The 57,671-nt window shown below is 72.8% G+C and carries 50 protein-coding genes (2 of these 50 running past the window's edge); 33 read left to right on the top strand and 17 right to left on the bottom strand.

What is annotated here, in order from left to right:
- The 3 genes in view from AB0I29_RS15665 to AB0I29_RS15655 are tightly spaced (at most 11 nt apart) and all read right to left on the bottom strand, a layout consistent with a single transcriptional unit that may run on beyond the window.
- Positions 1–410, bottom strand: the 5' portion of a protein-coding gene (locus AB0I29_RS15665) for an ABC transporter permease (protein WP_285108269.1). The gene continues 478 nt to the left of window position 1, outside the view; 410 of the gene's 888 nt are visible here — the first part of the coding sequence; the start codon lies at positions 408–410; the stop codon falls past the left edge of the window.
- Positions 407–1,360 (bottom strand): ABC transporter permease, encoded by a 954-nt coding sequence (locus tag AB0I29_RS15660; RefSeq protein WP_285108271.1) that lies wholly within the window; start codon positions 1,358–1,360, stop codon positions 407–409. The genes AB0I29_RS15665 and AB0I29_RS15660 overlap by 4 nt, the downstream gene beginning before the upstream one ends.
- A gap of 11 nt (positions 1,361–1,371) precedes the next feature.
- Positions 1,372–3,027, bottom strand: a complete 1,656-nt coding sequence (locus AB0I29_RS15655; protein ID WP_357482850.1) for an ABC transporter substrate-binding protein — start codon at positions 3,025–3,027, stop codon at positions 1,372–1,374.
- Positions 3,028–3,294: 267 nt separating this feature from the next.
- Between AB0I29_RS15655 and AB0I29_RS15650 the strand changes: the two genes are divergently transcribed.
- A complete protein-coding gene (locus AB0I29_RS15650; RefSeq protein ID WP_357482847.1) occupies positions 3,295–4,536 on the top strand; it encodes an Nramp family divalent metal transporter in 1,242 nt (413 codons plus the stop codon).
- 86 nt (positions 4,537–4,622) lie between these two features.
- On the opposite strand, the gene AB0I29_RS15645 is transcribed toward AB0I29_RS15650, so the two are convergent.
- Together AB0I29_RS15645 and AB0I29_RS15640 are read right to left on the bottom strand one after the other, a co-directional pair.
- Entirely contained in the window at positions 4,623–5,807 is a 1,185-nt protein-coding gene (locus AB0I29_RS15645; RefSeq protein ID WP_357482844.1) for a glycosyltransferase, read from the bottom strand.
- Positions 5,804–6,736 (bottom strand): DMT family transporter, encoded by a 933-nt coding sequence (locus AB0I29_RS15640; protein WP_285108276.1) that lies wholly within the window; start codon positions 6,734–6,736, stop codon positions 5,804–5,806. The genes AB0I29_RS15645 and AB0I29_RS15640 overlap by 4 nt, the downstream gene beginning before the upstream one ends.
- A 127-nt stretch (positions 6,737–6,863) precedes the next feature.
- On the opposite strand from AB0I29_RS15640, the gene AB0I29_RS15635 reads away from it, so the two are divergent.
- Genes AB0I29_RS15635 through AB0I29_RS15625 form a run of 3 tightly spaced genes read left to right on the top strand, consistent with a single transcriptional unit; the run spans position 6,864 to position 10,129 of the window.
- Positions 6,864–7,838, top strand: coding sequence for an alpha/beta hydrolase (locus tag AB0I29_RS15635; protein ID WP_357482840.1), 975 nt, complete (start codon positions 6,864–6,866; stop codon positions 7,836–7,838).
- Between the two features lie 11 nt (positions 7,839–7,849).
- The gene (locus AB0I29_RS15630) at positions 7,850–8,899 is read left to right on the top strand and encodes a glycosyltransferase family 1 protein (protein WP_285108279.1); all 1,050 of its coding nucleotides are present in this window, start codon (positions 7,850–7,852) and stop codon (positions 8,897–8,899) included.
- Positions 8,900–8,938: 39 nt separating this feature from the next.
- The gene (locus tag AB0I29_RS15625) at positions 8,939–10,129 is read left to right on the top strand and encodes an acyltransferase (protein WP_285108281.1); all 1,191 of its coding nucleotides are present in this window, start codon (positions 8,939–8,941) and stop codon (positions 10,127–10,129) included.
- 57 nt (positions 10,130–10,186) lie between these two features.
- Here AB0I29_RS15625 and AB0I29_RS15620 read toward each other — a convergent pair whose 3' ends face one another.
- Positions 10,187–11,014, bottom strand: coding sequence for an RDD family protein (locus tag AB0I29_RS15620; protein ID WP_285108282.1), 828 nt, complete (start codon positions 11,012–11,014; stop codon positions 10,187–10,189).
- A gap of 78 nt (positions 11,015–11,092) precedes the next feature.
- Between AB0I29_RS15620 and AB0I29_RS15615 the strand changes: the two genes are divergently transcribed.
- The 6 genes from AB0I29_RS15615 (at position 11,093) to AB0I29_RS15590 (ending at position 17,918) form a co-directional block, all read left to right on the top strand.
- Positions 11,093–12,082 (top strand): stage II sporulation protein M, encoded by a 990-nt coding sequence (locus AB0I29_RS15615; RefSeq protein WP_357482835.1) that lies wholly within the window; start codon positions 11,093–11,095, stop codon positions 12,080–12,082.
- A 112-nt stretch (positions 12,083–12,194) separates the two neighbouring features.
- Positions 12,195–13,409 (top strand): hypothetical protein, encoded by a 1,215-nt coding sequence (locus AB0I29_RS15610; protein ID WP_285108286.1) that lies wholly within the window; start codon positions 12,195–12,197, stop codon positions 13,407–13,409.
- A 1-nt stretch (position 13,410) separates the two neighbouring features.
- Positions 13,411–14,130, top strand: coding sequence for a DUF4129 domain-containing protein (locus tag AB0I29_RS15605; protein WP_357482831.1), 720 nt, complete (start codon positions 13,411–13,413; stop codon positions 14,128–14,130).
- On the top strand, positions 14,127–15,422 hold the full coding sequence (locus tag AB0I29_RS15600) for a DUF4350 domain-containing protein (RefSeq protein WP_357482828.1): 1,296 nt from the start codon (positions 14,127–14,129) through the stop codon (positions 15,420–15,422). The genes AB0I29_RS15605 and AB0I29_RS15600 overlap by 4 nt, the downstream gene beginning before the upstream one ends.
- Complete coding sequence (locus AB0I29_RS15595) at positions 15,419–16,558, top strand: MoxR family ATPase (RefSeq protein WP_285108291.1); 1,140 nt, start codon at positions 15,419–15,421, stop codon at positions 16,556–16,558. The genes AB0I29_RS15600 and AB0I29_RS15595 overlap by 4 nt, the downstream gene beginning before the upstream one ends.
- A gap of 7 nt (positions 16,559–16,565) precedes the next feature.
- Positions 16,566–17,918: a DUF58 domain-containing protein gene (locus AB0I29_RS15590; RefSeq protein WP_357482824.1), complete on the top strand. Its 1,353-nt coding sequence runs from the start codon at positions 16,566–16,568 to the stop codon at positions 17,916–17,918.
- An 80-nt stretch (positions 17,919–17,998) separates the two neighbouring features.
- Here AB0I29_RS15590 and AB0I29_RS15585 read toward each other — a convergent pair whose 3' ends face one another.
- The 3 genes from AB0I29_RS15585 to AB0I29_RS15575 form a co-directional block, all read right to left on the bottom strand.
- Positions 17,999–19,165, bottom strand: a complete 1,167-nt coding sequence (locus AB0I29_RS15585) for a hypothetical protein (protein WP_357482822.1) — start codon at positions 19,163–19,165, stop codon at positions 17,999–18,001.
- Positions 19,166–19,277: 112 nt separating this feature from the next.
- Positions 19,278–19,934, bottom strand: coding sequence for a response regulator transcription factor (locus tag AB0I29_RS15580; protein WP_285108438.1), 657 nt, complete (start codon positions 19,932–19,934; stop codon positions 19,278–19,280).
- Between the two features lie 47 nt (positions 19,935–19,981).
- Positions 19,982–21,382, bottom strand: a complete 1,401-nt coding sequence (locus AB0I29_RS15575) for a sensor domain-containing protein (protein ID WP_357482819.1) — start codon at positions 21,380–21,382, stop codon at positions 19,982–19,984.
- Positions 21,383–21,577: 195 nt separating this feature from the next.
- Between AB0I29_RS15575 and mtrA the strand changes: the two genes are divergently transcribed.
- The 3 genes from mtrA to AB0I29_RS15560 are packed head-to-tail and all read left to right on the top strand — an operon-like array spanning position 21,578 to position 25,874.
- Positions 21,578–22,258, top strand: a complete 681-nt coding sequence (mtrA, locus tag AB0I29_RS15570) for an MtrAB system response regulator MtrA (RefSeq protein ID WP_182619134.1) — start codon at positions 21,578–21,580, stop codon at positions 22,256–22,258.
- A 32-nt stretch (positions 22,259–22,290) separates the two neighbouring features.
- Positions 22,291–24,129: an MtrAB system histidine kinase MtrB gene (mtrB, locus tag AB0I29_RS15565; protein WP_357482814.1), complete on the top strand. Its 1,839-nt coding sequence runs from the start codon at positions 22,291–22,293 to the stop codon at positions 24,127–24,129.
- Positions 24,129–25,874 (top strand): LpqB family beta-propeller domain-containing protein, encoded by a 1,746-nt coding sequence (locus tag AB0I29_RS15560; RefSeq protein ID WP_285108299.1) that lies wholly within the window; start codon positions 24,129–24,131, stop codon positions 25,872–25,874. The genes mtrB and AB0I29_RS15560 overlap by 1 nt, the downstream gene beginning before the upstream one ends.
- 103 nt (positions 25,875–25,977) lie before the next feature.
- Here AB0I29_RS15560 and raiA read toward each other — a convergent pair whose 3' ends face one another.
- Positions 25,978–26,643 (bottom strand): ribosome-associated translation inhibitor RaiA, encoded by a 666-nt coding sequence (gene raiA / locus AB0I29_RS15555; RefSeq protein ID WP_285108301.1) that lies wholly within the window; start codon positions 26,641–26,643, stop codon positions 25,978–25,980.
- A 261-nt stretch (positions 26,644–26,904) separates the two neighbouring features.
- Complete coding sequence (locus AB0I29_RS15550; protein ID WP_357482809.1) at positions 26,905–27,648, bottom strand: ComF family protein; 744 nt, start codon at positions 27,646–27,648, stop codon at positions 26,905–26,907.
- 108 nt (positions 27,649–27,756) lie between these two features.
- Between AB0I29_RS15550 and AB0I29_RS15545 the strand changes: the two genes are divergently transcribed.
- Together AB0I29_RS15545 and AB0I29_RS15540 are read left to right on the top strand one after the other, a co-directional pair.
- Entirely contained in the window at positions 27,757–29,019 is a 1,263-nt protein-coding gene (locus tag AB0I29_RS15545) for a crosslink repair DNA glycosylase YcaQ family protein (RefSeq protein ID WP_357482806.1), read from the top strand.
- A 25-nt stretch (positions 29,020–29,044) separates the two neighbouring features.
- Entirely contained in the window at positions 29,045–30,757 is a 1,713-nt protein-coding gene (locus AB0I29_RS15540) for a cation:proton antiporter family protein (protein WP_357482803.1), read from the top strand.
- 7 nt (positions 30,758–30,764) lie between these two features.
- On the opposite strand, the gene mnhG is transcribed toward AB0I29_RS15540, so the two are convergent.
- The 6 genes from mnhG to AB0I29_RS15510 are packed head-to-tail and all read right to left on the bottom strand — an operon-like array spanning position 30,765 to position 37,383.
- Positions 30,765–31,124 (bottom strand): monovalent cation/H(+) antiporter subunit G, encoded by a 360-nt coding sequence (mnhG, locus tag AB0I29_RS15535; RefSeq protein WP_285108305.1) that lies wholly within the window; start codon positions 31,122–31,124, stop codon positions 30,765–30,767.
- Positions 31,121–31,522: a monovalent cation/H+ antiporter complex subunit F gene (locus AB0I29_RS15530; protein WP_350224615.1), complete on the bottom strand. Its 402-nt coding sequence runs from the start codon at positions 31,520–31,522 to the stop codon at positions 31,121–31,123. Before AB0I29_RS15530 ends, mnhG begins: the two co-directional genes overlap by 4 nt.
- Positions 31,519–32,133 (bottom strand): Na+/H+ antiporter subunit E, encoded by a 615-nt coding sequence (locus AB0I29_RS15525; RefSeq protein ID WP_357482798.1) that lies wholly within the window; start codon positions 32,131–32,133, stop codon positions 31,519–31,521. The genes AB0I29_RS15530 and AB0I29_RS15525 overlap by 4 nt, the downstream gene beginning before the upstream one ends.
- Entirely contained in the window at positions 32,130–33,791 is a 1,662-nt protein-coding gene (locus tag AB0I29_RS15520) for a Na+/H+ antiporter subunit D (RefSeq protein ID WP_357482795.1), read from the bottom strand. Before AB0I29_RS15520 ends, AB0I29_RS15525 begins: the two co-directional genes overlap by 4 nt.
- Entirely contained in the window at positions 33,788–34,321 is a 534-nt protein-coding gene (locus AB0I29_RS15515) for a Na(+)/H(+) antiporter subunit C (protein ID WP_285108310.1), read from the bottom strand. Before AB0I29_RS15515 ends, AB0I29_RS15520 begins: the two co-directional genes overlap by 4 nt.
- Positions 34,318–37,383, bottom strand: coding sequence for a Na+/H+ antiporter subunit A (locus AB0I29_RS15510; RefSeq protein WP_357482791.1), 3,066 nt, complete (start codon positions 37,381–37,383; stop codon positions 34,318–34,320). The genes AB0I29_RS15515 and AB0I29_RS15510 overlap by 4 nt, the downstream gene beginning before the upstream one ends.
- Before the next feature lie 266 nt (positions 37,384–37,649).
- On the opposite strand from AB0I29_RS15510, the gene secA reads away from it, so the two are divergent.
- The 18 genes from secA to atpD form a co-directional block, all read left to right on the top strand.
- A complete protein-coding gene (secA, locus tag AB0I29_RS15505; RefSeq protein WP_285108314.1) occupies positions 37,650–40,652 on the top strand; it encodes a preprotein translocase subunit SecA in 3,003 nt (1,000 codons plus the stop codon).
- A 218-nt stretch (positions 40,653–40,870) separates the two neighbouring features.
- Positions 40,871–42,163 (top strand): homoserine dehydrogenase, encoded by a 1,293-nt coding sequence (locus tag AB0I29_RS15500; RefSeq protein WP_285108316.1) that lies wholly within the window; start codon positions 40,871–40,873, stop codon positions 42,161–42,163.
- A gap of 12 nt (positions 42,164–42,175) precedes the next feature.
- Positions 42,176–43,291 carry a threonine synthase gene (thrC, locus tag AB0I29_RS15495; protein ID WP_285108442.1) on the top strand — a complete coding sequence of 372 codons (1,116 nt, stop codon included), beginning with the start codon at positions 42,176–42,178 and terminating at the stop codon, positions 43,289–43,291.
- Entirely contained in the window at positions 43,291–44,307 is a 1,017-nt protein-coding gene (thrB, locus tag AB0I29_RS15490) for a homoserine kinase (protein ID WP_357482786.1), read from the top strand. The genes thrC and thrB overlap by 1 nt, the downstream gene beginning before the upstream one ends.
- A 284-nt stretch (positions 44,308–44,591) precedes the next feature.
- On the top strand, positions 44,592–46,511 hold the full coding sequence (rho, locus tag AB0I29_RS15485; RefSeq protein WP_357482783.1) for a transcription termination factor Rho: 1,920 nt from the start codon (positions 44,592–44,594) through the stop codon (positions 46,509–46,511).
- Positions 46,512–46,816: 305 nt separating this feature from the next.
- Positions 46,817–47,035: a 50S ribosomal protein L31 gene (gene rpmE / locus AB0I29_RS15480; RefSeq protein WP_119142620.1), complete on the top strand. Its 219-nt coding sequence runs from the start codon at positions 46,817–46,819 to the stop codon at positions 47,033–47,035.
- A gap of 182 nt (positions 47,036–47,217) precedes the next feature.
- Entirely contained in the window at positions 47,218–48,306 is a 1,089-nt protein-coding gene (prfA, locus tag AB0I29_RS15475; RefSeq protein ID WP_285108321.1) for a peptide chain release factor 1, read from the top strand.
- Between the two features lie 114 nt (positions 48,307–48,420).
- Entirely contained in the window at positions 48,421–49,380 is a 960-nt protein-coding gene (gene prmC, locus AB0I29_RS15470; protein ID WP_357482778.1) for a peptide chain release factor N(5)-glutamine methyltransferase, read from the top strand.
- A 13-nt stretch (positions 49,381–49,393) separates the two neighbouring features.
- The gene (locus tag AB0I29_RS15465) at positions 49,394–50,107 is read left to right on the top strand and encodes an L-threonylcarbamoyladenylate synthase (protein WP_285108323.1); all 714 of its coding nucleotides are present in this window, start codon (positions 49,394–49,396) and stop codon (positions 50,105–50,107) included.
- The gene (locus AB0I29_RS15460; protein ID WP_285108325.1) at positions 50,104–51,342 is read left to right on the top strand and encodes an MraY family glycosyltransferase; all 1,239 of its coding nucleotides are present in this window, start codon (positions 50,104–50,106) and stop codon (positions 51,340–51,342) included. Before AB0I29_RS15465 ends, AB0I29_RS15460 begins: the two co-directional genes overlap by 4 nt.
- Positions 51,339–51,803: a hypothetical protein gene (locus AB0I29_RS15455; RefSeq protein WP_285108326.1), complete on the top strand. Its 465-nt coding sequence runs from the start codon at positions 51,339–51,341 to the stop codon at positions 51,801–51,803. The genes AB0I29_RS15460 and AB0I29_RS15455 overlap by 4 nt, the downstream gene beginning before the upstream one ends.
- A gap of 190 nt (positions 51,804–51,993) precedes the next feature.
- Positions 51,994–52,833: a F0F1 ATP synthase subunit A gene (atpB, locus tag AB0I29_RS15450; protein WP_357483027.1), complete on the top strand. Its 840-nt coding sequence runs from the start codon at positions 51,994–51,996 to the stop codon at positions 52,831–52,833.
- Between the two features lie 129 nt (positions 52,834–52,962).
- A complete protein-coding gene (locus tag AB0I29_RS15445) occupies positions 52,963–53,193 on the top strand; it encodes an ATP synthase F0 subunit C (protein WP_285108328.1) in 231 nt (76 codons plus the stop codon).
- A complete protein-coding gene (locus AB0I29_RS15440) occupies positions 53,193–53,771 on the top strand; it encodes a F0F1 ATP synthase subunit B (protein WP_285108329.1) in 579 nt (192 codons plus the stop codon). Before AB0I29_RS15445 ends, AB0I29_RS15440 begins: the two co-directional genes overlap by 1 nt.
- Complete coding sequence (locus AB0I29_RS15435) at positions 53,771–54,583, top strand: F0F1 ATP synthase subunit delta (RefSeq protein ID WP_285108330.1); 813 nt, start codon at positions 53,771–53,773, stop codon at positions 54,581–54,583. Before AB0I29_RS15440 ends, AB0I29_RS15435 begins: the two co-directional genes overlap by 1 nt.
- Positions 54,584–54,639: 56 nt before the next feature.
- Positions 54,640–56,268 carry a F0F1 ATP synthase subunit alpha gene (atpA, locus tag AB0I29_RS15430; RefSeq protein ID WP_285108331.1) on the top strand — a complete coding sequence of 543 codons (1,629 nt, stop codon included), beginning with the start codon at positions 54,640–54,642 and terminating at the stop codon, positions 56,266–56,268.
- A 3-nt stretch (positions 56,269–56,271) separates the two neighbouring features.
- Positions 56,272–57,168 (top strand): F0F1 ATP synthase subunit gamma, encoded by an 897-nt coding sequence (locus AB0I29_RS15425; protein ID WP_285108333.1) that lies wholly within the window; start codon positions 56,272–56,274, stop codon positions 57,166–57,168.
- Positions 57,169–57,225: 57 nt separating this feature from the next.
- On the top strand, positions 57,226–57,671 hold the 5' portion of the coding sequence (gene atpD / locus AB0I29_RS15420; RefSeq protein WP_285108335.1) for a F0F1 ATP synthase subunit beta. 1,039 nt of this gene lie beyond the right edge of the window; the window shows 446 of its 1,485 coding nt (coding positions 1–446); it begins with the start codon at positions 57,226–57,228; its stop codon lies off the right edge, out of view.

Here is a 57,671-nt window from a genome sequence, read left to right as displayed (position 1 = left end):
GCGAGCGTCACGTCGGTCAGGCGCGAGACGGGCGCGTCGAGCAGGCGCCAGTAGCCGGCGGCCAGCCCGAGCGGCGTGCCGACGACGACGGCGAGGCCTACCGCCACGATCCCCACCATGAGCGACGCCCGGATGCCGTACATCATCCGGGACAGCACGTCGCGGCCCAGGTCGTCCGTGCCGAGCGCGAAGCCGACGGTGCCGGGCAGCTGGAACGGGGCGTCGAAGTGCACCTCGGCCGGGCCGTGCGGGGCCAGCAGGGGCGCGAGCAGCCCGGCCAGGACCACCACCGCGAGCATCGCGGCGCCGGTGATCGCCTGCGGGGTGCGCAGCCGGGACAGCAGCCGCCGGGGGCCGACGACGGCGGGTGCGGCCTCCGGCGCGAGATCGCTGTGCTCGATGACGGTCATGAGCGGCCTCCCACTCGGATGCGCGGGTCGATGACGGAGTACAGGACGTCCACGGCGAGGTTGACCAGCACGTAGCCCACCGTGGTGAGCACCACGACGGCCTGGATGACCGGGTAGTCGCGCTGGAAGACGGCGTCGAGCGTGAGCTTCCCGAAGCCGGGCAGCGCGAAGATCTGCTCGGTCACCACGGCCCCCGAGATGAGGCCGCCGAGCTGGAGCCCGGCGATCGTGACCACGACGATCAGGGAGTTGCGCAGCCCGTACCGCAGCAGCACCCGGGTCCGGCCGAGGCCCTTGGCGCGGGCCGTGCGCACGTAGTCGGTGCGCATGGCCTCGATCATGGAGGCCCGGGTCTGCCGCATGATGACGGCGGCCAGGCCCGTGCCGAGGATCAGCGCCGGCAGGGTCAGGTGCACCAGCCAGCCCACCGGGTCGTCGGTGAGCGGCACGTAGCCCGACGCCGGGAACAGGCCCAGGCCGATGCACAGGTAGAGGATCGCGAGCATGCCGAGCCAGAAGTTCGGCACCGACAGGCTGGTCAGCGCCGCCGCGTTCGCGACCCACTCGGGCCAGCGGCCGCGGTAGCGCTCGGCGAGCAGGCCGAGCGCCACGCCGGTCACGACGGCCACGACGATCGCATAGAGCGACAGCCAGAGCGTCACCGGCAGGGTGGCGCCGATCATGCTCGCGACGGACGCCCCGGTGCGGGTGGACTCGCCGAGGTCGCCCGAGGCGACCTCGGCGAGGAAGCGCCCGTACTGCACCCAGACCGGCTGGTCCAGGCCGAGGTCGGCGCGGATCATGGCGAGCCGCTCCGGCGTGGCCTCCTCGCCCGCCATCGCGAGCGCGGGGTCGCCGGGCAGCATGCGCACACCCAGGAAGATCACCATCGACGCCAGCAGCAGCGTGATCGCCGACTGCCCGAGGCGGACGAGGAGGTAACGACGCATCGGAGGTGCTCTCAGCCTTCGTTCGGGTCGACGAACGCGGCGTGGCTCAGCCGGACCACGCCGTCGGCGTACGTGGAGATGCCCGCCACCTCGTCGGCGTAGCCGGTCAGGCTGCGCGTCCGGTAGAGATAGATGATCGGGTTGTCCTCCTGGACCTGCGTGACGACCTGGCCGTACAGGTCGGCCCGCTCGGCCGGGTCGATGACGGTGGCCGCCTCGGTGAGCAGGTCGTCGACCTCGGGGTTGCTGTACCCGGAGTAGTTGTTGCCCGCGCCCGTGGACAGGAAGTTGAACATGTTGCCGTGCGGGTCCACGCGGCCCGACCAGCCGAGCTGGAGCAGGTCGAAGTCGCCCTGCTCCTGGACCTCCAGCAGCGAGGAGTACTCGACGGGAACGATCGTCAGCTCGAACCCGCCCTCGGCCACCGAGGCCTGGACGGCCTGCGCCAGGCGCAGGGTGTCGGGCGTGTTGGTCACCTTGATCTCGATCTTGTACGGCACCTCCACGCCGGCCTCCTCCAGGAGCGCCTTGGCGCCCTCGGGGTCGTACTCCGGGCACGCCTCGCTCGCCGCGGTGCTGAACGTGGACGCGGGGGAGATGGGCGAGCAGGCCGGGTCGAACCGGTCGTTGAAGACGGACTTCACGAGCTGCTCGCGGTCCACGGCCATCGAGAGGGCCTCGCGGACGCGCGGGTCCGTGGCGATGGGGGTGTCGATCGTCCCGGGCGGGGCGCCGACGCCGTCGGTGTTGCCCACGTTGACCGTCATGGCCTGGTAGCCCAGGGAGCCGACCTCCAGGAGGCCCACGCCGTCGGCGTCCTCCAGCTCGGCGAGGTCCTGGGTCGAGAGGGTGTCGGCCACCTGCACGTCGCCGGAGCGCAGGTTGGCGGAGCGGATGCTCGCGTCCGTGATGATCCGGTACGTGATCGTGTCCAGGTGCACGTTCTCGGCGTCGTAGTACAGCGGGTCCCGCTCGACCGTGATGGACGTCTGGGGCACGCGCTCGACGAACTTGAAGGCACCCACGCAGACGGGGTGCTCACCGAAGTCGTCGCCGGCCTTCTCGAGCTCGGTCGGCGACATGATCATGCCCGCGCGGTCGGCGAGCACGGCGGTGAGCGGCGCGAACGGCGTCTCGTAGGTGATCTCGACCGTGCTGTCGTCGACGGCGGTCACCTTCTCGATCGGGCCCAGCTCGCTGCGGCGGGACGAGTCCTCCTTGGTGAGGTGACGCTCGATCGAGGTCTTCACGGCCTCGGCGTCGAACGGCGTGCCGTCGGCGAACTGCACGCCCTCCTTGAGCGGGAAGGTGACGGTGAGGCCGTCGTCGGACACCTCGGGCAGCTCGGTGGCGAGCATCGGGACGACCTCGCCCGCCTCGTCGATGTCGTAGAGCTTCTCGCACATCGTCTGCATGACGTACCGCGTGTAGAGCGACGACGACGTGGTGGGGTCGAGCACGTCGGGCTCGGCCGACAGGGCCATGACGAGGTCTCCGCCCTCGGAGATCGTCCGGCCGTCCAGGGTGACGCCGGTGACGTCGGCCGTCTCCTGCGCGGGGGCGGCGGTCTGCACCTCCTGACAGCCGGACAGGACGAGCGCCGCGGCGAGGAGGCCGGCGGCGGGGGCGAGTGGGCCGCGCAGCCGCGGCGGCAGGGGAGTGCGCACTGGAGAATCCAATCCGGGTCTGAGAAGGACGATTGCATACAATCACTCCGATGAGGTCGGGTGTGTATGCAATGGATTGCAGTCCTGTTAAACCTCTGTGACGCCGGACAGGTGCGGGCGCGTCCCTTTTGGGCGGGTGAAACCCGTGGGTACAGTCACGCCATGGAAAAGGACAATGAGGTCACTTCGCAGGGGGTTCCAGGAGATCGGCTGACCGAGGACGCGCCGGCACCACGCGAAAGGTCAGGCGTGGGGCAGGACCAGTCCTTGGAGAGACCGCGCTGGCGCATCATCGGCCCGGGCCTCGTCGTGGCGGCCACCGGCATCGGCGCCGGTGACCTCGTCGCCACGATGGTCGCGGGCAGCAACTACGGGTACGCGCTGCTGTGGGCGGTGATCCTCGGCGTCGTCGTGAAGATCGCGCTGGTCGAGGGCGCCGGCCGCTGGACGCTCGCGACCGGCCGCACCATCTTCGACGGCTGGAAGTCGCTCGGCCTGTGGGCCGTCGTCTACTTCGGCGTCTACGTGGTCGTCTGGGGCTTCAGCTACGGCGCGGCGGCGATGTCCGGCGTCGGCCTCGCGCTGAACGGCCTGTTCCCGGTGCTGGACGTGCGGTACTGGGCGATGCTGTCCGGCGTGGCCGGGCTGGTGCTGGTCTGGTTCGGCAAGTACAAGCCGTTCGAGAACGTCATGGCCGTGCTCATCGGCGTCATGTTCGTGACCGTGGTGGGCTCGGCGGCGCTGACGACGCCCAACCTCGGCGAGATCCTGGCCGGGCTGGTGCCGGTCATCCCCGAGGGCGCGGTCCTCAACACGCTCGGCCTGGCGGGCGGCGTCGGCGGCACCATCACCCTGGCCGCCTACGGGTACTGGCTAGCCGAGAAGGGCTGGGACACGCCCCGCTGGATGCGCGTCATGCGGATCGACAACGCGTGGGCGTACTTCATGTCCGGCGTCTTCGTGATCGCCATGCTGATCGTGGGCGCCGAGCTGCTGTACTCGGCGGGCCTGGCCGTGGCCGACGGCGAGCAGGGGCTGGTCGACGTCGCCGACGTGCTCGCCCAGCGGTACGGGGCGTTCATGGCGCCGCTGTTCCTGGTCGGGTTCTTCGCCGCGACGTTCTCCTCGGTGATCGGTGTCTGGCACGGCGTGTCGCTCATGTTCGCCGACTTCGTGGCCACGATGCGCAACCTGCCCGCCGACGACCGTCGCCGCGGCGCCGGCGGCACCTACTACCGGTGGTACATCCTCTGGCTGACGTTCCCGCCGATGGCGCTGCTGTTCCTCGACAAGCCGATCCTGCTCGTCGTGGTCTACGGCGCGCTGGGCTCGCTCTTCATGCCGTTCCTCGCGCTGACCCTGCTGTTCCTCATGAACTCGAGGGCGGTGCCGCAGCAGTGGCGCAACCGCTGGTGGGTCAACGTGATCCTGGTGCTGGTGGCCGCGATGTTCCTGGTGCTCGGCGGCAACGAGCTGGTCAAGGCGGTGGCGCCGGTCTTCGGCGGCTGACCCCGGTCGGACGCGGCCGTACGTGTCAGACCCACAGGTCACCCGAGGGACCTGTGGGTCTGACACGTACGGGACGTGCTGACAGGTCAGGCAGCCGCCGCGGTCGCGCGCATCGCGTGGACCTTCTCGTAGATCTCCGCGAACGCGTCGAGGGTGCCGTCCACGGCGTGCGCCGCGACGAGCTCGCGGCTCGCGGCGCCCATCCGGTGCCGCAGGCCGGCGTCCGCCAGGAGGTCGCCCAGCCGGTTGGCCAGCTCGCGCACGTCGCCCGGCGTGTAGAGCCAGCCGTTGACGCCGGGGCGCACCAGGTGGGGCAGTGCCATCGCGTCGGCGGCGACCACCGGCAGGCCCGAGGCCATCGCCTCCAGCGTGACCAGGCTCTGCAGCTCGGCCACCCCCGGCATGCAGAACAGGTCGGCCTCGGAGTAGGCGGTGAGGAGCTCGTCGTCGGGCACGTACCCGCGGAACCGGACCCGCCCCGCGACGCCGGACTCGGCGGCGAGCGCGGCCCAGTCGTCGGCCTTGGCGCCGGTGCCGACGATCTCCAGCCGGCCCGGGAGGCCGTCGGGGAGCAGGGCGAAGGCGCGGATGATCTCGTCGACCCGCTTCTCCTGGTCCAGGCGGCCCACGAACAGGACCGTCGGCTCGGTGCGGCCGTCGCGGACGGTGGTGGTGTACCGGTCGGTGTCGATGCCGTTGGACACGGGGATCGCGTGGCCGAGCCCGGCGTGCTGCGCGAGCAGGTCCACGGCACGCGGCGTGGGGGCGGTGACGACGTCGGCCTTCGCGTAGACGCGGCCGATGTCCTGCCACAGCCAGCGCCCGACCGTGCGGTGCATCGAGCCGGGGACCAGCAGGTACCCGACGAGGTTCTCCGGCATCAGGTGGTTGGTCGCCACGATGGGCAGGTGCCGGCGGTGCGCGGCGTCGACCAGGGCGCGGCCGACGATGAAGCTGCCGTTGGTGTGCACGACGTCGGGCCGTACCTCGTCGAGGATGTCCGTGATCGCCCGGCGCGTCTCCCAGGGGAGGGAGATCTGCAGGTTGTGGTGCGTGGGGTACCGGCTGGAACGCAGCCCGTGCAGGACGACGCCGTCGCGCACCTCGCGCACGGGGCGGCCCGTCGGCGACGGGGCGACGACGTGCACCTCGTACCCGCGGCCGGCCAGGCCGGTGGCCAGGCTGCCGGCGAACCGGGCGGCGCCGTTCACGGCGGGCGGGTAGGTATCGGCGCCGATCAAGATCGTGCGGGGAGTACCAGGCAGGTTCACTGTGCTGTACCTCTCGATGGTTCGGGAAGTCTCGACGGGGTGGTACGCGCCGCGCGGGCCGCGACGGCGTCGGGGTGAAGCCGGGCAAGGACGAGGACCCCGGCGGCCGCGGCGAGCGCCGCGCCACCGAGGAGGAACCAGGTGGCGACGGGCGTGTCGGCGCCCTCGCCGAGGAGCACCGCGCCGAGCAGCACGGCCACGATCGGGTCCACGACCGTGAGGCACGCGACCACGACCTCGGGCGGGCCGGACGGGTAGGCCTGCTGCACGAGCCAACCGCCCAGCACCAGCGCGGCGATCGCGGCCGCGGCCGTGCCGAGCACCTGCGGGTCGTGCCAGGGGGTGCCGACCGCGAGCTCCTGGAAGATCACGCGCATGAGCGCGGAGAGCAGGCCGAACGCGGTGGCGCCCGCCGTGGCGCAGGCGACGCAGCGCAGCCAGCCGCCGGCCGCCAGGCCCGCGATACCCAGGCCCACCACGACACCCCCGACGACCAGGACGGTCGGCAGCGTGGAACCGGGTGGTGGCACGTTGCCCGAGGTGGCGCTCACGGACGCGGCCACGAAGACCGCCACCCCGGCCATGGTCAGGGCGACGCCGAGCAGCACGTTGCGGCCGGGCACCCGCCGCAGCAGCAGCGAGGAGAGCAGCACCGCCACGGGCACGGCGAGCACGCCGATCGGCTGGACCAGGCGGAGCGGCGCGAGCGCCAGCGCCACCGCGTGCACGATCGTCCCGCCCGCCGCGAGCCCGAACCCGGCCAGCCAGCCCGGCCGTCGGACGATCCGGCTGAGGCGGCGCAGGGACAGGACACGCTCGCGGGGGAAGGGCTGCCCGTAGAGGTCGGCCACCTCGCGGTGCTGCAGGACCGCGGCGCCGGCGAACAGGGCGGCGCCGAGGACGGCGAGGGCGACCGCTATGGCTTGCATGGGACAACGGTGACGTAAGGACGCCCTTCTCCGCCACCAGGTTTCCCCCCGTAATGAGATGGGGGTTTTCCCCCATCTTTCTCCGACCACTCCCGTGACCGTCCCTCGAGTGCTTAGGGTCAGCGCGATGAACACCGACACGCACCCGCGCGATCTCCAGGCACCGTACGCGGGACTCGTCGCGGCCACACCCGCGCGCGACGAGGACCTTCGCCTCCGCGGCGTCCGCGCGCACGTCCGTGTGTACGGGGACGCCGCGGCGCCGCACCGGCTCGTGTTCCTGCACGGGTTGCGCGGCGACCACCACGGGCTGGAGCCGATCGTGGCGAACCTCGTGGAACAACGTCCTGACCTGCAGGTATGGGTTCCCGACCTACCCGGTTTCGGGGCGTCGGCACCGCTGCCGGACGGGGTGCACGACGTCGCCGGCTACGCCGCGTGGACCGCCGAGCTGCTGGCCGTCGTCGCGCCAGGAGGTGACACGGTGCTGGCCGGGCACTCCTTCGGCTCGATCGTCGCGGCGGCGACGGTGGCCGGCCCGGCCGGCGGCGCGGCTCCGGCGGGACCACTCGTGCGGGCGCTCGTGCTGGTCAACCCGATCGCGACGGCGGCGCTGGACGGCCCGCGCCGGGCGATGAGCGCCGTCACCGTGGGGGTGCACCGGCTGGCCGCGGCGCTGCCGGAGCGGGCCGGGACCGGCCTGCTGCGTCACCCGCTGTTCACCCGCGTGGCGAGCCTCGCGATGGTCACCTCGAACGACCCTGACCTGCGGCGCTGGATCCACGCGGAGCACGACCGGTACTTCTCCGGCTTCGCCGACCGGCGCACCCTGCTGGAGGCCTTCCACGCGTCGGTGGGCACCGACGTCTCCGCCTACGCGGGGCGCATCACCGTGCCGACGCTCCTGGTCGCCAGCGAGAACGACGACGTCGCCCCGCTGCCGTCCCAGCGGGTCCTCGCGGCGGCGCTCGCCGACGCCCGGCTGGCCGTGGTCCCGCGGATCGGCCACCTGGCCCACTACGAGGCGCCGGATGTCGTGGCCCGGGAGACGGCCGGATTCCTGGCCGGTCTCCAGGCCACCGGCGACCGGGATGAACAGTGAGGGAAGATCAGATGAAGATCGTCGTCGACTGCCGCTACCTGCGGGTCGGCCGGCACGACGGGATCAGCCGGTACACCGCTGGCATCGTCACGGCGCTGGCCCGGCTGCACCCGATCGAGGTGCTGGTGGACGACGAGCGCCAGCTCGCCCACCTGCCGGAGGGGCTGCCGTGGCACAAGGTGAGCGCCCCGACGAGCTGGCGCGAGCCGTTCGTGGCCCGGCAGGTGCGCCGCACGGGCGCCGACGTCGTGTTCAGCCCGATGCAGACCATGGGCACCTGGGGACGGGACTACCGGGTGGTCCTGACCCTGCACGACCTCATCTACTACCGGCACCCCACGCCCCCGCGGAACCTGCCCGCTGCCGTGCGGCTGCTGTGGCGGGCGTTCCACCTGGCGTGGTGGCCGCAGCGGGTGCTGCTGAACCGGGCCGACGCCGTGGTCACGGTCTCGGAGACCACGCGCGACCTGATCGCCCGGCACCGGCTGACCCGGCGTCCGGTCACGGTGGTGCCGAACGCGCCCGACCCCGTGCCGGACCTGACCCGCGCGCCCCGCACCCGGTCGCTCGTCTACATGGGCTCGTTCATGCCGTACAAGAACGTCGAGCTGCCGGCCCGCGCCATGGCCCGCCTGCCCGGCTGGGAGCTGCACCTCATGAGCCCGGTCACGGCCGAGCAGCGCACGCGGCTGACGGAGCTGGCCGGCGAGGGCACGCTCGTGTTCCACGACGGTGCGTCCGACGAGGTCTACCGCGACGTGCTGCGCGGCGCGACGGCGCTGGTCTCGGGCTCCCGCGACGAGGGCTTCGGGCTCCCGCTGGTGGAGGCCATGACGCTCGGCACGCCGCTGGTGGTCAGTGACATCCCCGTGTTCCGCGAGGTCGGCGGCGCGGCGGGGGCGTACGTCGACCCGGACGACCTGGACGGGTACGTCGCCGCGGTCCGCGAGCTCGACGACCCGCGCACCTGGGCCGAGCGGTCGGCCGCCGCGCGGCTCCGCGCCGCCGGGTACGACTGGGACACTTCGGCCAAAACGCTCCTGTCGCTTCTGGTAGGGTGATTTTGACCGTTATCGTTCCGTGATCTAAGGTCGGCGGCGATGACCCGTCCTGACGAGAGCCTGACCGCATCCGTTCCCGAGGCGAATCCCGAGACCACGGGCAGCCCGCGCCGGAAGATCACCGGCCGGCTCGTGGCCATGGACGGCCTGCGCTTCGGCGCCGCGGCCGCCGTGCTGCTCTACCACTTCACGGCCACCTCGACGGTCACCAGCTACTGGGGCGCCGACCCCGACCGGGCGTTCCCGCTGCTCAACGAGGTCACCCGGTACGGCTGGCTGGGCGTCGAGCTGTTCTTCATGATCTCCGGGTTCGTGATCATGCTCAGCGCCGACGGCCGCGGGATCGCCGGCTTCGTCGCCTCCCGGGTGGGCCGCCTCTTCCCGGCGTACTGGGCGTGCATCGTGCTGACGGTCGGCCTGCAGCAGTTCTGGTCCGGCGGCCGGCAGACCGACCTCACCGAGACACTGGTCAACCTCACGATGGTGCAGGACCTCTTCGACGTCACCGGTGTCCAGGTCGTGTTCTGGACCCTGCTGGTGGAGCTCAAGTTCTACCTGCTGGTGCTCGTGGTGCTGGCGCTCGGCCCGCTCACCCGCAACCGCGTGCTGACCTTCGCCACCCTCTGGCCGCTCGCCGGCTGGGCCGCGCAGGAGCTCGGCGCCCACTGGCTCGCCGACTGGCTCGTGCCGGTCTACGCCCCGTACTTCGCCGTCGGCATGCTGCTCTTCCTCGCCTACCGGGACGGGTTCGACCTGGTCACGAGCGCGCTGCTCGCGGGCGGCCTGGTCCTGTGCGTGATGCGGGTGCAGGAGGCCGCCGGCCGCGCGTCCGACCTGCAGGGCGTCACCGTGGACCCGGTCATCGCCGTGATGATCATGCTGGCCAGCGTCGTGGCCGTCTGGGCGACGACGCTCCGCGGCAGGACGGCACCACCCCGCAGGGTCGCGACCGTGCTCGGCACGGTCGGTGCCCTGACCTATCCCGTGTACCTGGTGCACACCCAGTTCGGGTACGCCGTCATCGACGTGCTGGCCCACGAGACCACGCGCACGGTCGCCCTCTTCGCCGCGGGCGCGCTGAGCCTCGGCCTGGCGGTCGCGATCCACTACGGCATCGAGCGGCCGACGTCGGCCCGGCTGCGCCGGGCAGTGCAGGCCGGTCTGCTGCGCTGCTCGGCGGCGCTGCGCTCACGTGGCCTGATGCGGGCCTGGGACGACGTCCGCACCTGACCTGACCTGACAGGGCCGGCCCGACCTGGCCGGGTGTCGGGGGCGCCGCGAGCCGGCTCAGCGCGGCGGGTCGGCCACCGCGAACGGGAGGCGGTGCAGCAGCTCCGCCTGCTCCAGCGCCCGCCGGCGCTCCCGCTGACCCGCGTCGAGCTCGCGCTCGCGGCGCTCGGCGAGCACCGCGTGCAGGAACGCCTCGGGGTGCGTTCCCGGCGGCGGACCGGGGGCGACGTACGGCTCGATGCGGCCGGCGAGGTCGTCGGCCAGCCGGGCCCGGGACTCGGGCGCGAGCCGGGCGGCGCGGCCCAGCATCTGCCGGGCGGCCAGCGCCAGCCCGTCCGGCAGGCGGCGCATGTCCGCGGTGTGCGCCCACGCGGCCAGGGACTGCGGCATCACGACCGGGGCCGACGGCGGCTTGCCGCCCCGCACCCGCACCGCGTACGTGCCGGCCGCGAGGTCGCCGAGGCGCTTGCCCTTCGCGTTGGACAGCGACGCGATCGCCGCGATGCCGCCGAACGTCAGCCACAGCTCGATCACGCCGATCAGCGCCCGCACCAGCGCGTGCCGGAACCGGACCGGGCCGCCGTCGTCGCGCACCACGCGGATGCCGCAGGCGAGCTTGCCGACCGACCGGCCGCGCGAGAGCGTCTCGACCGTGACCGGGATGCCCACCATGACCACGACGTTCGCCAGCACGTAGACGATCGCCGCGATGTCCTCGCCCAGCACGGCGTTCTCCAGGAACCAGACCGCGCCGACGACCAGGACGGCCGTGATCACCGCGCCGATCACGAGGAAGTCGAGCATCGCGCCCATGGCGCGCGTGATGAACGACGCCGGGCGTGCGTCCAGCACCACGCCCTCGCCGATGACGATGCCGTCCTGCACGATTCCTCCGGTCCGGGGTGCTGTCGGATGGTGCGGGCCTCGGGACGTGCCGCGGTCCCTGTGCGGCAGACTACCGTCGTGGACATCGACGCCTTCACCGCCGTGCACGCCGCAGAGTGGGACCGCCTCAAGGAGCTCGCCTCCCGACGCCGGCTGGACGGTGCCGAGTCGGACGAGCTGGTGCGCCTGTACCAGTCGGTGGCCACGCACCTGTCGACGGTCCGGTCGGCGGCGCCGGACCCCGCGCTGGTGACCCGCCTGTCCGACGTGCTCAACCGGGCGCGCACCCGCATCGCCGGGTCGCACGAGCCCGCGTGGCGCGAGGTGGTGCGGTTCGCCGTGGTGTCGCTGCCCGCGGCGTTCTACCGGATCCGGTGGTGGTCGCACGCGGTGACGGCCGCCTGCGTGCTCGTCGCGGTGGTCGCGGGCGTCTACATCGCGTCCGACGCCGACGCGATGAACTCCCTGATGCCGCCGTCCGCCCAGGAGGAGTACGTCAACAACGCCTTCGCCTCCTACTACGACCCGGGCATCGGGTTCGCCGCCGTGGTCTGGACCAACAACGCCTGGATCGCGGCGCAGGCCGTCGCCGGCGGGATCACCGGCTTCTTCACCCTGAACGTGCTGTGGCAGAACGCGGTCCAGATCGGCGCCACCGGCGGCATGATGGCGGCGCACGACCAGCTCGACCTGTTCCTCACGCTCATCGCACCCCACGGCCTGCTGGAGCTGACCTGCATCTTCGTCGCGGGCGCGGCGGGCCTGCGGCTGTTCTGGACGCTCATCGACCCCGGGCACCGCAAGCGGTCGGTCGCGATGGCCGCCGAGGGGCGTGCCCTGATCACCACGGTCATCGGGCTCGCGGTGGCCCTGGCGGTCTCGGGCCTCGTGGAGGGCTTCGTGACCGGCTCCGAGCTGTACTGGTGGCTCAAGATCGTCATCGGCGCGATCGTGCTCGCCGGGTTCTGGACCTACGTGTACGTGCTGGGCGGTCGCGCCGTCCGGGCGGGCGCGACCGGCGACCTCGCGGAGCACGAGGCCGGCGCTACGGTGGTCACAGCGGGGTGACGGTCGCGTGGTGACCCGCCCGCACGCTCGAATTACGCCGCCCCCTGTCAGTACCGCGTACTAGGGTTGCGGCGCACAGGCACCACCGCAGACGACACCCGGAGCACGCCCCATGACGACGCCCGAGAGCGCACCCGACCAGCCGGCGCAGCCGACGCCCCCGCAGCCCGGAGGCTCCCAGCCCACGGGCTGGGGCGAGCCGCCGCGGTACGGGCAGTACGCGCCCGGGTACGACCCGTCGGCCCCGCAGGCGCCGGAGCAGCCGCAGTACGGGACGCCGCCGGCCGGGCCCGCCGGTCAGTACGGTCAGAACCAGTACGGGCAGACCCAGTACGGCCAGCACGCGCCCGGCGGCGCCCTCCCGGGCTACCGGCCCGCGGCCGACAAGCCCGGCATCGTCCCGCTGCGCCCGCTCACCCTGGGCGAGCTGTACGACGGCGCGTTCGGCGCCGTGCGGCACAACCCTGCCGTCACGCTCGGGCTCACGGCCATCATCGTGGTCGTGGCCGTCGCGATCGGCACGTTGCTCAGCATCCCGCTGACCACCTGGTTCACCGACCTGTGGGGCAGCTTCTTCGCGGAGCTCGAGAACGACCCGGCCATGCAGGACCTCGGGTTCACGCAGGACATGCTGGGGGTGACCTACGGGTCGCTGCTCGGCACGAGCCTGCTGCTCATGCTCGCCTCGCCTCTCGCCATGGGCGTCATGGCCGTCTCCGTCAGCGACTCGGTCATCGGCCGCAAGATCTCGGTGTCCGACGCGTGGCGTCGCGTCGCCAAGCGGGCCTGGTTCCTGATCGGCTTCTCGCTGCTGAGCACCCTCGTCGTGCTCGTGGCCTACGTGCTCGCCGTCGGCATCGTCGTCGGGCTGTTCTCCGTGGACCCGACGCTCGGCGTGGTCGGCCTGCTCGTCGTGCTCGCCGGGCTCGTGGTGGCCGGCGTCTGGGCGTTCACCCGCGTGATCCTCGTCCCGCCCGCGCTCGCGGTCGAGGGCGGCGGCTTCTGGGCGACGTTCACCCGCGCCTGGAAGCTCTCGCGCGGCTCGTTCTGGCGGGTGCTCGGCATCTACCTGCTGACCTCGATCATCCTGAGCGTGATCGGTCAGATCGTGTCCCTCCCGATCGGCGCCGTCCTGGGCCTGGCGATGATGTCCGCCAGCGACGTGGCCGTGGCCGTCAGCTACGGGGTCACCTACGTCATCACGGGCGGCATGAGCGTCCTGTTCCTCGGTGGCGTCACCGCCCTGCTCTACATCGACACCCGGATGCGTCGCGAGGGACTGGACGTGCAGCTGCAGGCCGCGGCCGCAGCCGCGGCGGACAAGTGACATGAGGGCCGATCTGCCCGTCGTCCCGGACCGGGACACCGCACGCGAGTGGCTGACGAGCGAGCTGCAGCGCCCCGAGTACGCGGAGCGCGAGTCGCTGCTGTCGCGCGTGATCCGCTGGGTCCTGGACTGGCTGAACGGCATCGACTGGCCCGACACCGCGATGTCGGGGCCCCAGCTCGGGATCGTCCTCGCGGTCGTCGCCGTGGTCGTCCTGGTGATCGCCTGGCTGATCGCCGGACCGGTGCGGCTCGGCCGCGACCGGACGGGAAAGGCCGAGGTGCTCGACGCCGACGACGCGCGGACGGCCGCGCAGATGCGCGCCGCGGCCGACGCCGCGGCGGCGTCGGGCGACTGGCGGACGGCGGCCGTGGAACGCTTCCGCGCCGTCGTCCGGTCCCTGGAGGAGCGGGTGATCATCGAGCCGCGACCCGGCCGCACGGCGCAGGAGGCCGCGGGCGACGCGGGCGAGCGCCTGCCCGGACAGGCCGCCGGTCTGCGCTCGGGCGCCGACCTGTTCGACGGCGTCGAGTACGGCGACCGGGTCGCCACGGCGGCGGACGACGCCGCGCTCCGCGAGCTCGACGCCCAGGTCACCGCGGCCCGGCCCGCGGCGGTCCCCGCGACCGCTACCGGCACGGGCTCCGGCCCCGATACGCACGACGACGAGCCCGCGGACGCCGCCCGGGGCGCCCACGAGAAGCCGGGGGTGTCCGCATGACCACGCAGCTGCCCTCCCCGTACGCCCCCGCGCCGCCCGCCCCGACGCCGCCCTCGGCGGTGCCGGCCGCGGCCACGGGGCCGGTCGACGAGCCGCCGGTGGTCATCGGCGACGACACCACGGGCCGGTCACGCGCCGCGAGCCGGTGGCGCCGGATGCGCTGGCCGCTGACGGTGCTCGCCGCGGTCGCCCTGTTCGTCCTGTTCCTCGCGGTGGTCCGCACACCGACGTCCGCCGAGCCCAACGCGCCGGACAACCCGGAGCCGGACGGGGCCATGGCCGTGGCCGAGGTCCTGAAGGACCAGGGTGTGCGCATCACCCACGTCACCTCGGTGGCCGACGCCGTCGCCGCGGCCGGGCCGGACAGCACGCTCCTGGTCACGCCGAACCCGTCGTTCTTCGCGGACGACCAGGTCTCCGCGCTCAACCGCACGGGTGCCGACCTCGTCGTGCTCAACCCGGACTACAGCATGGTCGCGGGCGTGAGCCGCGACAAGCTCGACATCACCTACGGCGAGCGGCCCGACCCGGTCGAGCCGCAGTGCGACGACCCGGCGGCGCAGGCGGCGGGCGCGGTCACGCTGGCGCCCGGTCTGTACGACGCGTCCGCCGCCGGCGACCACGTGCGCCCGGTCCTGTGCTGGCCGGACGGCGCCGGCGCGTTCGCCTACGCCCGCCTGGACTTCCCGGACCGGTCGGTGACCGTGGTCAGCGACCCCGCGGTGCTCCGCAACGGCACCGTCCTCGACGAGGGCAACTCGGCGCTCGCGCTGTGGATGCTCGGCCAGAACGAGGACCTCGTCTGGCTGGTCCCGGACCCGATGGACATCACCACCGGCAGCGACGAGCCCACCCCCGCCGAACGTGGCCAGGTGAACGCGGTCATGCCGCCCGGTTCCGCGCCGGTCGCCCTGGTGGCCCTGCTGGCCGCGGTGCTGCTCGCGCTCTGGCGCGTGCGCCGCATGGGGCCGCTGGTCGTCGAGGACCTGCCGGTGCTCGTCCGCTCGGCCGAGGCCACGCGCGGTCGCGCTCGCCTGTACCGGGCCGCCCGCGCCCGCGGGCACGCCGCCGCCGGCCTGCGGGCGGCGTCCGCCGACCGGATCGCCTCGCGCCTCGGTCTGGCCCGCTCGTCCGACGCCAACACCGTGGTCGACGCCGTCGTGGCCGCCACGAACCGCCCGTCGCAGCAGGTGGCAGACCTGCTCTACGGCCCACCGCCCGCTGACGACGCCGCGCTCGCCGAGCTCGTGCGCCGACTCGACACCCTGGAGAGCGAGGTCCACCGACCGTGACCGAACCAGCCTTCCCCGCGCAGAGCGCGAGCCGGCCCGCGGAGCCGACGTCCGACCCGCAGGCCGGGCAGCCCGGGGCGCCCGCCGCCCCGGCGGCCCAGACCGTGCAGACGGTGCCGGTGAACGGCCCGGCCGCGGCCGGCCCGGTCGACGCCGCGCCCGCCCCGGCCCAGCCGCCCGCCCCGTCGCAGGAGCTGCGCTCCGCCCTGGCGGCGGTCCGTACGGAGGTGGGCAAGGCCGTCGTCGGGCAGGACGCGGCCGTGACCAGCCTGCTCATCGCGCTGCTGTGCCAGGGCCACGTGCTCCTGGAGGGTGTGCCGGGTGTCGCCAAGACGCTGCTGGTCCGCACCCTCGCGGCGGCCCTGAAGCTGGACACCAAGCGCATCCAGTTCACGCCCGACCTCATGCCGGGCGACGTGACGGGCTCGCTCGTCTACGACGCGCGCACGGCCGAGTTCTCGTTCCGCGAGGGACCGGTGTTCACCAACCTGGTGCTGGCGGACGAGATCAACCGCACGCCCCCCAAGACCCAGGCGTCCCTGCTGGAGGCGATGGAGGAGCGTCAGGTGTCGGTGGACGGCACGCCGCGCCCGCTGCCGGACCCGTTCCTGGTCATCGCCACCCAGAACCCCGTCGAGTACGAGGGCACCTATCCGCTGCCCGAGGCCCAGCTCGACCGGTTCCTGCTCAAGCTCGTGCTGCCGCTGCCCGAGCGGGAGCAGGAGGTCGAGGTCCTGGCCCGGCACGCCGCCGGGTTCGACCCCCGCAACCTGGCGGCCGCCGGCGTCACGCCCGTGGCCGACGCCGGGGTGCTGGAGCGCGCCCGCGCCGAGGTCGCGCGCGTCCAGGTGTCGCGCGAGGTGCTGGGCTACGCCGTCGACGTGTGCCGCGCCACGCGGTTCTCGCCGTCGCTCTCGCTCGGTGTCTCGCCGCGTGGCGCCACCGCGCTGCTGCGCACGGCGCGGGCCTGGGCGTGGCTGTCGGGCCGCTCGTTCGTGACGCCGGACGACATCAAGGCGCTGGCCCACCCGACGCTGCGGCACCGCGTGCAGCTGCGCGCCGAGGCCGAGCTCGAGGGCGTCACCGCCGAGGGCGTGCTGGACACGGTGCTGGCCTCCGTGCCCGTGCCGCGCTGAGGGCCGCATGGTCGTGACGTGGCGGGCTGCCGCCCTGATGGGGCTCGGCGTGGTGCCCGTGCTGCTCCTGCCGGCCAACGGGACGGTGCTGGTCTGGGCCACGTTCGTGGTCCTGGTGTGCGTGGCCGACGTCGTCCTGGCCGCCTCTCCGCGCCGCGTGGCGGTGCAGCGGCGCGTGCCGGCGTCGGTCCGGCTGCGCTCCGAGGCGACGAGCGAGCTCGTGGTCCGCAACGCGTCCGGCCGGCGCTTGCGGGCGGTGGTCCGGGACGCGTGGGGCCCGTCGGCCGGTGCGGGTCCGGGGCGGGGCAGGTCCGACCGCGTGCGCCCGGCGTCGGGCGGGCCGGGGCGCCACCACGTGGACCTGCCCGACGGCGAGGCCGCGCGCCTGCCGACCGTCCTCGTGCCGACGCGGCGCGGCGACCGGGCGGCGGGCGGCGTGACCGTCCGCAGCCTCGGGCCGCTGGGCCTGGCCGGCCGCCAGGTGACGCTGCCCGTCCCGGGCCGGCTGCGCGTGCTGCCGGAGTTCGCCAGCCGCAAGCACCTGCCGTCGCGCCTGGCCCGGCTGCGGGAGATGGACGGCCGCGCCGCCGTGCAGATCCGCGGCGAGGGCACGGAGTTCGACTCGCTGCGGGAGTATGTGGTGGGCGACGACGTCCGCTCGATCGACTGGCGGGCCACCGCCCGCCGTCGTGAGGTGGTGGTGCGCACCTGGCGTCCCGAGCGGGACCGGCGCGTGCTGATCGTCCTGGACACCGGCCGCACGGCCGCGGCCCGCGTGGGCGCGCCCGACTCGACGGGCGCGCCGCGCCTGGACGCCAGCATCGAGGCGGCGCTGCTGCTCTCGGCGCTGGCCGGGCACGCGGGCGACCGCGTGGAGCTCGTGGCGTTCGACCGCACCGTGCGGGCGCGTGTGGCGGGTGCCGCCGGACCCCGGCTCATGCCGGCCCTGGCGGAGTCGCTGGCCACCGTGGACCCCGTGCTGCTGGAGACGGACTGGCCGGGCGTGGTGGCGCAGGTGCGCACCCGGATGACGCAGCGCGCGCTGGTGGTGCTGCTCACCACCCTGGACCCGGCGGCGGTGGAGAACGGCCTGCTGCCCGTGGTGGACCAGCTCGCCCGCGACCACACCGTGGTCGTCGCCTCCGTCGCGGACGAGGAGGTGGCGGCGCTGCGCGCCGGCCGCGAGACGGTGGCCGACGTGTACGACGCAGCGGCCGCGGCCCGGGGCGACCTGGAACGCACCGCGGTCACCACGATGCTGCGCCGCTACGGGGCCGACGTCGTCGAGGCGCTGCCGGACGACCTCGCGCCGCGGCTCGCCGACGAGTACCTGGCCCTCAAGGCCGCCGGCCGGCTCTGACCGACCGGCTCTCACGGAGCGGCCGCCGGCCGACCCGGACGAGCAGCGCCCGGTCGCACGAGGCGGCCGGGCGCTGCTGCTCACCCGTTGGTCTGGACGGCGAGCCGGTGCACCGCGCTGTCGAAGTGCGGCGCGCCGATGGACCGGTTCTGCGGGGTCCCGTACGAGGTGACCCCGCGGACGTACCCCAGGCGCGTGCGGTCGCTGTAGTGCCACACCCACGGGCCGCCGGAGGACCCGGTGCCGAAGTTGCACCCGCTGATCAGCGAGGTGCGGGCCGCGACGCTGCTCTTGCGGGTCATGCCCTGGCAGCCCCACATCACCTCGCCGTAGTCGCGGTTCGACGGGTACCCGAAGACCTTCACCGGCCAGCGGTAGTACTGGTCGATCTTCAGCCCGTTGCCGCCGACGGCCGGGACCACGCGCTGCCCCGCCTCGTTCGCGAACGTGGTCATCATCCCGACGTCGCGGTACCAGCCCTGCGCCGTGCCGCCCTTCTGGACCCAGGTCTTGAAGGTGTGCAGGGTGCGCGCCTGGAACGTCCCGTAGGGCGTCGGGTCGGCCGCGGTGCCGTCGTACCTCGGCACGAAGACCAGGTTGCTGTGCCAGGTACCGCCCCGGCCCTCGTGCACGCAGTGCCCGGCGGTGATCACCACCCGCTTCGACCTGGTGTTGATCGTGGCCGCCGAGCAGTAGCTCCCGCTCCCGTAGCCACCGATGAAGAGCTTGCCGGTGCTGATCGGGAACGTGTTGATCGACTGGGTCTGCGCCCCGCCCGCCGGGGCGCCCTCGGGTGCCACCGGGCGGGTCACGACCTTGCCGTCCTGGGCGGCGTCACCCAGCGGGGCCGCCGGCAGGCCGCCCGCGCGGCCCACCGTGGTGCCGGCCATGAGCTCCGCGGCGACCCCCTTCGCCATCTTCTCGACGAGCGCGGGGTCCCCGGGGGCGTCCAACGGCTTCGCTGCCGCCATCCGCTCCTCCGTCCAGTACTCCAGCACGGCGGGGTCCCCGCCCTCCGCGTCGACCCGCTGCAGCTCCTGGGCGGAGTAGGTGCGCCGGGAGGCGCCGTCCGCCTTCAGGACCGGCGCGACGGCCGACACGATCCCGGTGTCGGCGGTCTTGGCCACGCGGGCCGGCGGCGCGCCGGTGGCGGCCGCGCCCCAGGCCGTCGGGACGACGGCCACCGTCGCCGTGACGGTCACGGCGGCCGCCATGGCCGCGAGGCGCAACCTCTGCGTTCTGCCCATAGATCTCCCCTGTCCACTTGTCCGGTTCATCCGGTCCATGCCGAATCGGACACATGCTAGACAAGAAACGTTAGGGGGTCTATCGGTTTTCGGTCGTGGGCTCCGCGCGCGGTCACACGCCGAGGTGGCGGAGCACGGCCAGGACCCGGCGGTGGTCGGCGGCGTCCTGCGGCAGGTCCAGCTTGGTGAAGATGGCCGCGACGTTCTTCTCGACCGCCCCGGCCGACAGGTGCAGCAGGTCCGCGACCGCCTTGTTGGACCGGCCCTGCGCCATCAGACCCAGCACCTCGCGCTCCCGGGCCGACAGGCGGTCCAGGGCGGTGTCCTGCCGAGCGGAGCCCATGAGCTGCGTGACCACCTCCGGGTCCAGCACCGTGGCGCCCTGCGCCACGCGGCCGAGCGCGTCGACGAAGTCGCGCACGTCGGCCACCCGGTCCTTGAGCAGGTAGCCGACGCCGCGTGCGTCGCCGGCCAGGAGCCGGCTCGCGTACCGCGTCTCCACGTACTGCGAGAACAGCAGCACGGGCAGGCGCGGGTGCCGGGCGCGCAGGCTCAGCACGGCCCGCAGGCCCTCGTCGGTGAAGGTGGGCGGCATGCGGATGTCCGCCACGACGACGTCGGGCAGCGACTCCTCCCGGACGGCGCGGGCGACCTCGCGCTCCAGCGCGTTCCCGTCGCCGACGCCGGTCACGGTGTGGCCCCGTCGCGTCAGGAGCGCGGCGAGGCCGTCGCGCAGGATCGCCGAGTCCTCCGCGACGATCACGCGCAGACCGGTGCCGGTGGTGCCGGTGCCGGACGTCGGGTCGGCCGGGCCGGTCACGCGCGTCCGGACGGGCTGGGGGTGGGCAGGGTCACGGTGACCACCGTAGGCCCGCCGGCGGGGCTGGACAGGTCGAACGTGCCGTCGACGGACCGCACCCGGTCGGCCAGCCCGGCCAGGCCGGACCGAAGACCCGAGCCGTCGGGCGCGACGACCACGGCGCCGCCGCGGCCGTCGTCGCGCACCCGGATCCGGAGCGCCGCCCCTGCGCCGCCGACCTCGGCCGCGGGCTCGACCAGCACGTACACGCCGGAGGCGCGTGCGTGCTTGGCCGCGTTCGTGACGAGCTCGGCGACGCTGAAGTAGGCGATCGACTCCAGCGCCGGGGCCAGGCGGCCGTCCGCCTCGACGCTCGGGTCCACGTCGACGGTGACGGGCAGGGCCGACCGTGCCGCGAGGGTCTCCAGCGCCACGCCGAGGCCGCTGTCGAGCGCCGGCGGATGGATGCCCCGGGCCAGCTCGCGCAGCTCGGTGAGCGCCTCCTTGGTCGACGCGTGCGCGGTGTCGACCAGCTCGGCGGCCTGGGTGACGTCGCCGCCGTCGGCCAGCTGCTCGCGCGCCTCGCCGAGCTGCATGGCGACGGCGACCAGGCGGGCCTGTGTGCCGTCGTGCAGGTCGCGCTCGATGCGGCGCAGGCGGGCGTCGGCGTCGTCCACGGTGCCGGTGCGGGACCGCTCCAGCTCGGCGACCCGCAGGCTCGCCCGGGTGGGGCTCAGCAGGCCGGCGGTGAGCACCCGGAAGAGCAGCGCGAACATCCGCGTGATCCACGGCCAGCAGAGGAGCAGCAGCAGCCCGGCGAGCGCGGCGAGGGCCAGGCGCGGGGGCGTGTCCAGGAAGTAGGCGTCGCCGAACTGGGCGCCGCGGTGCAGCGCGCCGTCGCTGCCGGTCTGCTCCGGCAGGTACCGGTACCAGAACCAGTAGGTCAGGCCGCCCAGGCCGGTGGCCAGGAACGTGATGCTCGTGACGAAGGACAGGATGGCGAGGGGGAAGGTGACGAACATGAACAGCAGGGCGCGCCACCCGGTGGCGTCGCCGATCAGGGAGCCGATCGTGCGCCAGAAGCCGCGCGGCCGGACGTACGGGGCGGGCACGGCGACCTCGAGGTCGAGCAGGTCGCGGGCGAGACCGCGGTACATCGCGCCCCAGCCGCGGCCACCGGCCACGACGGCCCCGGCCACGAACAGCCCGACCACCGTGACGGCGATGCCGGCCGTGAAGCTGACCGCGAAGAGCGTGTAGGTCAGGGCGAACGGGGCCAGCAGGAGCACCAGCGTCAGGTAGCCCTGCTCGCGCCAGGTGCGGGCCGCGAACGGTGCGGTGAGGAAGCCGGGGCCAGGCCGCGCGGCGCCGCCCGGGACGGCGACGGGTGCGAGCCGGTCGGCGGTCATGGTTGTCATGGTGCCAGGTTCGCCCCTCACGGGGCGGCGGCGACATGGGGTCGACCGCCGGGTTGTCCGGGGGTTTTCCCCCGTACCGGGATGCGGTCCACCCGCGGCCCGCGGCATACCCCCACCGGGTGAACCTGGGCCGAACACGCCAGGTCGGGGCCCACAAGGCCGGGTTTGCTGGACCAGGCTGGCACACTGGAGGGCATGAAGGTACGAGTTCTTGTCGTCGACGACGACACAGCACTGGCGGAGATGATCGGCATCGTCCTCAAGGGCGAGGGCATCGAGGCGATCTTCTGCGCCGACGGGGACTCCGCGCTGGGCATGTTCCGGACCCATCAGCCAGACCTCGTGCTGCTCGATCTCATGCTGCCGGGCAAGGACGGCGTCCAGGTCTGCCGCGAGATCCGCGCCGAGTCGGGCGTGCCGATCATCATGCTGACGGCCAAGTCGGACACGCTCGACGTGGTGGTGGGCCTCGAGTCCGGCGCCGACGACTACGTGTCCAAGCCGTTCAAGCCCAAGGAGCTCGTCGCCCGGATCAAGGCCCGCCTGCGCCGCAGCGAGGACCCGGGCCCGGAGCGGCTGGTCGTGGGCGACGTCGAGATCGACGTCACGGGCCACACCGTGACGCGCGACGGCGAGCGCATCGCGCTCACCCCGCTCGAGTTCGACCTGCTCGTCGCGCTGGCGCGCAAGCCGTGGCAGGTCTTCACGCGCGAGGTGCTGCTGGAGCGCGTGTGGGGCTACCGGCACAGCGCGGACACGCGCCTGGTCAACGTCCACGTGCAGCGCCTGCGCTCCAAGATCGAGCGTGACCCGGAGAACCCGGAGATCGTCCTGACGGTGCGCGGCGTCGGCTACAAGGCGGGCGCGACACGCTGATGCCGTCCGGCCTGGTCACACGGCTTCGCCGAGTGGTCTCACGGGTCCGGGTGGTCACGGTCCGGGCCACCCGCCGCGGGGTCGCGCAGTGGCGCTCCTCGCTGCAGCTGCGTGTCGTCACCACCGCGCTCGCGATCGGCCTGGCGGCGATCGCGGTGCTCGGGCTGTACCTGTCGACGTCGGTGCGGGACGGGATCTACGAGCAGCGGCTCGCGGCGATCGACCGGGAGGCCGCCGCATTGACGACGCAGGTCTCGGAGAACTTCTCGAACTCCGCGACGACGTCGAACGGCGACCTGCAGAGCCTGCTCAACGACACGGTCTCGACGCTCACCGCCACCAGCGGCTCCACCGCGCAGGACTACTTCCTGCTGCAGGAGCCCGGCGGTACCGCGCAGGTGTCCGACGTCGTGTCCCGGGGCGACCTGAGGGACGTGGTCATCACCGACGAGCTGCGCCAGGCGAACATCGCCTCCGAGGACGACCAGGTGCTGCAGGCGGTGGGCATCCCGGCGGTCGACGACCCGAGCGTGGTCCGGCCTGGCGTCATCGTGGGCTCCACGGTCCAGGCGGCGCCCGACGCCCGCTACGAGATCTACTACCTCTACTCCCTGGAGCCCGAGCAGGAGACGCTATCGTTCGTGCACCGCGTGCTGCTCGCGGGCGGGTTCGGGATGCTGGCCCTGCTCGGCGTCGTCACGTGGACGATGGCCCGGCAGACGGTGACGCCGGTGACGAGGGCCGCGACCGTGGCCGAGCGCCTCGCCGAGGGGCACCTCTCGGAGCGCATGCCCGGCGCGCGGGGCGCCGACGAGATGGCGAGCCTGGCGCGGTCGTTCAACGAGATGGCCGAGAGCCTGCAGGACCAGATCCGGCGCATGGAGGAGCTCTCCGCGATGCAGCGGCGGTTCGTCTCCGACGTGTCGCACGAGCTGCGCACACCGCTGACGACCATCCGGATGGCGAGCGAGATCATCCACGAGTCGCGTGACCAGATGGACGCGGACGCCAGCCGGTCCGCCGAGCTGCTGCTGGGTCAGATCGACCGGTTCGAGTCGCTGCTGGCCGACCTGCTGGAGATCAGCCGGTTCGACGCCGGCGCCGCCGTGCTCGACGCCGAGCGCCGCGACCTGGGCGACCTGGTCATGTCCGTGGTGGAGCAGGCCGCCCCGCTGGCGGAGACCAAGGACGTCCGGGTCTCGGTGCGCCTGCCCGACGGCGACGCCGCAGCCGACTTCGACCCGCGCCGGATCGAGCGCATCCTGCGCAACCTCGTGGTCAACGCGATCGAGCACGCGGAGGAGCGCCCCGTCGAGGTGACGGTCGCGGAGAGCGACCGCGCGGTGGCGGTCGTGGTGCGCGACTACGGCGTCGGCATGACCAAGCAGGAGGTCGAGCACGTGTTCGACCGGTTCTGGCGGGCCGACCCGGCGCGCGCCCGCACCACGGGCGGCTCCGGCCTGGGCCTGGCGATCGCCCTGGAGGACGCCCACCTGCACGCGGGCCGCCTCGACGCCTGGGGCCGCCCGGGGCAGGGGGCGAGCTTCCGCCTCACGCTCCCGCGCAGCGCGGGCATCCAGCTGGGGGAGCCGCCGGTGACCATGGCGCCCGCCTCGCACGGGCTCGGCGCGCGCACGGGTCAGGTCCCCGCGGTGCACCCGGCCGCCGGTCCGACGCCGACGCAGATCCCGGACCTGTCCGGTCAGGGTCTGTCGGACTCCAGGCCTTCCCGTACCGAGCCCGGCGAGCCGGAGCTCGCGGAGCCGGAGCTCGCGGAGCCGGAGCTCGCAGGGCTGGATCTCGCGGAGCCGGACGAGCGCGGCGAGCGCGCCGGATCGAGACCCGCGACGAACGACCTGGAGGTGCACTGATGCGCAGGGCAGCGAACCGCAGGGCGGCGAACACGGTGGCCGCCGTCGCCGTCGCCCTGCTCACCGCCGTCGGGCTCGGTGCCTGCGCCCAGATCCCCACCTCCGGCCCCGTCCGGGTGGGCACCGCGCCCGTCGAGCCGCAGGCCGACATCGCGATGCTGCCGCGCGGACCCATGCCCGGCACGGAGCCGCAGGCGATCGTGTCGGGCTTCCTCGGCGCTGCGGCGGCTGCGGCGACGTCGCCCAAGGAGTTCCAGACCGCCCGGGAGTTCCTCACGGCCGATGTCTCGGTCGCCTGGAACCCGGACGAGGCGGTGCGCGTCGTCCGCGAGGCGCCGCTGCCGGAGCCGCTGGAGGAGGAGATCGACCTCGGGACCACCGACACGGTGGAGATCGTCGTCAAGGCGACGACCATCGCGACCCTGGACAGCACCGGCGCCTACACCGAGGTGGGCAGCCCGCGCGAGGTCGGCTACCGGTTCACGCTCGTCATGGTGGGCGGCGAGTGGCGCATCTCGGCCCTCGACAACGGTGTGCTCGTGCCCGCCAACCTCTTCGCCAACCAGTACCGGGCCACGCGGCTGTACTTCCCGAGCGCGAACGAGGTCACGACCCTGGTGCCCGACCTGCGCTGGTTCCCGCGCCGGTTGTGGCAGAAGGTGGCCGTGGAGCAGATCCTCGCCGGGCCGCCCGAGTGGCTCCAGGGCGCCACGCAGTCCCTGGTGCCGGACGGGACCGGGCTCGTCTCGCCCTCCGTCCAGAGCAGGGACGACGCCGACGTCGTGCCGATCCGGCTCACCGAGCAGATCAGCGAGGTGCCCGCGGCGCAGCGCGCGGTGATCGCGGCGCAGTTCTCCGCGACCCTCTCCGAGGGCGCCGGCCGGGTGATTCCCGTCGAGCTGTTCAGCAACCAGAACCGGCTGTCGGTCGACGCGGCCGACGTGGACCTCCCGGCGACGATCGCCCAGGCGATCGTGCTCCAGGACGACAGCCTGTTCCGGGTGGACGACGGCCGGCTCGTCGAGCACGACGTGTCCGTCGACCTGTCGGGCATCGACCCGACCGCGCTCGCCGTCAGCCCCGGGACCACACCCATCGTGGTGCGCGACGGCACGGACCGGATCGTCAACCTCTCCCTCGACGAGGGCGAGGGCCCGGTTCCGGTCCTGGAGGGGTCCGACCTGGCGGCGCCGTCGGTGGACAAGTTCGGCAGCACGTGGACCAGCGGCGACGCGGGCAAGCTGCGGGTGGCGACGGACGCGCTCGACGTGGTCGAGCTGAAGCCCGAGTGGCTCAAGGGCCGCAGGGTGATCAGCGTCTCGGTGTCGCCGGAGGGCTCGCGCGTCGCGGTCGTCAGCGAGACGCCGTCCGGCCGGCAGGTGCAGGTGGCCGGCATCGTGCGCGACGCCGAGCACGCCCCGGTCAGCCTGGCGCCGGCGCTCTCGGTCGCCGCGCCGGTGGCCGACGTCGTGGAGGCCCGCTGGGCGGGGCTCACCACGCTCGCCCTCCTGACCCGGAACGGTCAGGGGACGTCCTCCGTCTGGAACGCGGGCGTCGGCGGCCTGGCCGGCACCGCCGGGCAGTCGCGCCAGCTCCCGGGGCTCACCGACGTCGTGCAGATCGCGGCGGGCGTGAACGACGAGGGGATCCTCGTGCTCACCGAGGACGGCAGCCTGGAGCACGAGGAGACCGGCGTCTGGCAGCCGATCGCCGAGGACGTGGACCTCGTCAGCTACCCCGGCTGACCCGGCCGGGTCCGGCCGGGAGACACGACGGCGGCGAGGCGGAACCGCATCCGCCTCGCCGCCGTCCTGCTCTCGGCCGTGCCCTCTCGGCTACACCGTCTCGCTACGTCAGGTCGGTGACCGGGGCGCCGCCGCACGGGTTGTCGAGCTGGATCACACCGAACGACCAGCCCTTGCGCTTGTAGAGCACGGACGGACGCGACGTCTCCTTGTCGATGAAGAGGTAGAAGTCGTGGCCCACCATCTCCATCTCGTAGACCGCGTCGTCGAGGGTCATCGGGTCGGCGTGGTGCAGCTTCTGGCGGATCACCACGGGCGAGTCGCCGATCGTGGTCTCCACGGAGTCACCCGGCGCGGCCAGCGCTGCCGGGGTCGAGATCTGGGGCTCGGGTCCACCGGAGCCGCCGTCGGTCAGGATCTCGTCGAGCGGGCGCACGTCCACGGGGGCGAGCACCTTGTTGTTCCGGTGGTCCTTGCGACGGTCCCGGGCTCGGCGGAGTCGTTCGTTCAGCTTGTCGATCGCGAGGTCCAGGGCGCCGAAGCGGTCGTCTGCCGCAGCCTCGGCGCGGATCACCGGGCCCTTGGCGCGCAGCGTGAGCTCGACGCGCTCGCGGTTCTCGGACAGCCTCGGGTTGTTCTCGTGCGTGACCTCCACGTCCACCCGGCGTACGTAGGGGGACAGCAGCTCCACCTTGGCGAGCTTGTCCTCCACGTGCTGGCGAAAACGGTCTGCCACGTCCGTGTGCCTGCCGACAACGACAATTTCCATGTGCGTATCTCCGCTCCGGGAACTCTGGGCCACGCCGTCCCTTGCCGGCGGCGCGCGCCCGTCTCTACTGGGTCTGGCACCCCCTGCTGGTGCCGGGCACGAACCACCTCCCGTCGCGGCGCCCGACAACTTCGTCGAGCCTCGGATCTTGCGTGGGAGGTTCAGGCTAACTCCGTCGCCTGGGTAACGACAGTCCCAACCAACGGTGAACAAGACGACACAGATCTGTCACACTTTCAGGTTCGGATCGGAACGCCGCTTTCACCCGACGGTCACGTTTCCGCGATCCGCGGCTCGCGTCCCGGGGGTCGGCGTCGCTGCCAGCACGGTTGCTCCCAGCACGTCGTGCCCGCAGCCCTCGAGGGCCCGTTCGACGGCGGCGAGGGTCGCGCCGGTCGTGAGCACGTCGTCCACAAGAATGCACATGGATCTTTGTCCGAGCGCCCGCGCCCCGCGTCTCGTCATGCGGACGGAACCGCTCAGGTTGCGCCCGCGGGCCCGTGCGCCGAGGCCCACCTGGTCACGCCCGCGGCCGGTCCGGGCGAGGGCGGGTACCACGCGCGCGGGCACCCCGCCGTCGTGCAGCCCCAGGGCCACCGACCGGGCCAGGACGGCCACGGGCTCGCGGCCGCGCGCCCGGCGCGCGGCTCCCGTGGACGGCACGGGTACGACCGCGAGTGGTGCGCCGCACGCGGGGGAGAGCACCGGCCCCAGGCGGGCGACGGCCCGGCACAGCGCCGGTGCGAGGAGGCGGTCGAGGTCGGCCCGCCCGCGGTCCTTCCAGTGCACGACGACGTCGCGCACGGGGCCGGCGTACGGCGTGAGCGCCCACACGGGCACCGGGGGCACGCCGTCGAGCCGGTCCAGGCGGGGCGCGCCGTGCTCGACCCGCGCGAACGGGCCGGCCAGGAGGGCCGCGCACCCGGCGCACCAGGGCACGTCGAGCTCGCCGCAGGGACAGGTGACGGGCAGCAGGAGGCGAGCGAGCTCGCGGACGGGACGCACCCGACCACCCTGCCCGCCCGCGCGCCTTGCCGCCGGTTGTCCACAGGCCTGTGCGCCCACCCATCCCTCCGGCCGGTCAGTGTCAGTGGTGCGCGGCAGGATGGGGCCGTGCAACCGATCCAGATGACCCTCGACCAGGCCCGCCGGGTCGCCGTGGCGGCCCAGGGCCTGCATCGCCCGCGCACCGACGGGCCGCGCACCATGCGGCACGTCCAGGGCGTGATCGACCGGCTCGGCCTGTTCCAGATCGACTCGGTGAACGTCCTGGCACGTGCGCACCTGCTGCCGCTGTTCTCCCGGCTGGGCCCGTACGACACCGACCTGCTGGACCGGGCCACGGTGTCGGGCAGGTACGCCCGGCGCTCGACGCGGGGCGCGGTGGCGGACCGCCGGCTCGTGGAGAGCTGGGCGCACGTCGCGGCCTACGTGCCCCCGCGCGCCTGGCCGCTGCTGGCGTTCCGCCGCCGGTGGTTCGCCGAGGAGTACGACTGGCGCGAGCTGGACGGCGTGCGCCTGCCGGACGCGCCGCAGGTCCGCGAGGTGCACGACCTGGTGGCGTCCGAGGGTCCGCTGTCGGCCTCCCAGATCCACGACCGGTTCGTCTCCGAGGGGCGCTCGGTGCGCCGCAAGCGCGGCACCTGGTGGGACTGGAGCACCGAGAAGCGCGTGGTCGAGCACCTGTTCTTCACCGGCGAGGTGGTCTCGGCGGGGCGCAACGCGCAGTTCGAGCGGCTCTACGACCTGCCGGAGCGGGTGCTGCCGCCGTCGGCCCTGGTCGACGTGCCCGAGCTCGAGGCCAAGAAGGCCCTGCTGGAGCTCGGCGCGCGGGCGCAGGGGATCGGCGACGCACGCAGCATCAAGGACTACTACCGGCTCAAGGGGCCGGTCGCGGACCGGGCCCTGGCCGAGCTCGCGGAGGACGGCGTGCTGCTGCCCGCGCGTGTGGCCGGCGGGTCGGAGAAGTGGTTCCTGCACCGTGACGCCGCCCGGCCACGGCGCGCGGCGGGGCAGGCCCTGCTCGCCCCGTTCGACCCGCTGGTCTGGGAGCGCACCCGCCTGGAGCGCCTGTTCGGCATGCGCTACCGGATCGGCATCTATACCCCCGTCGCCCAGCGCACCGACGGGTACTACGTGCTCCCGTTCCTCGAGGACGCGCAGCTCACGGCCCGCGTGGACCTCAAGGCCGACCGGGCGGCCGGCGTGCTGCGGGTCCAGTCGGCGCACGCCGAACCGACGCTGACGGACCACACGCCGGCCCGGCTGGCGCACGAGCTGCACGCCATGGCCAGGTGGCTGGGCCTGGAGGGCGTGACCGTCGAGGACAAGGGCACCCTTTCACCCGCGCTGCGTGCGGAGGCGGCGGTTTCCTGAAACACGCGACAACTAAACTCGGGGCATGGCCACCGCTGCGATCTTCCTGGTAGCCACGGTCGCGGCCGGGCTGGGCGCGGTGCTGCTCCGGCTGCCGCCCCTGGTCGGGTTCCTGGTGGCCGGGTTCGTGCTCCACGCAGCAGGCGTCCAGGAGCCGGCCTACCTCGGGACCATCGCCGACCTGGGCGTGACGCTGCTGCTCTTCGGCATCGGCCTCAAGCTCGACGTCAAGACGCTGCTGCGCAGGGACGTCTGGTTCACCACCGTCGCGCACCTGCTGGTCAGCGTCGCGATCGCGGTGGGCTTCCTCGGCCTGCTCGGCGTGGTCGGCTTCTCGATGCTCGCGGGCGAGGGCCTGGGTGTTCTCGCGCTCCTCGGGCTCGCCCTGTCGTTCTCCTCCACGGTGTTCGTGGTCAAGGTGCTCGACGGCCGCTCCGACCAGTCCGCCCTCTACGGCCGGATCGCCATCGGCGTGCTCGTCATGCAGGACCTGATCGCCGTCGTCTTCCTGTCGGTTGCCTCCGACCACCCGCCGAGCCCGTGGGCGTTCGCCCTCGTGCTGCTTGTCCCGGGTGCCTGGCTGCTGCGCAAGGTGTGGTCGCGGGTGGGCCACGGCGAGCTGCAGGCCCTGTTCGGCGTGGCCGTCGCGCTCGGCCCGGGCTACGCGCTGTTCGAGGCCGTCGGGCTCAAGGGTGACCTCGGCGCGCTCGTGATGGGCATGCTCCTGGCCGGTCACCCCGCCGCGACCGAGCTGTCCCGCAACCTGTTCACCGTCAAGGAGCTGCTGCTGGTCGGCTTCTTCGTCTCGATCGGCTTCTCCGGCGAGCTCACCTGGCAGGCCGCGGTGGTCGGGTTGCTCCTGCTGCTCATGCTGCCGCTGCAGGCGATCGTCACGGCCGTGCTGCTGCGCCTGATGCGCCTGCGTAAACGCACGGCGATCCTGTCCGGGCTGGTGCTGGCCAACTACTCCGAGTTCGGCCTCATCGTCGTCGCGGTCGGCTCCCAGACCGGCCTGCTGCACGACGAGTGGCTCGTCGTGCTCGCCGTCGCCGTCGCCGCCAGCTTCGTGCTGTCCTCCGCGATCAACACGCGCGGCAACGAGTTCGCCATGTCGCTCGCCAAGCGCTTCCCGTCCAAGCCCAACGAGTGGCTGCACCGCGAGGAGCGGCTCATCGACGTGTCCGGCGCGGAGGCGCTGGTGCTCGGCATGGGCCGGGTCGGCCGCGGCGCCGTCCGGCAGCTCCGCGACGACTACGGCCTGGACGTCGTGGGCGTCGAGCACGACCCGACCCGCGTCGCGGCCCTGCGCGGCGAGGGTTTCACGGTGGTGCAGGCCGACGCGACGGACATCGAGTTCTGGGGCCGGGTGCGCAGCGCCGGCGCCGTCCGCCTCGCCATCCTCGCCATGCCGTTCCACGCCGCCAACCTCATCGCGCTGTCCCAGCTGCGGGCGAGCGGCTTCGACGGCACGGTCGCCGCCATCGCCCGGTACGACGACGACGCGGCCGAGCTCGAGCGGCACGGCGCCGACGCGGTGTTCCACCTGTACGGCACGGCCGGCCTGGCCCTCGCCGACGAGGCGGCCGAGGCCGCGCTCGGGTACGACGCCGCCGAGCGGATGCGCGACGCCCAGGCGGAGCGCCGGTCCGCGGCGACGGCCGGCGACGAGCCTGACGAGCCCGACGAGCCCGCCGACCGGCCCGCGGACGAGCCCGCCACCAGCGGCGGCGCGCCCTAGCCGGACCTCACGCCTGGTCCCCAGGCGTCGAGGAGCGCACCGGGAAGGCGTCGTCCTCGGTGTCCAGGAGCGTCGCGTCCACGCAGCGGGTGCGCAGCCCGGCCCGGCCCACCATGTAGGCGGCCACCGGGGACGTCATGAGCTGGAAGATGGCGACGAGCAGGAGCATGGTCGCGGAGCCCTTGTCCTGCAGCCGGAGCGCGACGCCCGCCAGGAGCAGCAGCAGACCCAGGACCTGCGGCTTGGCCACGACGTGCATCCGCGAGAGCAGGTTGTCGAACCGCATCACGCCGACCCCCGCGGAGAACGAGAAGAAGGCGCCGAGCAGCAGGCAGACGGCGGCGGCGACGTCGGTCACGACGGTCATGACACCTCCCCGCCGGCGTTCGTGGTCCCGGCGTCCGACGTCGGCTCGGACTCCGAGCCGGCGACCGCACCACTTCCCGGACCCGGGCCGACCGAGCTAGGCCGCGGCCCGGACCGCTGCGCGGCCGTGCCGTTCTTGGGGGGCTCGACGGCGGCGAAGCGCGCGATCGTCACCGACCCGATGAACCCCACCAGCGAGAGCACCACGAGGATGGGCACGGACTCGGTGCGGCGGGAGATCGCGGCCTCGACCGCGATGGCGCCCACGAGGGCGGTGGTGAGCACGTCGAACGCCACGGTCCGGTCCAGCATGGTCGGCCCGCGCTCGATCCGGACCACCGCGAGCAGCGCGCCCACGGCGAGCAGGGTGGTCGCTACCACCCCGACGGCGAGCATCATCGGCGTTCCTCCTTGTGCAGGGTGTACGGCGCCAGCCCGACCCGGGCCAGCTCGGCGCTCGGCGCGAAGGCGCGCAGCAGGCGGGCCTCCAGGTCGAGGGTGGCGTCCCGGACGCCCTCGGGCCCACCGGACGCCGCGATGTCGAGCACGTGCAGCCGCAGGGTCCGGCTGGGCCGGTCGAGATCGATCACGAGCGTGCCCGGGACCAGGGAGGACAGGCCGGCGGTCGTGGCGATGAACAGGTCGGAGTCCGAGCGCAGCGGCACCGAGACCAGGGCGCCGTGCGGGGTCGGGCCGCCGCGGGCCGTCCGGCGCGGGACCACCGCGGTCCACGCCACCTGGAACGACGCGAGCACCAGGTCCCCGACGAACCGGCCGAGCAGGTGGAGCAGCGGCCCGACCCGCAGGGTCGTGGCCGTGCCGACGGGCGGCAGCGGGAAGGCCAGCGCCACGAGCGCGCCGAGCAGCACCCCGGACAGCACGTTCGCCCAGGACAGGTCGCCCCACAGGAGCACCCAGAGCACGGCGCCCACCACCATGGTCGGCCACAGGGTCACGACCCGGCGCGTCCGCCGGCGCCAACGGCTCTGCGCGGTGTCGGTGTGGTTCACGGCTCCACCTCCACGGTGTCGTCGGTGACCTTGTTCGACTCGCCGGTGCCCCGCTGCGCGCCGTCGGGGAACACGGCCTCGATGTAGGTGTGCCCGTCCATGACGGACTCGGCCGCGCGGTCGGCGTAGTCGTACAGCGGGCCCGCCGCCACGGTGAGCCCCACCCCGACGGCGACCAGCGCCGCCGTCGGCCCCACCATGCCCCAGGGCAGGGGCGTCGGATCGGGCAGCTTCTCGGGGCAGGGCTGCCAGAACGCCTTGTTCCAGGCCCGGACCACCGCGTAGAGCGTCAGCAGCGAGGTGACCACCGAGCCCACCACCAGCACCCAGGCCAGCGCCGAGCCGTCCACCACTCCGGCCTCCAGCAGGCCCACCTTGCCCAGGAACCCGGACAGCGGCGGGATGCCCGCCAGGTTCATCGCCGGCACGAAGAACAGGATCGCGAGCCCGGGCGCCAGGGTGGCGAGGCCGCCCAGACGGTCCAGCGACGTGGTCCCGGTGCGGCGCTCGATGAGCCCCACGACCAGGAACAGCGCCGTCTGCACGGTGATGTGGTGCACCACGTAGAAGATGGCCGCCGCGGTGCTCGCCTGGGTGGCGAGCGCGACCCCGAAGATCATGTAGCCGATGTGGCTCACGAGCGTGAACGACAGGAGGCGTTTCACGTCGTCCTGCGCGACCGCGCCCAGGATGCCGACGATCATGGTGGCGAGCGCCAGCACGAGCAGCACGGCCTCCAGGGCCTCGTTCCGCGGGAAGAGCAGGGTCTGGGTGCGCAGGATCGCGTACACGCCGACCTTGGTGAGCAGGCCCGCGAACACGGCGGTGACCGGCGCGGGGGCCGTCGGGTACGAGTCCGGGAGCCAGGCGGACAGCGGGAAGATGGCCGCCTTGATGCCGAACGCGAGCAGCAGCAGCCCTTGGATGCCGAGCCGCACGCCGGGGTCGATGTCGGGCAGCCGCTCGGCGAGCTGGGCCATGTTCACGGTGCCGGTGGCCGCGTAGACCAGGCCGACGGCGACGAGGAACACGATCGAGCTGAGCAGCGCGACCACCACGTAGATGCTGCCCGCCCGGATGCGCTCGACGGTCCCGCCCAGCGTGAGCAGCACGTACGAGGCGGCGAGCAGGATCTCGAATCCGACGTACAGGTTGAACAGGTCGCCGGCGAGGAAGGCGTCCGCCACGCCCGCGGCGAGGATGAGGAACGTCGGGTGGAAGATCGCCACGGGCAGCACGTCGCGGCGCACGTCCTCGTCGGCGTCGGGGTCCTGACCCTCCAGGGCCTTGCGCAGGATCTTGGTGTCCTTGGTGGCGGGCGCCGACCGGTCGGCGCCGTCGGCGATGCCCTGCGCCATCGAGTAGAGCAGGACGCACAGCAGCACCACGCCGCTGACCAGCAGCATGAGGGCCGAGAGCGGGTCGGCCACGAGGTTGACCCCGACGGGCGCGGCCCACCCGCCGACGTCGATGACGACCGGCCCCTCCCTGGCGGCGACCACGAGGCCCGCGGCGGCGGCCACCACCACCGACAGGGCGACCACGGAGATGATCCGCTGTGCCCGCTCGTACCGGTGCAGCGCCAGGGCGAGGCCCGCGGCGAACAGCGGCACCAGCACGGGCAGGGGGACGAGTGTCGCCGTGCTCCACAGGTTCATGCGCCGTCACCCCCACGGGCACCGGTGCCGGGCCGGGCGACGCCGTCCGGCTCGGACGCGGGGTCCGGGAGCGCGACCTCGTCCCGCACGGCCACCGCCTCCTCGTCCAGCGTGGACCCCGACTCCTCGGCGTCGCTGTCGGCGTACGACGGCGCGTCCGCGACGGCGAGCCGCGCGATGCGGGTGTCCTCCACGTCGTCCTGCACCTCGTCGTGCCCGTGCAGCTGCCAGGAGCGGTAGGCCATGGCCAGCACGAACGCCACCAGGGCGAGCGTGATGACGATGGACGTCAGCACCATGGCCTGGGCCAGCGGGTCGCTCATCGGCTCCGAGGTGGCGCCGGTGATGGGCGGCGCCCCCGCGCGGCCGCCGGCCACGAGGATCGCGAGGTTGGCCCCGTTGCCCATCAGCACGAAGCCGAGCAGGACCCGGGTCAGCGACCGTTCCAGCAGCAGGTAGACGCCGGAGGCGAACAGCACGCCGACGGTCAGCAGCAGCGCCCCCGAGGGCACGGTGTCGAGCACGATCATGCGCGGTCACCTCCCGCGCGCACCTCGACGCGCCGTCGTTCGCCGATCGACCAGGCGAAGGGTTCCGCCTGCCGGTCCAGCTCCGCGCCGAAGGTGCGCAGGATGTCGATGACCAGGCCGATGACCACGAGGAACACTCCGACGTCGAAGAACAGGCTGGTGACCAGGTGGACGTGGCCCAGCACGGGCAGGTGCAGGTCGAGGATCGTGCTCTCGAGCGCCTCCTGCCCAGCGAGCAGCGCCACGAGGCCCACGCCCGCCGAGAGGAACAGGCCGGTGCCGAGCACGAGGCCCGGGTGCACCGGGGCGGCCTCGCCCAGCTCGAACCGGCCGCCCGCCAGGTACCGGACGGTCAGGGCCAGGCCGGCCACGAGGCCCGCCGCGAACCCGCCGCCCGGCGCGTTGTGCCCGCTGAACAGCAGGAACAGCGCGAACAGGATCATGGGGTGGAAGATCACGCGGGTGAGCACCTCGAACAGCATCGACCGCTGCACGGGGTCGAGCGTGGGCCCGGCGAGCAGCCACCTGCCCCGGCGCGCCGGCTGGGCACCGGCACCGGCACCAGTACTGGCACCGTCGCCGGGCTGGACCACCTGCGGGTTGGCGGCCCGGTCGAGGCGCAGCACGTCGCCGCTGCGCTGCCGCAGGAAGACGAGCGACGCGACGCCGGTGGCGGCCACCAGGAGCACCGAGATCTCGCCCACGGTGTCCCACGCGCGGATGTCGACGAGCGTGACGTTGACGATGTTGTGCCCGCCGCCGAAGGTCTCGGCCTCGACCGGGAAGTCGACGGACACCGGCATGTGCACCCGCACCAGGGGGGCGGCGGCCACGAACGCCATGACGACCAGGCCGGTGACCACGCCGATCGCGAGCCGTACCCAGCGGCTGGCCGCGAGCGGGCGGTCGGAGAAGTACGGCGGCAGGCGGCGGAGCACCAGCACCATGACCACCAGGGTCAGCGTCTCGCACAGCACCTGGGTCAGGGCCAGGTCGGGCGCGCCGTGCAGCAGGAACAGGGCCGCGTTGCCGTAACCGGCGACGCCCGCCAGGATCACCGCCTTGAGCCGGCGCCGGGCCCGCGCGGTCAGCACGGCGGCCAGCACGACGACGAGCACGACGACGAGCTGTGCCGGCCGGTCCCACGGCACCAGGGCGAACGGGCCGAGGTGGAGCACGCCGTCGCGCCCGGCGGCGTCCTGCGCGACCGGGAGGCCGTTCGGCTCGCCCACCAGGCCGAGGGCGAGTGCGAGCCCGGGCCCCACGGCGAGCGTCACGAGGATGACGCCCAGGTAGAAGGGCAAGGACCCGCGCTGGGTGCCGGCCGTGACGTCGCTGGCCAGGCGGTCGAGCTTGCGCATGAAGCGGCGGTAGAGCACGTCGGCGCCGTCGGGGGACCACAGCGAGTCCTGCAGCCGCTCGATCCGCACGCGCTGCCAGAACGCGAGGCCACCGGCCAGGAACACGGCGACGGTGATGGCGAGGGCGGGCGTGAACCCCTCCCAGAGGGCGAGGTGCCCCGGCTCTCCGACGGGGTAGGTGTTGGCGTACGGGGCGAGCAGCTCCTGGCCCACCTGGGGCACGAGAGCCACGACGAGGCCGAGCACCGCCAGGACCAGCGGCGGCGCGACCATCCAGAACGGCTGCGGGTGGATCGTGCCGGGTGCGGCGTCGGGCAGGGCGGCGGGCGTCGTCGTCGGCGTGGTGCCGGGCGGCGCGCCGTGCGCGGTCGCGACCTCCCGTTCCGGGAGCCCGGCCGTGGCCGGCAGGCGCGGCTTGAACGCGCCCCAGAGGAACCGCAGCCCGTACGCGACGGTGAGGGCCGAGCCCACGGCGACCAGGACGGTCATGACCCGGCCGAGCACGTCGCCGTCGTGCTCCCAGGCCACCAGCGCCGCCTCCTTGGCGACGTAGCCGGCGAACGGCGGCAGGCCGATCATCGAGGCGGTCGCGAGCGTGGCGGCCAGGGCGGTGACGGGCAGCCGCCGTCCGACGCCGGCGAGCTTGCGCAGGTCGCGGGTGCCCGTCGCCGCGTCCACCACGCCGACCACGAGGAACAGCGACGCCTTGAACATGGCGTGCGCGCCGAGCAGCGCGAGGCCCGCCAGCGCGGTGGCGCGCGTGCCGTAGCCGAGCAGGAGGGTGAGCAGGCCGAGCTGGGAGACCGTGCCGAACGCGAGGACCAGCTTGAGGTCGTGCTGGCGCAGCGCGCGGTACCCGCCCAGCAGGAGCGTGGTGCCGCCCAGCACGAGCACGACCGTGCGCCAGGCCGTGAGATCCGAGAACGCGGGCGCGAACCGGGCCACCAGGTAGATGCCCGCCTTCACCATGGCGGCCGCGTGCAGGTAGGCGGACACGGGCGTGGGCGCGGCCATCGCGGCGGGCAGCCAGAAGTGCGTGGGCACCAGCGCGGACTTGGTGGCCGCGCCGGCCAGCAGGCAGACGACGGCGACGGTCACCGCGGGCCCGGCCGGCGGGTCGGCGACGACGGCCGACACGCTCCAGGTGCCGGCGGCGACCCCGAGCACCACCACGCCGACGAGCATCGCGAGGCCGCCCGCGGTCGTCACGATCAAGGCCTGCATGGCGGCCCGGCGCGACGACGTGCGGTCGGCGTAGTGGCCGATCAGGAGGTAGGAGAACACCGTGGTGAGCTCCCAGAACACGAACAGCAGGAGCATGTCGTCGGCCGTGACGAGGCCGGCCATCGAGCCCGCGAACGCCACGAGGAACCCGCCGAACCGGCCCAGGCCGCGCGCGTCCTTCGCGAAGTAGGCGCTGCAGTACAGGAGCACGAGGGTGCCGACCGCGCCGACGATCAGCAGCATGAACCAGGACAGCGAGTCGAGCCGCAGGTCGACGGCCAGGCCCAGCGCGGGGATCCACGGCACGTGCTCCGTGGGCGTGCTGCCGGCCAGGACGGCGCCGGTCTGGGACAGGGCGTACGCGGCGGCCCCGGCGGGACCGAGGGCGAGCACCCAGAAGGCGCGTCGACCGAGGCGGTCGACGAGGGCAGGCGCGGCGAGCGCGAGGACGCCGTGAGCGAGGAGTACCGGAAGCACGTCCGTTCCGTCCTGTCAGGGCTCGTGGACAGGACGTCGTGCCAGGGGTACCGGGTGCGAACCCGGGGTCGAGCACTGGACGGCTTGCCGCGCGAGCGCGGGCGGGTGGGCGATGTGACCACTCTATCCGGTGTCGGTCTCCGGTTCGTCACGGGAAACCCATGACGGGCTCAGGAACCGCATGCTTCCCGTGATCGTTACCCCGAGAGCGAACCCCGTCGGTCCGAGGTCGGCTCTGGGCCACCCGCTCAGGTTTACGGCCTACGATGGGCGACGGCGAAACTCGACGACGACCTGGGAGAACCCGCGTGTCCATCCTCGACAAGGTCCTTCGCATCGGCGAAGGACGTGTCCTGAAGAAGCTGCACAATGTGGCTGAGCAGGTCAATCGCTTGGAGCCCAGCTTCGTCGAGCTCAGCGACACCGAGCTCCGGGAGGAGACGGCCCGGTTCCGGGAGCGTCTCGAGCACGGTGCCACCCTGGACGAGCTCATGCCGGAGGCGTTCGCGGCGATCCGGGAGGCTGCCCGGCGCACGCTCGGCCAGCGGCACTTCGACGTGCAGATCATGGGTGGTGCGGCGCTGCACCTCGGCAACATCGCCGAGATGCGCACCGGTGAGGGCAAGACGCTGGTGGCGACGACCGCCGCGTACCTCAACGCGCTGTCGGGCGACGGCGTGCACGTCATCACCACCAACGACTACCTGGCCAAGTACCAGGGTGACCTGATGGGCCGCGTCTTCCGGTTCATGGGGATGACCACCGGCGTCATCCTGTCGGGGCAGACGCCGGCCCAGCGCCGCGAGATGTACGCCGCGGACATCACCTACGGCACGAACAACGAGTTCGGCTTCGACTACCTGCGCGACAACATGGCGTGGTCGACGGACGACCTGGTGCAGCGCGGGCACAACTTCGCGATCGTCGACGAGGTGGACTCCATCCTCATCGACGAGGCGCGCACCCCGCTGATCATCTCGGGGCCCGCGGCGGGTGACGCGAACCGCTGGTACACCGAGTTCGCGAAGGTCGTGCTGCGGCTCGTGCCGACCGTGGACTACGAGGTCGACGAGAAGAAGCGCACCGTCGGCGTGCTCGAGCCGGGCATCGCGAAGATCGAGGACTACCTCGGCATCGACAACCTGTACGAGTCGCTGAACACGCCGCTGATCGGCTTCCTGAACAACGCCATCAAGGCCAAGGAGCTGTTCAAGCGCGACAAGGACTACGTCGTGCTGAACGGCGAGGTCATGATCGTCGACGAGCACACGGGCCGTATCCTCGCGGGCCGCCGCTACAACGAGGGCATGCACCAGGCCATCGAGGCCAAGGAGGGGGTGGAGATCAAGGCGGAGAACCAGACGCTCGCCACGATCACCCTCCAGAACTACTTCCGCCTGTACGGCAAGCTCTCGGGCATGACCGGTACGGCCGAGACCGAGGCCGCCGAGTTCCAGGGCACCTACAAGCTCGGCGTCGTCCCGATTCCGACGAACAACCCGCCGCAGCGCCTCGACCAGCCCGACCTCGTCTACAAGAACGAGGACGGCAAGTTCAACGCGGTGGTCTCGGACATCGTGGAGCGGCACGCCTACGGGCAGCCGGTCCTGGTGGGTACCACCAGCGTCGAGAAGTCGGAGCTGCTGAGCGCCAAGCTGAAGAAGGCCGGCGTGCCGCACAACGTGCTCAACGCGAAGGAGCACGAGCGGGAGGCCGCGGTCGTCGCGATGGCGGGCCGCAAGGGCGCCGTCACGGTCGCCACCAACATGGCCGGCCGCGGTACCGACATCATGCTCGGCGGCAACGCCGAGTACCTCGCGGTGGCCGAGCTCTCGGAGCGGGGCCTCGACCCGGTCGAGACGCCGGAGGAGTACGAGGCCGCCTGGCCGGAGTCGCTGGAGAAGGCGAAGGCGCGCGTCGCCGCCGAGCACGACGAGGTCAAGGCCGCCGGCGGCCTGTACGTGCTGGGCACGGAGCGGCACGAGTCCCGCCGCATCGACAACCAGCTGCGCGGTCGTTCCGGTCGTCAGGGCGACCCGGGGGAGTCCCGGTTCTACCTGTCGATGCAGGACGACCTGATGCGGCTGTTCAACTCCGGCCTCGCCGAGTCGATGATGAACCGCGCCGGGTTCCCCGACGACATGCCGCTGGAGTCCAAGATGGTCACGCGCGGCATCATGTCCGCGCAGGGCCAGGTGGAGTCCCGCAACTTCGAGATCCGCAAGAACGTCCTCAAGTACGACGACGTCCTGTCCCGCCAGCGCACCGTCATCTACGCCGAGCGCCTGCGCGTGCTGGAGGGCGAGGACCTGCGCGAGCAGGTGCAGCACTTCCTCACGGACACCATCACGGAGTACGTGACCAACGCGACCGCCGAGGGCACGCCCGAGCAGTGGGACCTGGACGCGCTGTGGACGGCGCTCAAGGCCGTCTACCCGGTGTCCCTGACGCCGGAGGAGGTCGCCGAGGAGGCCGGCGGGATCGACCGGCTCGACGGCGACATGCTGCTCGAGGAGATCCTGTCCGACGCGCGGGTGGCCTACCAGGCGCGCGAGGACGAGCTCTCGGCCCCGGCCATGCGCCAGCTCGAGCGCCGCGTGGTGCTCTCCGTGCTGGACCGCAAGTGGCGTGAGCACCTCTACGAGATGGACTACCTCAAGGAGGGCATCGGGCTGCGCGCCATGGCGCAGCGCGACCCGCTGGTCGAGTACCAGCGCGAGGGCTTCCAGCTCTTCCAGGCGATGACCGACGCCATCAAGGAGGAGTCGGTCGGGTTCCTGTTCAACCTCGAGGTCACGGTGCAGCAGCCGGGTGCCGAGCAGGTGGCGGACGGCGGCTCCGAGCTGCCCGCCGCCGGCCCGGTCCCGCCGCGCGGCCGCCTGGGCACGGGTCAGCCGGACGCTCCGCCCACCACGCAGATCCCGGTGGTCCAGCCCGCCTCCGCCCCGCAGCAGGGACAGCCGGCCCAGCCGCCCGCACCGCGGCAGCGCCGCGCGGCGGGCGCCGCGACCGAGCCGATCCTGCTCGCGAAGGGTCTGGACACCCCGAACCGGCAGCAGCCGCTGACGTACTCGGCCCCGAGCGAGGACGGCTCGGGCTCGGCGTTCATGCAGTCGTCGGACGGCGCGCGCCGCCGGGCGTCCCTGCACGGCGAGGCGACGGCCGCCACGAGCGACGGCCGTACGTTCCCGGGCACGCCGCGCAACGCGCAGTGCCCGTGCGGCTCGGGCAAGAAGTACAAGGTCTGCCACGGGATCAACGAGGCCTGACGGGCCCCGTCCGACCCGTTCCGCCGGCCCCTCCGCCGAGGCAGTCACCTGGTGACTGCCTCGGCGGTTCCGTTGGACCTGCCGCCGCTGCGACGACCGCCGTCGTGAGACAGGACGCCCGCATGTCGGACGCTCCGGTTACTCTGGTCGCAACGTCCCGACCCGTGCGGAACCGCACCGGGAGCGGACCGTCCCCCGAACACGAAAGCAGGATCGCTGTGCCTGTCCCCGAGCCCGCCCGCGGGCTGCGTGTCGCACTGCTGGGCTGTGGCGTCGTGGGCACCGAGGTGGCCCGGATGCTGCTGGAGCAGGGCACCGATCTCGCCGCCCGCGCGGGCGCCCCGCTGGAGCTCGCCGGCATCGCGGTGCGTGACGCGAGCCGCCCCCGCGACGCCGCCATCCCGTCCGAGCTCCTCACCGAGGACGCCGGGTCGCTGGTGGACGGCGCGGACATCGTCGTCGAGGTGATGGGCGGCACCGAGCCCGCGCGGGCCCTGCTGCTGCGCGCGATCGAGGGCGGCGCCGCCGTCGTCACCGCCAACAAGGCGCTGCTGGCCGCGGACGGCCCCACGCTCTACAAGGCGGCCGACTCCGCGGGCGTCGACATCTACTACGAGGCCGCCGTGGCGGGCGCCATCCCGATCGTGCGGCCCGTGCGGGAGTCCCTCGCGGGCGACCACGTGCGCCGGGTCCTGGGCATCGTCAACGGCACCACCAACTACGTGCTGGACCAGATGGCCACCAGCGGCCTCGACCTCGACCAGGCGGTCAAGCAGGCGCAGGAGCTCGGCTACGCCGAGGCGGACCCCACGGCCGACGTCGAGGGGTACGACGCCGCGGCCAAGGCCGCCATCCTGGCCAGCCTCGCCTTCCACACCCGCGTCTCCGCGGACGACGTGGCCCGCGAGGGCATCACGGGCGTCACGTCCGACGACGTCGCGTGGGCCGCCCGCACCGGGCACACCGTCAAGCTGCTGGCCATCGCCGAGCAGACCGGCGAGGGCGTGTCGGTGCGCGTGCACCCGGCGCTCGTGCCGCTGGAGCACCCGCTGGCCGGCGTGAAGGGCGCGTTCAACGCGGTCTTCGTCGAGGCCGACGCCGCCGGCCCGCTCATGTTCTACGGCCAGGGCGCCGGCGGCCGGCCGACGGCGTCCGCGGTGCTGGGCGACGTCGTCTCGGCGGCGCGCCACCGCGTGCTCGGCGGCAAGGGTCCGCAGGAGTCCACGTACGCGGCCCGCCCGCTGCTCCCGCCGGACGCCGCCGTGACGCGCTACCAGGTCCGCCTGCTCGTCGCCGACCTCCCGGGCGTCCTCGCCCAGGTCGCGGGCGTCGTGGGCGACCACGGCGTCTCCATCGACACCGTGCGCCAGACCGGGCCCTCCGAGGGCACCGCCGAGCTGCTGCTGACCACCCACGCCGCCCGTGAGGCGTCGCTGGCCGCCACCATCGCGGCCGTGCGCACGCTCGAACCGGTCCGTGAGATCACGTCCGTCCTGAGAGTCGAAGGCTGAACCGTGCCCGTACTGCCCGCTGAACCGAACCTCCCCTCCGCCGGCCCGGGCCCCGCGCCCGCCTCGCGCCTCTGGCGCGGCGTGATCGCCGAGTACGCGGACCGGCTGCCCGCCCACCTCCAGCAGAAGATCGTGACGCTGGGCGAGGGCGGCACGCCCCTGGTGCCTGCCCCGGCGCTGTCCGAGCGCACGGGCGCCGAGGTCTACGTGAAGGTCGAGGGCATGAACCCGACCGGCTCGTTCAAGGACCGCGGCATGACGGCCGCGATCTCCGCGGCCGCCGGTCGCGGCGCCCGCGCCGTCGTGTGCGCGTCGACGGGCAACACGTCGGCGTCGGCCGCGGCGTACGCGACGCGCGCCGGCATGGTCTGCGCGGTGCTCGTGCCGGAGGGCAAGATCGCCATGGGCAAGCTGAGCCAGGCCGTCGCGCACGGCGCCCGGCTGCTGCAGGTCGACGGCAACTTCGACGACTGCCTCGTGGCGGCCCGCAAGCTCGCCGACACCCACCCCGTCGAGCTCGTGAACTCGGTGAACCCGGACCGGATCGAGGGCCAGAAGACCGCCGCCTTCGAGATCGTGGACGCCCTGGGCGACGCCCCGGACATCCACCTGCTGCCGGTCGGCAACGCCGGGAACATCACGGCCTACTGGAAGGGCTTCACCGAGTACGCCGAGGCGGGCGTCGCGAGCCGCACCCCGGCCATGTGGGGCTTCCAGGCCGCGGGCGCCGCCCCGATCGTCAAGGGCCACCCGATCGACGACCCGGACACGATCGCCACCGCCATCCGCATCGGCAACCCCGCCTCGTGGGAGCTGGCCGAACAGGCCAGGGACACCTCGGGCGGCGTCATCGAGGCCGTCACGGACGAGCAGATCCTCGCGGCGCACCGGATCCTGTCGGCCGAGGTCGGCGTGTTCGTCGAGCCGGCGTCGGCCGCCGGCGTCGCGGGCCTGCTGGCCCGGCACGAGCGCGGACTCGTACCCGCGGGTGCGCGCATCACCATCACGGTGACCGGCCACGGGCTCAAGGACCCGGGCTGGGCGCTGCGCACGCCCGACGGTGGCGAGGTCGAGCCCGTACGGGTCTCCGCCGACGTCGTCTCGATCGCCGACGCGCTGTCGCTCTGATGCAGCTCGGCGCCGACCACGTGCGGGTCCGGGTGCCCGCGACGAGTGCGAACCTCGGGCCCGGCTTCGACTCCCTGGGCCTCGCGCTCGCCCTGTACGACGAGGTCGAGGTGCGCCTGGTGGCGAGCTCCGACGTGGTCGTGGAGGTCGAGGGCGAGGGCGCCGGGGAGGTCCCCCTGGGGGAGGACCACCTGGTGGTGCGTGCGCTGCGGCGCACGATGGACCTCGCGGGTGCCGTGCCCACCGGCATCCACATGACGTGCCACAACGTGATCCCGCACGGCCGGGGCCTCGGCTCGTCGTCGGCCGCCGTCGTCGCCGGGATCGTCGCCGCGCGCGCCCTGCTGGCCGACCCGCGGGCCATCGACGCCGCCACCGTGCTGGGCCTGGCCACCGAGTTCGAGGGGCACCCCGACAACGCCGCGCCCGCGATCCAGGGCGGCGCCACCGTCGCGTGGACCACCGCCGACGGCCCGCGCGCGGTCGGGCTCGACATCGACCCGGCGATCGAGGCCACCGTGCTGGTGCCCGACGTGCGGCTCGCGACCGCCCGCGCCCGGGCGGCCCTGCCCGCGCGGGTCTCGCACGGCGACGCCGCCTTCACGGCGGGCCGGGCGGCGCTCCTCGTCGAGGCCCTGGCCCGGCGTCCGGAGCTCCTGTTCGACGCCACGGAGGACCGGCTGCACCAGTCGTACCGGGCGGGTGTCCTGGGCGCCTCCAACGAGCTGCTGCGGGCCCTGCGTGCGGAGGGCGTCCCGGCCACCGTCTCGGGCGCCGGGCCCACCGTCCTGGTGCTCGCCGGACCCGGGCACCGCGCCGCGCGTGACGCCGTCCTGCGGGACCTCGTGGACGAGACCGCGGGCTGGAGCCGGCTGAGCCCGGGGATCGATCTGACGGGTGCACGTGCCCGGAGGATTACCGGTAACACGGGTGCGCTATCGTCCGGCTCGTCGGGGGCAAAGAGAAGTCATGCCGGACCAGGATCACCAGCAGTACGGGGTGGTAGTATGCAGTGAACCTTCGGGATAGCACTCCTGAGCCATGGTGGCGGGAACACGGATTCAACATCGGTTCCCCACCGCCTACCAAGCGACAGTCTCAGCCGCTCAGCCGTGCCCGTAGCAGGCCGTGATCTACGGCCACCGCATCTCGCGAGAAGGCAGACAACGCCCCCGTCAGCCGTCTTCGTCGTACCACTGATGCGAGGTTTTCCGCGTTCCGGCCGTTCGGCGCCGGGCGCCCACTATCCCGCGGCCCGCGATCAGGCGACCAGCCGCAGTTCGAGGGGGAAGGGTCCTTCGTGACAGACACCACCGATAACGCTCAGTCAGCCACCGGCCGTGCGGCCGGCACCGGAGCACTGAGCAGCATGCGCCTCGCCGAGCTCCAGGCACTCGCCGGAGACCTGGGCGTGAAGGGCACCTCCAGGATGCGCAAGAGCGACCTCGTGGACTCGATCCGCGAGAAGACGGGTGGCGCGACGAAGCGCCCGGCCCGTGCCGCTTCGACCCCGGAGCAGCCCACCATCGACAAGCCTGCCCGTAGCGAGGCGCCGGTCGCCGCCGCCGAGGTCACCACCTCGGGTGTGCGCGCCGCCGCGAGCACGGAAGCCGACAAGGCCGCCCGTCTCGCCCAGCTGGCCGACGCCGTCGCGGCGCCGCGGGAGCAGAACGGACGCCGTCGCGGCGCCGGACAGGGTGCCGCCGACGGCACCGCCGACAAGTCCGCCGAGGACAAAGCCCGCAACGGCCAGTCCGCCAACGGCCGCACCTCGCGTGCCGGCGCCGAGCGCGCCGGCGACCGCACCGCCGACCGGTCCGAGCGGGGCACCACCCGGACCGCGGAGCGTGCCGCCGACCGCGGCGCGGACCGCGCCGCCGACCGGGGCACCGCCGGCGACCTCGACGACGACCGCAACTCGCGTCGCCGCCGCGGCCGTGACCGGGGCCGGGACCGCAAGCGCGGCCGCGGCCGCCAGGGTCCGGACGTCGCAGGTCTCGAGAACGTCGAGGTGCGCGAGGATGACGTGCTGCTGCCCGTGGCCGGCATCCTCGACATCCTCGACAACTACGCGTTCGTGCGGACCTCGGGCTACCTGCCCGGCAACAACGACGTCTACGTGTCGCTGAACCAGGTCAAGAAGGCCGGCCTGCGCCGCGGCGACGCCGTCGTCGGCGCCGTGCGCCAGCCGCGCGAGGGCGAGGAGCCGCCGCAGCAGCCGACCGGCCGCAACGCCAAGGTCAACAAGTTCAACGCCCTGGTGCGCCTGGACACGGTGAACGGCATGACGCCGGAGGAGGCGCGGGAGCGCCCCGAGTTCACCAAGCTGACGCCGCTGTACCCGCAGGAGCGCCTGCGCCTGGAGAACCCCGAGGCGACCAAGCTGACGCCGCGCGTCATCGACATCGTCGCGCCGATCGGCAAGGGCCAGCGCGGCCTCATCGTCGCGCCGCCCAAGGCCGGCAAGACGCTGATGATGCAGCAGATCGCCAATGCGATCACCGCCAACAACCCTGAGGTCCACCTCATGGTCGTGCTGGTCGACGAGCGTCCGGAGGAGGTCACCGACTTCGAGCGCTCGGTCAAGGGCGAGGTCATCTCCTCGACCTTCGACCGGCACGCCTCCGACCACACGCTGGTCGCCGAGCTCGCCATCGAGCGGGCCAAGCGCCTCGTGGAGCTGGGCCAGGACGTCGTGGTGCTGCTCGACGGCATCACCCGCCTGTCGCGCGCCTACAACCTGGCCGCCCCGGCGTCGGGCCGCATCCTGTCCGGTGGTGTGGACGCCGCCGCGCTCTACCCGCCCAAGAAGTTCTTCGGCGCCGCCCGCAACATCGAGGACGGCGGCTCGCTGACCATCCTCGCGACCGCCCTGGTCGAGACCGGCTCGAAGATGGACGAGGTGATCTTCGAGGAGTTCAAGGGCACCGGCAACATGGAGCTGCGCCTGTCGCGGTCCCTGGCCGAGAAGCGCATCTTCCCGGCGATCGACGTCAACGGTTCGAGCACCCGGCGCGAGGAGATCCTCATGTCGAAGGACGAGCTCGCGATCGTCTACAAGCTGCGCCGCGTCATGGGCGCGCTCGACCAGACGCAGGCCGCCGAGCTGCTGCTCGGTCAGCTCAAGAAGACCAAGACGAACGTCGAGTTCCTGCTGCACGTGCAGAAGACGACGCCGGGTGGTCTCACGGAGGACGACAACGTCGGCGAGACCGTCTGAGCCGGAGGTGACGCGCAGGGTGGGAGCCGAGGTACGAGGCGCCCGCCCGTAGTGGAACCGCAGGCTCGGACGGCGACAAGCACCGGTCTGAGCCGGAGGTGACGCGCAGGGTGAGGCCCGAGGCACGAGGGACTCGCCCGTAGTGGAACCGCAGGCTCAGACGGCGACAAGCACCGTCTGACCCACGTCACAGCCCACCGCCTCGCCGATCCGGGCGAGGTAGTGGCACAATTACTGGCTGGCTCGCTGGTTCACGTCCTCGCGGTTCTGCAGGGCGACCCAGTGGCATCTCACCAAGGAGCAACATGAGGGCTGGAATCCACCCCGAGTACGTCGTCACCCAGGTCACCTGCACCTGCGGCAACACCTTCACGACGCGTAGCACCGAGACGTCCGGCAAGATCAGCGCCGACGTCTGCAGCGCCTGCCACCCGTTCTACACGGGCAAGCAGAAGATCATGGACACCGGTGGCCGCGTGGCCCGGTTCCAGGCGCGCTACGGCAAGAAGGCCGCCGACAAGTAGCGACTCCGCAGCGCCGGTGGTCCGGTCCGACAACCTCTCCAGGGGCAGTCGGACGCCGGACCACCGGCGCTGTTGCTTTGCCCAGACCCAACCCTTTCCGCTGAGTGCGGGATATTCGCCCTCCTGAGGCTCTGAAAAGGGCGAATACCCAGCACTCAACGCCGCCGTCCAGAGGAGAGATCGTGACCGAAGCGTTCGCCGCCGTCGGACCGCTGCTCAGCGAGCACGCCGAGATCGAGACGGCGCTGGCGGACCCCGCCGTGCACGCCGACCCCGGTCGCGCCCGCACGCTGGGCCGCCGGTACGCGGAGCTCAACCAGGTGGTCGGCGCCTACAAGGCGTGGGAGCAGGCGCACGACGACGCCGAGGCCGCCGCCGAGCTCGCGGCCGAGGACGCCTCGTTCGCCGAGGAGCTGCCCGCTCTCCGGGCGGCCGAGACGACCGCCGAGGAGAAGCTGCGCCGGGTCCTGGTGCCGCGCGACCCCGACGACGGCCGCGACGTGATCCTCGAGATCAAGGCCGGCGAGGGCGGGGAGGAGTCCGCGCTGTTCGCGGGCGACCTGCTGCGCATGTACCTGCGGTACGCCGAGCAGCGCGGCTGGTCCACGCAGCTCTTGGAGGCCACGGCGTCCGACCTGGGCGGTTACAAGGACGTGCAGGTGGCCGTCAAGGCCAGGAGCGTCCAGGGCCCCGAGGACGGCGTCTGGCACAGTCTCAAGTACGAGGGCGGGGTGCACCGCGTGCAGCGCGTCCCCGTGACCGAGTCGCAGGGCCGCATCCACACGTCGGCGGCGGGCGTGCTCGTGTTCCCCGAGGTCGACGACCCGGGGGAGCTCGAGATCGACCAGAACGACCTGCGCATCGACGTCTACCGGTCCTCCGGCCCGGGCGGGCAGTCGGTGAACACCACGGACTCCGCCGTGCGCATCACGCACGTGCCCACGGGCATCGTCGTCTCGATGCAGAACGAGAAGTCGCAGCTGCAGAACCGCGAGCAGGCCATGCGCGTGCTGCGGGCCCGGCTGCTCGCCGCGCAGCAGGAGGCCGCGGCCGCCGAGTCCGCCGAGCTGCGCCGCTCGCAGGTGCGCACCGTGGACCGGTCCGAGCGGATCCGCACGTACAACTTCCCCGAGAACCGGATCGCCGACCACCGCACGGGCTACAAGGCCTACAACCTCGACCAGGTGCTCGACGGCGACCTGGGCCCCGTGGTCCGGTCCGCGATCGACGCCGACGAGGCCGCCCGGCTCGCCGAGGCCTCCGGTGTGTGACGCGGCGTCTGGGGCCGTCCCGGCGTCCGGGCGCCGCACGCCCGGTCCGGACGCCGCGGGTCTGGCGGCTTCCGGCGCCGTCGGGCAGGCTTTTGCCGTGATCGGAGGAGCGCGGTGAGCGCGCAGCTGTTGAAGTGGGCCCATGAGGAGCTGGCCGAGGCCGGGGTCGGGTCGCCCCAGGCCGACGCCGAGGCGCTGCTGGCGTACGCGCTCGGGGTGGACCGGGCCGAGCTGGTGCGGCTGACGGTGCTCGGCCGCGAGGTGCCCGACGACGCGGCCGCCGCGTTCGCCCGTCTGGTCGCCCGGCGGGCCGCCCGCGAGCCCCTGCAGCACCTGACCGGCGTCGCGCCGTTCCGGCACCTGGAGCTGGCCGTCGGTCCGGGGGTGTTCGTGCCGCGGCCCGAGACGGAGGAGGTCGCCCAGGTGGCGATCGACGAGGCCGCCAAGGTCGTGGGCGAGCGGGGCGGCGCCGTCGTCGTCGACCTGTGCACCGGGTCCGGGGCCATCGCGCTGGCGGTGGCCACCGAGGTGCCCGGCTCGCGCGTGCACGCCGTCGAGCTGGACAAGGACGCCCACGCGTGGGCGGCGCGCAACGTGGACGCCCTGAGCGCCGTCGCCGCGGGCCTGGACCCCGCCGCGGGGGCGGATCCCGAGTCGGCCCCCGAGCGGATCGTCCGGCTCGTCAAGGGCGACGCCCGCACGGCCCTGTACGGGGTCGACGGGACGGCCGACGTCGTCGTCTCGAACCCGCCGTACGTGCCGTCCGACGCCGTGCCCGTGGACCCGGAGGTCGCCGAGCACGACCCGGCCGTCGCGCTGTACGGGCTGGGACCGGACGGGCTGGAGGTGCCGCGCGGCATCACGGACGCCGCCGCTCGCCTGCTGCGGTCCGGCGGGCTGTACGTCATGGAGCACGCGGAGGTCCAGGCGGAGGCGGCGCGGGCGATGGTCGCGGCCGCGCGGGACCCCGAGGGCAGGCCCGTGTTCGGGGAACCGGAGACGCGCAAGGACCTCACCGGCCGGCCCCGCATGGTGGTCGCTCGCCGCCTGGATCGTCTGGCGTCCGGATCGTGAAAGACTGGTCCGCGTGAGTGTGCCTGTGCAGCCCGTGCTCGACGCCACCGACCCGCAGTCCTGGGGCCCCGCGATCGACGAGGCAGTGAATGCGATCTCCCGCGGCGGCCTCGTGGTCCTGCCCACCGACACCGTGTACGGCATCGCGGCCGACGCGTTCGACGAGGTCGCGGTGGCGGCCCTGCTCGCGGCCAAGGGCCGCGGCCGGCAGATGCCGCCGCCGGTCCTCGTGGGCGACGTCGCGACGCTCGACGGCCTCGCCACCGACGTGCCCGACGAGGCCCGCAAGCTCGTCGAGGCCTTCTGGCCCGGCGGGTTCACCGTCATCCTGCACGCGCAGCCGTCGCTGCAGTGGGACCTCGGCGACACGGGCGGCACCGTCGCCCTGCGCATGCCGGACCACCCCGCCGCGCTCGCCCTCCTGAAGCGCACCGGGCCGCTGGCCGTCTCCAGCGCGAACAAGTCCGGCAGCCCCGCGGCGCAGGACGTGGCGGACGCCGTGTCCCAGCTCGGCGCGTCGGTCGCCGTCTACCTCGACGGGGGAGAGGCGCCCGGCGGCGTCGCCTCCACGATCGTGGACGCGACCGGACCCGTGCTGCGGGTCGTCCGCGAGGGCGCCGTGTCGCTGGCCGAGCTGCGCAAGATCGCGGACGTCGAAGGCCCTGCGGTGTCGCCGGAGGACGACCCGATCGCGCCCCCGGCCCCCGCCGCGGAGGACGACGAGTGAGGGTGTACCTGCTCCTGATGCTCGTGGCCGCGGCGGTCACGTTCCTGACCACGCCCTTCGCGCGCTGGGTCGCGCTCAAGACCTCGGCCATCTCCGCCGTGCGGGCCCGCGACGTGCACTCGGTGCCCACGCCCCGGCTCGGCGGGCTCGCGATGCTGATCGGCATCGTCGTCTCGGTCATGCTGGCCTCGCAGATGCCGTTCCTGTCCGGGGTCTTCGAGGACCGCCAGGCGTGGGGCATCGTGGGCGGCGCCGCGATCGTGTGCGCGCTGGGCTGGGCGGACGACAAGTGGGACCTCGACTGGGTCACCAAGCTCGCCGGGCAGGTGCTCGCCGCGGGGTTCATGGTCCTGCAGGGCGTCCAGCTCATCACGCTGCCGATCGCCGGCACGACCATCCCGTCGTCCCGCATGTCGCTCGTGGTGACGGTCCTGGCCGTCGTGGTCGCGATGAACGCCGTGAACTTCGTGGACGGCCTCGACGGCCTGGCCGCCGGCATCGTCGCGATCGGCGGGGCCGCCTTCTTCCTCTACACCTACGGGCTCACCCAGCAGGCGACGCCGGAGGACTACTCCTCCCTGGCGTCGCTCATGATGGCGGTGCTCGTGGGCGTCTGCGTGGGCTTCCTGCCCTACAACTTCCACCCGGCAAGCATCTTCATGGGCGACGCCGGGTCCATGCTGATCGGCCTCGTCATGGCCGGCGCGGCGATCACGGTGACCGGCAACGTCACGCCCGACGTGATGACCGGCTCGCAGGCCCTGCCCGCGTTCATCCCGCTGCTCCTGCCGGTGGCGGTGCTCATGCTGCCGCTGCTGGACATGGGGCTCGCGGTGATCCGGCGGCTGGCCGCCGGCAAGTCGCCCATGGCACCCGACCGCATGCACCTGCACCACCGCATGCTGGCCCTCGGCCACTCGCACCGCCGTGCCGTCGTGATCCTCTACGTGTGGACCGCCGTGTTCGCCTTCAGCGCCGCGGCCCTCGTCCAGTGGGACTGGGAGATCGTGCTGATCTGGACCACGGTGTTCGTGGTGCTCGCGCTGCTGGCCACGCTGGGCCCGCTGCGCAACCGCGGCCGGTTCCTGGACGACGACGTAGCGCTGTCGGGGCAGACCCCCAAGGTGCCCGCCGCCGTCGGGGCCGGGCTGACCCCGGCCGCCGCCGTGCCGCAGAGCGCCACGGAGGGTGTCGCCGCGAAGACCACCGTCAAGACCAAGGAGACCGTCGAATGACCGAGCAAGCACCGGATGCCCCCGACGCCCCCCGCGGCGCCGCCGAGCAGGCGGTGCTGCGTGCGGCCCTGCGCGACTGCCTGATCCTCGTGGGGGGCCTCGCCGTCCTGGGGTCGCTGGTCGGGCTCCTGGTCGCGGGCCTGCCCGGGCTCTGGGGCGCCCTGATCGGTGCGGCGCTCGCCGCGTTCTTCTGCGCCACGACGGTGTGGTCCATGCTCTACACCGTCGGCAAGGGGCCGGCCGCCATGGGCGCCGTGGTGATGGGCAGCTGGCTCGCCAAGATGGTGGTGCTGATCGTCGTCCTGGTGATCATCACGCAGTTCGACTTCTACGACCGGGTCGTCCTGTTCGTCGTGCTGCTGCTGGGCGCCGTCGGGTCCGCGCTGCTCGACTACCGCGCGGTCCGGAACGGGCGCCTTCCCTACGTCGAGCCCGAGACCCAGCCCGACACCAAGCCCTGACCGGACCCCATGAGCGGCCCACGACCTGACGCGGGGTTGCGCAATAAGTCACAAGGGGCCGTGTCATGCGGTTCTACGGCCAGAACCGCATGGGACATAGGTTAGGCTTACGACGAATCCATGACGGCCAGGCCCGACGGCGCGCCCGTTCCGCCACACAGCGGGAACGCGCGCGGGGCCGAATGACCACCTGGGAGTCCTCCTGTCCACGTATGCGACGTCCGTAATCCTCGCCGCCACTGAAGGCCACGAGGGTGAGGGCGGCTTCCACACGCCGTCGATCGCCGACTTCTTCCCGTCGGGCATCCTCTTCGAAGGCACCATCTTCCAGATCGACCGGCTCTGGATCATCCGGATCATCGCCACCATCGTGCTGCTGTCGGTCTTCCTGATCGCCGCGCGCCGGGCGAAGGTCGTGCCGGGCCGCTTCCAGGCCGGTGTCGAGTACATCCTGGACTTCGTCCGGGTGCAGATCGGCGAGGAGATCCTGGGCAAGGACAACGCGAAGCGTTTCCTGCCCATGCTCACCACGATCTTCGTCACGATCCTGGCGTTCAACCTCACCGGCATCATCCCGGGCCTGAACCTCGCCGCCACCTCGCGCATCGGCGTGCCGCTCCTGCTGGCTCTGTGGGTCTTCGTCACCTACTGGGCCGTCGGCATCCGCAAGCACGGTCTGGGCGGCTACCTGCGGGCGAACCTCTTCCCGCCCGGGGTCCCGTGGCCGATCTACTTCATCCTGACGCCGATCGAGCTGCTGCAGATCCTGATCATCCGGCCGGGCTCGCTGATGGTCCGACTGGTGGCCAACATGGTCGCCGGCCACATCATGCTCGTGCTCTGCTTCGCCGCCACGCAGTTCTTCCTGATCGACTCTGCGGGCAGCGGGCTGATGGTCTTCGGCGCGCTGACGCTGCCGGCCGGCATCTTCATGACGCTCTTCGAGCTGCTGGTCGCGTTCCTGCAGGCGTACATCTTCGCCCTGCTGGCCGCGGTCTACATCAACATGTCGCTGGAGGAGGAGCACTGACGGTGCTCGCTCCTCCGGGCGACGCTGCATAGCTTCACCTGGAAACCCGCGACGGGCGCACCAGCGCCTTCGCACACCACGCGACGCCGGACCAACACCGGTCCGGCGCCCAACGGAAGGAAGACGCAAGTGGACGTCACCACTCTCGCCGAGGTCTCTGGCAACCTGAACGCGATCGGCTACGGCCTGGCCGCGACGGGCCCGGGTATCGGCCTCGGCATCCTGATCGGCAAGACCATCGAGGGCATGGCCCGCCAGCCCGAGGTCGCCGGCCAGCTCCGCGCCACCATGTTCCTGGGTGTCGCGTTCGTCGAGGTGCTCGCGCTCCTCGGGCTCGTCGCCGGCTTCCTGTTCGTCTGATGGCGGCGCACTCGAGCGCCGCCATGCTAGCGGCGCAGACGGAAGAGCCGCAGGGCATCGAGCTGTTCCTGCCCGCCGGCTACGACCTGCTCTGGTCGGCAGTCGTCCTGGTGATCATCGCCGTGGCGTTCTACAAGTTCATCCTGCCGCCCATGAACAAGGTGCTGGACGAGCGTGCCTCCCTCATCGAGGGTGGCATCGAGAAGGCCGAGGCCGCGCAGAAGGCGGCCGACGAGGCGCTGGCCCAGCAGCAGGAGCTGCTGGCCGAGGCCCGTGCCGAGGCGGCGCAGGTCCGCGAGGAGGCGCGTGCCGAGGGCACCGCGATCATCAAGGACCTCAAGGCCAAGGCGAGCGAGGAGGCGGAGCGCGTCACCGAGACGGCGCACCGTCAGATCGAGGCCGAGCGGCAGGCCGCGTCGGTGTCGCTGCGCACCGAGGTCGGCGCGCTGGCGACCGAGCTCGCGTCGAAGATCGTCGGCGAGTCCCTCGAGGACTCGGCCCGGCAGTCGCGCGTGGTCGACCGGTTCCTCGACGAGCTCGAGGCGAGCCAGACCGTGGCAAGCAACAAGGAGGCGTGATGCGGGGATCGAGCGGGGCATCGCTGACGGCGGCGCAGGAGCGCTTCGAGCCGGTGCTGCGTGCCGCGGGTGCGGACGCGCTGACGCTGGGTGAGCAGCTGCTCACCCTGGTGTCGGCGCTCGACGACTCCGCCGCGCTGCGCCGCTCGCTCGCCGACCCCTCCCGCGAGGGCGAGGCCAAGGCCGGCCTGGTGGCCGACCTGCTGGGCGGTTTCGACGAGCGCGTGGTCGACCTGGTGTCCGGGCTCGTCCGGTCGCGCTGGGCGAGCGACGCAGACCTGGCCGACGCCGTCGAGCGTCTCGGCGTGGACGCCGTGCTGGCTTCCGCCGAGGCGCGCGGCGTGCTGGAGGCGGTCGAGGACGAGCTGTTCCGGGTCACCCGGGCACTGGTCGGCCAGCGAGAGGCCAAGCAGGTCCTCTCGGACGCCTCGACCGCTCCGGAGCGCCGTGTGGCGCTCGTGGACGCACTGGTCGGTGGCAAGGTCGACACCGTGACCCAGCGCCTGGCGCAGCGCGCGACGTCGTCGCCGCGTGGCCGTCGCTTCGTGCAGACGATCGGCTGGTTCGGCGAGGTCGCGGCGGAACGCCGCAAGCGTCTCGTCGCCGCCGTGACGAGCGCGACGATGCTGACGCGCGAGCAGGAGGAGCGCCTCGGCGCCATCCTCGAGCGCTCGTACGGCAAGCCCGTCCAGCTGAACGTCACCGTGGACCCCACGGTCGTCGGGGGCATGCGCATCCAGGTCGGCGCGGACGTCGTCGACTCCACCGTCCTGTCGCGCCTTGCTGACGCTCAGCGTCGTCTGGCCGGCTGAAAACGTGAACAAGAACCTTCCGCCGCGGCTCTCGCGGCCACGACAGGAGAAGAGCAATGGCTGAGCTGACGATCCGGCCGGACGAGGTCCGGGCCGCACTGGACAGCTTCGTGAAGTCCTACGAGCCCCAGGAAGCGGTCACCGAGGAGGTGGGTCGCGTCTCGTACGCCGCGGACGGCATCGCCCGCGTCGAGGGCCTCCCCGGTGTGATGGCCAACGAGCTGCTGCGCTTCGAGGACGGCACGCTCGGACTCGCGCAGAACCTGGACGTCCGCGAGATCGGTGTGGTCGTCCTGGGCGAGTTCACCGGCATCGAGGAGGGCCAGGAGGTCCGCCGTACCGGCGAGGTGCTCTCGGTCCCCGTGGGCGAGGGCTACCTCGGCCGCGTGGTCGACCCGCTGGGCGCGCCCATCGACGGCCTGGGCGAGATCGCCACCGAGGGCACCCGTGCCCTGGAGCTGCAGGCGCCCGGCGTCATGCAGCGCAAGTCGGTGCACGAGCCGCTCCAGACCGGCATCAAGGCGATCGACTCGATGATCCCGATCGGCCGTGGTCAGCGTCAGCTGATCATCGGCGACCGCCAGACGGGCAAGACGGCGATCGCGGTCGACACGATCATCAACCAGAAGGCGAACTGGGAGACCGGCGACCCGAACCAGCAGGTGCGCTGCATCTACGTCGCCATCGGCCAGAAGGGCTCGACCATCGCCTCCGTGCGTGGCGCCCTCGAGGAGGCCGGCGCGCTCGAGTACACGACCATCGTCGCGGCTCCGGCGTCCGACCCGGCAGGCTTCAAGTACCTCGCCCCGTACACCGGCTCGGCCATCGGCCAGCACTGGATGTACTCGGGCAAGCACGTGCTGATCATCTTCGACGACCTGTCGAAGCAGGCCGAGGCCTACCGCGCCGTCTCGCTGCTGCTGCGCCGCCCGCCGGGCCGCGAGGCCTACCCGGGCGACGTGTTCTACCTGCACTCCCGTCTGCTCGAGCGCTGTGCCAAGCTCTCGGACGAGCTGGGCGCGGGCTCGATGACCGGTCTGCCGATCATCGAGACCAAGGCGAACGACGTCTCGGCGTACATCCCGACCAACGTCATCTCCATCACGGACGGCCAGATCTTCCTGCAGTCCGACCTGTTCAACGCCGACCAGCGTCCCGCCGTGGACGTCGGTATCTCGGTCTCCCGAGTCGGTGGTGACGCGCAGATCAAGGCCATGAAGAAGGTCTCCGGCACGCTGAAGCTGGAGCTGGCGCAGTTCCGCTCGCTCGAGGCGTTCGCGATGTTCGCGTCCGACCTCGACGCCGCGTCGCGTGCCCAGCTGCAGCGCGGCGCCGTCCTGACGGAGCTGCTCAAGCAGCCCCAGTACTCGCCGTACGCGGTCGAGGACCAGGTCGCCGCGGTGTGGGCCGGTACCAAGGGCAAGCTGGACGACGTCGCGGTCGATGACGTCAAGCGGTTCGAGTCCGAGCTGCTCGACCACCTGCGCCGCAAGACGGACGTGCTCTCCACGATCCGCGAGACCGGCAAGCTGGAGTCCGACACGGAGGACGCGCTCAGCGCCGCCGTCGACGACTTCCGCGCCGGCTTCCAGCGGGGCGACGGCACCGCGCTCGTCGGCGGTGAGGTCGAGGGCGGGCCCGTCGACGTCGAGCAGGCACAGGTCGTCGTCAAGAAGAAGGCCTGACCCGTGGCCGGTGGATCCCAGCGCGTCTTCAAGGCACGGATCAAGTCGACGCAGTCGCTGAAGAAGATGTTCCGCGCGCAGGAGCTCATCGCCGCGTCCCGCATCGGCAAGGCCCGTGCGCGGACGGCGGCTGCGGCCCCCTACGCGCAGGCGATCACCCGTGCGGTCTCGGCGGTCGCCACGCACACCGACATCGATCACCCGCTCACGCGGGAGGTTCCCGGCGCCAAGCGCGCCGCGGTGCTCGTGGTGTCGTCGGACCGTGGCATGGCGGGCTCGTACCCGGCGTCGATCGTCCGTGAGGCGGAGCGGCTGACCCAGCAGCTCGCGGCCGAGGGCAAGGAGGTTCTCCTCTACGTCACCGGTCGTCGGGCGATCTCGTACTACACGTTCCGTGGTCGGGAGACCGTCCGGACGTGGACGTACGGCTCGGAGCGGCCGACGGCCGAGGTCGCGGAGGAGATCGGGCAGGCACTGCTCGAGAAGTTCCTCGCGCCCGAGGACGAGGGCGGCGTGTCGGAGCTGCACGTGGTCTCCACGCAGTTCGTCAACATGGTGACGCAGCGTCCCCACGTGGTGCGGATGCTGCCGCTGGAGGTCGTCGAGGGCGTGGTGGAGGCGGACGAGAACGAGGTCCTGCCGCTCTACGACTTCGAGCCGTCGCCCGAGGCCGTGCTGGACGCACTGCTCCCGCGGTACGTGGACCAGCGCATCTACGCGGCCCTGCTCGACGCGGCCGCGTCGGAGCTCGCTGCCCGCCAGCGCGCCATGCACACGGCGACCGACAACGCCGAGGACCTGATCCGTACGTACACCCGACTGGCCAACCAGGCCCGGCAGGCGGACATCACGCAGGAGATCAGCGAGATCGTCTCCGGTGCTGACGCCCTGGCGTCCTGAACCAACCGAACAGACTCCCCGCCGGAGGACCCTCCGGCCCACCGAAGCGAGGCAACCATGACCGCCACCACCGTGGAATCACCTCACGGCGCGGCCCCGACTGAGCCGGCAACTGGCCGGGTCGCTCGGGTGATCGGCCCTGTCGTGGACATCGAGTTCCCCGAGGACGCGATCCCCGACATCTACAACGCGCTGACCGTCCAGATCGACCTGTCCGGCCAGGGCGAGGACGAGAACACGTTCACCCTGACGCTCGAGGTCGAGCAGCACCTGGGCGACTCCCTGGTGCGTGCGATCGCGCTCAAGCCGACCGACGGCCTGGTCCGCGGCGCCGTGGTCACCGACACGGGCGAGCCGATCAGCGTGCCCGTCGGTGACATCACCAAGGGCAAGGTCTTCAACGTCACCGGCGAGGTCCTGAACCTCCAGGAGGGCGAGAAGTTCGAGGTCACCGAGCGCTGGCCCATCCACCGCAAGCCCCCGGCCTTCGACCAGCTCGAGTC

Source organism: Promicromonospora sp. NPDC050262, from assembly GCF_040655935.1.
Taxonomy (GTDB): domain Bacteria; phylum Actinomycetota; class Actinomycetes; order Actinomycetales; family Cellulomonadaceae; genus Promicromonospora.
Note: the sequence above shows the minus strand (reverse complement) of the source record. Positions and strands in the feature narration are given on the sequence as shown.

Bases quoted from the DNA above. Each gene is read 5' to 3' on its own strand.
- AB0I29_RS15590 (WP_357482824.1), top strand. From the start codon at position 16,566: ATGGTCGTGACGTGGCGGGCTGCCGCCCTGATGGGGCTCGGCGTGGTG.
- AB0I29_RS15660 (WP_285108271.1), bottom strand. From the start codon at position 1,360: ATGCGTCGTTACCTCCTCGTCCGCCTCGGGCAGTCGGCGATCACGCTG.
- mnhG (WP_285108305.1), bottom strand. From the start codon at position 31,124: ATGACCGTCGTGACCGACGTCGCCGCCGCCGTCTGCCTGCTGCTCGGC.
- secA (WP_285108314.1), top strand. From the start codon at position 37,650: ATGGGCGACGGCGAAACTCGACGACGACCTGGGAGAACCCGCGTGTCC.
- AB0I29_RS15635 (WP_357482840.1), top strand. From the start codon at position 6,864: ATGAACACCGACACGCACCCGCGCGATCTCCAGGCACCGTACGCGGGA.
- AB0I29_RS15630 (WP_285108279.1), top strand. From the start codon at position 7,850: ATGAAGATCGTCGTCGACTGCCGCTACCTGCGGGTCGGCCGGCACGAC.
- mtrA (WP_182619134.1), top strand. From the start codon at position 21,578: ATGAAGGTACGAGTTCTTGTCGTCGACGACGACACAGCACTGGCGGAG.
- AB0I29_RS15520 (WP_357482795.1), bottom strand. From the start codon at position 33,791: ATGAACCTGTGGAGCACGGCGACACTCGTCCCCCTGCCCGTGCTGGTG.
- AB0I29_RS15605 (WP_357482831.1), top strand. From the start codon at position 13,411: ATGAGGGCCGATCTGCCCGTCGTCCCGGACCGGGACACCGCACGCGAG.
- AB0I29_RS15515 (WP_285108310.1), bottom strand. From the start codon at position 34,321: ATGATCGTGCTCGACACCGTGCCCTCGGGGGCGCTGCTGCTGACCGTC.
- thrB (WP_357482786.1), top strand. From the start codon at position 43,291: ATGCAGCTCGGCGCCGACCACGTGCGGGTCCGGGTGCCCGCGACGAGT.
- AB0I29_RS15610 (WP_285108286.1), top strand. From the start codon at position 12,195: ATGACGACGCCCGAGAGCGCACCCGACCAGCCGGCGCAGCCGACGCCC.
- AB0I29_RS15455 (WP_285108326.1), top strand. From the start codon at position 51,339: ATGACCGAGCAAGCACCGGATGCCCCCGACGCCCCCCGCGGCGCCGCC.
- AB0I29_RS15575 (WP_357482819.1), bottom strand. From the start codon at position 21,382: ATGACAACCATGACCGCCGACCGGCTCGCACCCGTCGCCGTCCCGGGC.
- AB0I29_RS15585 (WP_357482822.1), bottom strand. From the start codon at position 19,165: ATGGGCAGAACGCAGAGGTTGCGCCTCGCGGCCATGGCGGCCGCCGTG.
- AB0I29_RS15640 (WP_285108276.1), bottom strand. From the start codon at position 6,736: ATGCAAGCCATAGCGGTCGCCCTCGCCGTCCTCGGCGCCGCCCTGTTC.
- AB0I29_RS15440 (WP_285108329.1), top strand. From the start codon at position 53,193: ATGGCGGCGCACTCGAGCGCCGCCATGCTAGCGGCGCAGACGGAAGAG.
- AB0I29_RS15435 (WP_285108330.1), top strand. From the start codon at position 53,771: ATGCGGGGATCGAGCGGGGCATCGCTGACGGCGGCGCAGGAGCGCTTC.
- raiA (WP_285108301.1), bottom strand. From the start codon at position 26,643: ATGGAAATTGTCGTTGTCGGCAGGCACACGGACGTGGCAGACCGTTTT.
- rpmE (WP_119142620.1), top strand. From the start codon at position 46,817: ATGAGGGCTGGAATCCACCCCGAGTACGTCGTCACCCAGGTCACCTGC.
- AB0I29_RS15560 (WP_285108299.1), top strand. From the start codon at position 24,129: ATGCGCAGGGCAGCGAACCGCAGGGCGGCGAACACGGTGGCCGCCGTC.
- AB0I29_RS15530 (WP_350224615.1), bottom strand. From the start codon at position 31,522: ATGATGCTCGCCGTCGGGGTGGTAGCGACCACCCTGCTCGCCGTGGGC.
- AB0I29_RS15600 (WP_357482828.1), top strand. From the start codon at position 14,127: ATGACCACGCAGCTGCCCTCCCCGTACGCCCCCGCGCCGCCCGCCCCG.
- AB0I29_RS15625 (WP_285108281.1), top strand. From the start codon at position 8,939: ATGACCCGTCCTGACGAGAGCCTGACCGCATCCGTTCCCGAGGCGAAT.
- AB0I29_RS15540 (WP_357482803.1), top strand. From the start codon at position 29,045: ATGGCCACCGCTGCGATCTTCCTGGTAGCCACGGTCGCGGCCGGGCTG.
- atpA (WP_285108331.1), top strand. From the start codon at position 54,640: ATGGCTGAGCTGACGATCCGGCCGGACGAGGTCCGGGCCGCACTGGAC.